58 protein-coding genes, 1 tRNA gene and 2 pseudogenes (1 of these 61 only partly in view) are annotated in these 55,639 nt (G+C 68.4%); 35 read left to right on the forward strand and 26 right to left on the reverse strand.

Going from position 1 to position 55,639, the window contains the following annotated elements; genetic code table 11:
- On the reverse strand, positions 1 to 469 hold the 5' portion of the coding sequence (locus ATK36_RS16270) for an SDR family oxidoreductase (protein ID WP_098512341.1). 182 nt of this gene lie to the left of the window's left edge; 469 of the gene's 651 nt are visible here — the first part of the coding sequence; its start codon is at positions 467 to 469; the stop codon falls past the left edge of the window.
- A 42-nt stretch (positions 470 to 511) separates the two neighbouring features.
- Entirely contained in the window at positions 512 to 1,165 is a 654-nt protein-coding gene (locus tag ATK36_RS16275; protein ID WP_098512343.1) for a hypothetical protein, read from the reverse strand.
- 442 nt (positions 1,166 to 1,607) lie between these two features.
- Here ATK36_RS16275 and ATK36_RS16280 point away from each other — a divergent pair, with 442 nt between their 5' ends.
- From ATK36_RS16280 to ATK36_RS32885, 5 genes and pseudogenes are all read left to right on the forward strand, one after another.
- The gene (locus ATK36_RS16280; RefSeq protein WP_098512344.1) at positions 1,608 to 2,468 is read left to right on the forward strand and encodes an HpcH/HpaI aldolase/citrate lyase family protein; all 861 of its coding nucleotides are present in this window, start codon (positions 1,608 to 1,610) and stop codon (positions 2,466 to 2,468) included.
- Between the two features lie 136 nt (positions 2,469 to 2,604).
- Positions 2,605 to 5,604 carry a Tn3 family transposase gene (locus ATK36_RS16285; protein ID WP_211292036.1) on the forward strand — a complete coding sequence of 1,000 codons (3,000 nt, stop codon included), beginning with the start codon at positions 2,605 to 2,607 and terminating at the stop codon, positions 5,602 to 5,604.
- A gap of 188 nt (positions 5,605 to 5,792) precedes the next feature.
- Positions 5,793 to 6,638, forward strand: a complete 846-nt coding sequence (locus ATK36_RS16290; RefSeq protein WP_098512346.1) for an alpha/beta fold hydrolase — start codon at positions 5,793 to 5,795, stop codon at positions 6,636 to 6,638.
- A 442-nt stretch (positions 6,639 to 7,080) separates the two neighbouring features.
- Positions 7,081 to 7,650 carry a recombinase family protein gene (locus ATK36_RS16295; protein ID WP_098514931.1) on the forward strand — a complete coding sequence of 190 codons (570 nt, stop codon included), beginning with the start codon at positions 7,081 to 7,083 and terminating at the stop codon, positions 7,648 to 7,650.
- 66 nt (positions 7,651 to 7,716) lie between these two features.
- Positions 7,717 to 7,914, forward strand: a pseudogene (locus tag ATK36_RS32885) (AAA family ATPase); the annotation flags it as partial.
- A gap of 22 nt (positions 7,915 to 7,936) precedes the next feature.
- On the opposite strand, the gene ATK36_RS32890 reads toward ATK36_RS32885, so the two are convergent.
- The 3 genes from ATK36_RS32890 to ATK36_RS16315 form a co-directional block, all read right to left on the reverse strand.
- Complete coding sequence (locus tag ATK36_RS32890) at positions 7,937 to 8,269, reverse strand: hypothetical protein (protein WP_211292100.1); 333 nt, start codon at positions 8,267 to 8,269, stop codon at positions 7,937 to 7,939.
- Between the two features lie 446 nt (positions 8,270 to 8,715).
- On the reverse strand, positions 8,716 to 9,468 hold the full coding sequence (locus ATK36_RS32895; RefSeq protein ID WP_211291890.1) for a hypothetical protein: 753 nt from the start codon (positions 9,466 to 9,468) through the stop codon (positions 8,716 to 8,718).
- A gap of 20 nt (positions 9,469 to 9,488) precedes the next feature.
- Positions 9,489 to 9,923 carry a hypothetical protein gene (locus tag ATK36_RS16315; RefSeq protein WP_098512347.1) on the reverse strand — a complete coding sequence of 145 codons (435 nt, stop codon included), beginning with the start codon at positions 9,921 to 9,923 and terminating at the stop codon, positions 9,489 to 9,491.
- 58 nt (positions 9,924 to 9,981) lie between these two features.
- On the opposite strand from ATK36_RS16315, the gene ATK36_RS16320 reads away from it, so the two are divergent.
- From ATK36_RS16320 to ATK36_RS32255, 5 genes are all read left to right on the forward strand, one after another.
- Positions 9,982 to 11,703 carry a tetratricopeptide repeat protein gene (locus tag ATK36_RS16320; protein ID WP_170069765.1) on the forward strand — a complete coding sequence of 574 codons (1,722 nt, stop codon included), beginning with the start codon at positions 9,982 to 9,984 and terminating at the stop codon, positions 11,701 to 11,703.
- A gap of 68 nt (positions 11,704 to 11,771) precedes the next feature.
- Positions 11,772 to 12,089 carry a hypothetical protein gene (locus tag ATK36_RS16325; RefSeq protein ID WP_098512349.1) on the forward strand — a complete coding sequence of 106 codons (318 nt, stop codon included), beginning with the start codon at positions 11,772 to 11,774 and terminating at the stop codon, positions 12,087 to 12,089.
- An 86-nt stretch (positions 12,090 to 12,175) separates the two neighbouring features.
- A complete protein-coding gene (locus ATK36_RS16330) occupies positions 12,176 to 12,655 on the forward strand; it encodes a hypothetical protein (RefSeq protein ID WP_098512350.1) in 480 nt (159 codons plus the stop codon).
- The gene (locus ATK36_RS16335; RefSeq protein WP_098512351.1) at positions 12,648 to 13,268 is read left to right on the forward strand and encodes a DUF3558 domain-containing protein; all 621 of its coding nucleotides are present in this window, start codon (positions 12,648 to 12,650) and stop codon (positions 13,266 to 13,268) included. Before ATK36_RS16330 ends, ATK36_RS16335 begins: the two co-directional genes overlap by 8 nt.
- Positions 13,268 to 13,474, forward strand: coding sequence for a hypothetical protein (locus ATK36_RS32255; RefSeq protein WP_170069766.1), 207 nt, complete (start codon positions 13,268 to 13,270; stop codon positions 13,472 to 13,474). Before ATK36_RS16335 ends, ATK36_RS32255 begins: the two co-directional genes overlap by 1 nt.
- On the opposite strand, the pseudogene ATK36_RS33590 reads toward ATK36_RS32255, so the two are convergent.
- Positions 13,420 to 13,921, reverse strand: a pseudogene (locus ATK36_RS33590) (sortase domain-containing protein); the annotation flags it as partial. The gene ATK36_RS32255 and the pseudogene ATK36_RS33590 overlap by 55 nt on opposite strands.
- Positions 13,922 to 13,977: 56 nt before the next feature.
- Between ATK36_RS33590 and ATK36_RS16345 the strand changes: the two are divergent.
- The 4 genes from ATK36_RS16345 to ATK36_RS16360 are packed head-to-tail and all read left to right on the forward strand — an operon-like array spanning position 13,978 to position 17,062.
- Positions 13,978 to 14,457 carry a PE domain-containing protein gene (locus tag ATK36_RS16345; protein ID WP_098512352.1) on the forward strand — a complete coding sequence of 160 codons (480 nt, stop codon included), beginning with the start codon at positions 13,978 to 13,980 and terminating at the stop codon, positions 14,455 to 14,457.
- Positions 14,450 to 15,070: a DUF3558 domain-containing protein gene (locus ATK36_RS16350; protein ID WP_098512353.1), complete on the forward strand. Its 621-nt coding sequence runs from the start codon at positions 14,450 to 14,452 to the stop codon at positions 15,068 to 15,070. Before ATK36_RS16345 ends, ATK36_RS16350 begins: the two co-directional genes overlap by 8 nt.
- On the forward strand, positions 15,070 to 16,335 hold the full coding sequence (locus ATK36_RS16355) for a WXG100 family type VII secretion target (RefSeq protein ID WP_098512354.1): 1,266 nt from the start codon (positions 15,070 to 15,072) through the stop codon (positions 16,333 to 16,335). The genes ATK36_RS16350 and ATK36_RS16355 overlap by 1 nt, the downstream gene beginning before the upstream one ends.
- A 4-nt stretch (positions 16,336 to 16,339) precedes the next feature.
- Positions 16,340 to 17,062 carry an ESX secretion-associated protein EspG gene (locus ATK36_RS16360; protein ID WP_170069768.1) on the forward strand — a complete coding sequence of 241 codons (723 nt, stop codon included), beginning with the start codon at positions 16,340 to 16,342 and terminating at the stop codon, positions 17,060 to 17,062.
- Positions 17,063 to 17,167: 105 nt separating this feature from the next.
- On the opposite strand, the gene ATK36_RS16365 is transcribed toward ATK36_RS16360, so the two are convergent.
- The gene (locus tag ATK36_RS16365; RefSeq protein WP_098512356.1) at positions 17,168 to 18,199 is read right to left on the reverse strand and encodes a trans-sulfuration enzyme family protein; all 1,032 of its coding nucleotides are present in this window, start codon (positions 18,197 to 18,199) and stop codon (positions 17,168 to 17,170) included.
- 59 nt (positions 18,200 to 18,258) lie between these two features.
- A complete protein-coding gene (locus ATK36_RS16370) occupies positions 18,259 to 21,099 on the reverse strand; it encodes a penicillin acylase family protein (protein ID WP_098512357.1) in 2,841 nt (946 codons plus the stop codon).
- Positions 21,100 to 21,248: 149 nt separating this feature from the next.
- On the opposite strand from ATK36_RS16370, the gene ATK36_RS16375 reads away from it, so the two are divergent.
- From ATK36_RS16375 to ATK36_RS16395, 5 genes are all read left to right on the forward strand, one after another.
- On the forward strand, positions 21,249 to 21,623 hold the full coding sequence (locus ATK36_RS16375; protein WP_098512358.1) for an FKBP-type peptidyl-prolyl cis-trans isomerase: 375 nt from the start codon (positions 21,249 to 21,251) through the stop codon (positions 21,621 to 21,623).
- 124 nt (positions 21,624 to 21,747) lie between these two features.
- Positions 21,748 to 22,503, forward strand: a complete 756-nt coding sequence (locus ATK36_RS16380) for a S1 family peptidase (RefSeq protein ID WP_098512359.1) — start codon at positions 21,748 to 21,750, stop codon at positions 22,501 to 22,503.
- Positions 22,504 to 22,637: 134 nt separating this feature from the next.
- Positions 22,638 to 23,384, forward strand: coding sequence for a S1 family peptidase (locus tag ATK36_RS16385; RefSeq protein WP_098512360.1), 747 nt, complete (start codon positions 22,638 to 22,640; stop codon positions 23,382 to 23,384).
- Between the two features lie 37 nt (positions 23,385 to 23,421).
- Positions 23,422 to 23,757, forward strand: coding sequence for a hypothetical protein (locus tag ATK36_RS16390; protein ID WP_098512361.1), 336 nt, complete (start codon positions 23,422 to 23,424; stop codon positions 23,755 to 23,757).
- Between the two features lie 34 nt (positions 23,758 to 23,791).
- On the forward strand, positions 23,792 to 25,429 hold the full coding sequence (locus tag ATK36_RS16395; RefSeq protein ID WP_141544459.1) for a hypothetical protein: 1,638 nt from the start codon (positions 23,792 to 23,794) through the stop codon (positions 25,427 to 25,429).
- Here the strand turns inward: ATK36_RS16395 and ATK36_RS16400 are convergent.
- The 5 genes from ATK36_RS16400 to ATK36_RS16415 all read right to left on the reverse strand — a co-directional run bounded on the left by ATK36_RS16400 (position 25,392) and on the right by ATK36_RS16415 (position 29,812).
- A complete protein-coding gene (locus ATK36_RS16400; RefSeq protein WP_098512363.1) occupies positions 25,392 to 27,371 on the reverse strand; it encodes a hypothetical protein in 1,980 nt (659 codons plus the stop codon). The two genes, ATK36_RS16395 and ATK36_RS16400, sit on opposite strands and share 38 nt — an antisense overlap.
- 264 nt (positions 27,372 to 27,635) lie before the next feature.
- Positions 27,636 to 28,226, reverse strand: a complete 591-nt coding sequence (locus tag ATK36_RS31500; RefSeq protein ID WP_141544460.1) for a hypothetical protein — start codon at positions 28,224 to 28,226, stop codon at positions 27,636 to 27,638.
- Between the two features lie 83 nt (positions 28,227 to 28,309).
- Positions 28,310 to 28,939, reverse strand: coding sequence for a hypothetical protein (locus ATK36_RS16405; protein WP_098512364.1), 630 nt, complete (start codon positions 28,937 to 28,939; stop codon positions 28,310 to 28,312).
- 1 nt (position 28,940) lies between these two features.
- Positions 28,941 to 29,543, reverse strand: coding sequence for a hypothetical protein (locus tag ATK36_RS16410; protein ID WP_098512365.1), 603 nt, complete (start codon positions 29,541 to 29,543; stop codon positions 28,941 to 28,943).
- Positions 29,540 to 29,812: a hypothetical protein gene (locus tag ATK36_RS16415; protein WP_098512366.1), complete on the reverse strand. Its 273-nt coding sequence runs from the start codon at positions 29,810 to 29,812 to the stop codon at positions 29,540 to 29,542. Before ATK36_RS16415 ends, ATK36_RS16410 begins: the two co-directional genes overlap by 4 nt.
- A 34-nt stretch (positions 29,813 to 29,846) precedes the next feature.
- On the opposite strand from ATK36_RS16415, the gene ATK36_RS32265 reads away from it, so the two are divergent.
- A complete protein-coding gene (locus ATK36_RS32265; RefSeq protein ID WP_170069769.1) occupies positions 29,847 to 30,014 on the forward strand; it encodes a hypothetical protein in 168 nt (55 codons plus the stop codon).
- 381 nt (positions 30,015 to 30,395) lie between these two features.
- Here ATK36_RS32265 and ATK36_RS16425 read toward each other — a convergent pair whose 3' ends face one another.
- Positions 30,396 to 30,767: a hypothetical protein gene (locus ATK36_RS16425; RefSeq protein WP_098512368.1), complete on the reverse strand. Its 372-nt coding sequence runs from the start codon at positions 30,765 to 30,767 to the stop codon at positions 30,396 to 30,398.
- Between the two features lie 562 nt (positions 30,768 to 31,329).
- On the opposite strand from ATK36_RS16425, the gene ATK36_RS16430 reads away from it, so the two are divergent.
- On the forward strand, positions 31,330 to 31,809 hold the full coding sequence (locus tag ATK36_RS16430; protein ID WP_141544462.1) for a hypothetical protein: 480 nt from the start codon (positions 31,330 to 31,332) through the stop codon (positions 31,807 to 31,809).
- 206 nt (positions 31,810 to 32,015) lie between these two features.
- Here the strand turns inward: ATK36_RS16430 and ATK36_RS32900 are convergent, their stop codons facing one another.
- Positions 32,016 to 32,312 (reverse strand): helix-turn-helix domain-containing protein, encoded by a 297-nt coding sequence (locus ATK36_RS32900; protein ID WP_211291891.1) that lies wholly within the window; start codon positions 32,310 to 32,312, stop codon positions 32,016 to 32,018.
- A 33-nt stretch (positions 32,313 to 32,345) separates the two neighbouring features.
- Here ATK36_RS32900 and ATK36_RS16440 point away from each other — a divergent pair, with 33 nt between their 5' ends.
- Both ATK36_RS16440 and ATK36_RS16445 read left to right on the forward strand, forming a co-directional pair.
- The gene (locus ATK36_RS16440; protein WP_141544463.1) at positions 32,346 to 33,275 is read left to right on the forward strand and encodes a hypothetical protein; all 930 of its coding nucleotides are present in this window, start codon (positions 32,346 to 32,348) and stop codon (positions 33,273 to 33,275) included.
- On the forward strand, positions 33,272 to 34,957 hold the full coding sequence (locus ATK36_RS16445; protein WP_098512371.1) for a hypothetical protein: 1,686 nt from the start codon (positions 33,272 to 33,274) through the stop codon (positions 34,955 to 34,957). The genes ATK36_RS16440 and ATK36_RS16445 overlap by 4 nt, the downstream gene beginning before the upstream one ends.
- A gap of 164 nt (positions 34,958 to 35,121) precedes the next feature.
- Here the strand turns inward: ATK36_RS16445 and ATK36_RS16450 are convergent.
- Positions 35,122 to 35,204, reverse strand: a tRNA-Leu gene (locus tag ATK36_RS16450).
- A gap of 130 nt (positions 35,205 to 35,334) precedes the next feature.
- Here ATK36_RS16450 and ATK36_RS16455 point away from each other — a divergent pair.
- From ATK36_RS16455 to pknB, 7 genes are all read left to right on the forward strand, one after another.
- Positions 35,335 to 36,600: an FHA domain-containing protein gene (locus ATK36_RS16455; RefSeq protein WP_098512372.1), complete on the forward strand. Its 1,266-nt coding sequence runs from the start codon at positions 35,335 to 35,337 to the stop codon at positions 36,598 to 36,600.
- Between the two features lie 102 nt (positions 36,601 to 36,702).
- The gene (locus ATK36_RS16460) at positions 36,703 to 37,164 is read left to right on the forward strand and encodes an FHA domain-containing protein FhaB/FipA (RefSeq protein ID WP_098512373.1); all 462 of its coding nucleotides are present in this window, start codon (positions 36,703 to 36,705) and stop codon (positions 37,162 to 37,164) included.
- A complete protein-coding gene (locus ATK36_RS16465; protein ID WP_098512374.1) occupies positions 37,161 to 38,540 on the forward strand; it encodes a PP2C family protein-serine/threonine phosphatase in 1,380 nt (459 codons plus the stop codon). Before ATK36_RS16460 ends, ATK36_RS16465 begins: the two co-directional genes overlap by 4 nt.
- Positions 38,540 to 40,030 (forward strand): FtsW/RodA/SpoVE family cell cycle protein, encoded by a 1,491-nt coding sequence (locus ATK36_RS16470; protein WP_098512375.1) that lies wholly within the window; start codon positions 38,540 to 38,542, stop codon positions 40,028 to 40,030. The genes ATK36_RS16465 and ATK36_RS16470 overlap by 1 nt, the downstream gene beginning before the upstream one ends.
- Complete coding sequence (locus ATK36_RS16475; RefSeq protein ID WP_098512376.1) at positions 40,027 to 41,493, forward strand: peptidoglycan D,D-transpeptidase FtsI family protein; 1,467 nt, start codon at positions 40,027 to 40,029, stop codon at positions 41,491 to 41,493. Before ATK36_RS16470 ends, ATK36_RS16475 begins: the two co-directional genes overlap by 4 nt.
- 3 nt (positions 41,494 to 41,496) lie before the next feature.
- Positions 41,497 to 42,732 (forward strand): serine/threonine-protein kinase, encoded by a 1,236-nt coding sequence (locus ATK36_RS16480; RefSeq protein ID WP_098512377.1) that lies wholly within the window; start codon positions 41,497 to 41,499, stop codon positions 42,730 to 42,732.
- Complete coding sequence (gene pknB, locus ATK36_RS16485; protein ID WP_098512378.1) at positions 42,729 to 44,735, forward strand: Stk1 family PASTA domain-containing Ser/Thr kinase; 2,007 nt, start codon at positions 42,729 to 42,731, stop codon at positions 44,733 to 44,735. The genes ATK36_RS16480 and pknB overlap by 4 nt, the downstream gene beginning before the upstream one ends.
- 75 nt (positions 44,736 to 44,810) lie before the next feature.
- Here the strand turns inward: pknB and ATK36_RS16490 are convergent, their stop codons facing one another.
- The 4 genes from ATK36_RS16490 to ATK36_RS16505 all read right to left on the reverse strand — a co-directional run bounded on the left by ATK36_RS16490 (position 44,811) and on the right by ATK36_RS16505 (position 47,326).
- A complete protein-coding gene (locus ATK36_RS16490) occupies positions 44,811 to 45,143 on the reverse strand; it encodes an effector-associated constant component EACC1 (protein ID WP_098512379.1) in 333 nt (110 codons plus the stop codon).
- Positions 45,144 to 45,240: 97 nt separating this feature from the next.
- Complete coding sequence (locus tag ATK36_RS16495; protein WP_098512380.1) at positions 45,241 to 45,885, reverse strand: hypothetical protein; 645 nt, start codon at positions 45,883 to 45,885, stop codon at positions 45,241 to 45,243.
- The gene (locus tag ATK36_RS16500; RefSeq protein WP_098514933.1) at positions 45,873 to 46,676 is read right to left on the reverse strand and encodes an ATP-binding cassette domain-containing protein; all 804 of its coding nucleotides are present in this window, start codon (positions 46,674 to 46,676) and stop codon (positions 45,873 to 45,875) included. The genes ATK36_RS16495 and ATK36_RS16500 overlap by 13 nt, the downstream gene beginning before the upstream one ends.
- 5 nt (positions 46,677 to 46,681) lie before the next feature.
- The gene (locus tag ATK36_RS16505) at positions 46,682 to 47,326 is read right to left on the reverse strand and encodes an aminodeoxychorismate/anthranilate synthase component II (RefSeq protein WP_098512381.1); all 645 of its coding nucleotides are present in this window, start codon (positions 47,324 to 47,326) and stop codon (positions 46,682 to 46,684) included.
- A 110-nt stretch (positions 47,327 to 47,436) separates the two neighbouring features.
- Between ATK36_RS16505 and ATK36_RS16510 the strand changes: the two genes are divergently transcribed.
- The gene (locus tag ATK36_RS16510) at positions 47,437 to 48,756 is read left to right on the forward strand and encodes an FAD-dependent oxidoreductase (RefSeq protein WP_098514934.1); all 1,320 of its coding nucleotides are present in this window, start codon (positions 47,437 to 47,439) and stop codon (positions 48,754 to 48,756) included.
- Positions 48,757 to 48,939: 183 nt separating this feature from the next.
- Positions 48,940 to 49,332, forward strand: coding sequence for an SCO5389 family protein (locus tag ATK36_RS16515; RefSeq protein WP_098514935.1), 393 nt, complete (start codon positions 48,940 to 48,942; stop codon positions 49,330 to 49,332).
- A 198-nt stretch (positions 49,333 to 49,530) separates the two neighbouring features.
- Here ATK36_RS16515 and ATK36_RS16520 read toward each other — a convergent pair whose 3' ends face one another.
- From ATK36_RS16520 to ATK36_RS16530, 3 genes are read right to left on the reverse strand one after another with little or no spacing between them, the layout of a single operon-like run.
- The gene (locus ATK36_RS16520) at positions 49,531 to 50,544 is read right to left on the reverse strand and encodes an LLM class flavin-dependent oxidoreductase (protein WP_452039192.1); all 1,014 of its coding nucleotides are present in this window, start codon (positions 50,542 to 50,544) and stop codon (positions 49,531 to 49,533) included.
- Entirely contained in the window at positions 50,496 to 50,654 is a 159-nt protein-coding gene (locus ATK36_RS32270; protein ID WP_098512382.1) for a hypothetical protein, read from the reverse strand. Before ATK36_RS32270 ends, ATK36_RS16520 begins: the two co-directional genes overlap by 49 nt.
- Positions 50,654 to 51,547: a class E sortase gene (locus tag ATK36_RS16530; RefSeq protein WP_098512383.1), complete on the reverse strand. Its 894-nt coding sequence runs from the start codon at positions 51,545 to 51,547 to the stop codon at positions 50,654 to 50,656. The genes ATK36_RS32270 and ATK36_RS16530 overlap by 1 nt, the downstream gene beginning before the upstream one ends.
- 466 nt (positions 51,548 to 52,013) lie before the next feature.
- Between ATK36_RS16530 and crgA the strand changes: the two genes are divergently transcribed.
- Together crgA and ATK36_RS16540 are read left to right on the forward strand one after the other, a co-directional pair.
- Positions 52,014 to 52,280, forward strand: a complete 267-nt coding sequence (gene crgA / locus ATK36_RS16535) for a cell division protein CrgA (protein WP_098512384.1) — start codon at positions 52,014 to 52,016, stop codon at positions 52,278 to 52,280.
- A gap of 71 nt (positions 52,281 to 52,351) precedes the next feature.
- A complete protein-coding gene (locus tag ATK36_RS16540) occupies positions 52,352 to 52,789 on the forward strand; it encodes a PH domain-containing protein (protein WP_245914803.1) in 438 nt (145 codons plus the stop codon).
- Here ATK36_RS16540 and ATK36_RS16545 read toward each other — a convergent pair.
- Both ATK36_RS16545 and ATK36_RS16550 read right to left on the reverse strand, forming a co-directional pair.
- Entirely contained in the window at positions 52,771 to 53,592 is an 822-nt protein-coding gene (locus ATK36_RS16545) for a rhomboid family intramembrane serine protease (protein ID WP_425427390.1), read from the reverse strand. The genes ATK36_RS16540 and ATK36_RS16545 overlap by 19 nt on opposite strands.
- A 178-nt stretch (positions 53,593 to 53,770) precedes the next feature.
- Positions 53,771 to 54,322 carry a peptidylprolyl isomerase gene (locus ATK36_RS16550; protein ID WP_098512386.1) on the reverse strand — a complete coding sequence of 184 codons (552 nt, stop codon included), beginning with the start codon at positions 54,320 to 54,322 and terminating at the stop codon, positions 53,771 to 53,773.
- A gap of 179 nt (positions 54,323 to 54,501) precedes the next feature.
- Between ATK36_RS16550 and ATK36_RS16555 the strand changes: the two genes are divergently transcribed.
- Positions 54,502 to 55,083, forward strand: a complete 582-nt coding sequence (locus ATK36_RS16555; protein WP_245914805.1) for a hypothetical protein — start codon at positions 54,502 to 54,504, stop codon at positions 55,081 to 55,083.
- Between the two features lie 64 nt (positions 55,084 to 55,147).
- Here ATK36_RS16555 and ATK36_RS16560 read toward each other — a convergent pair whose 3' ends face one another.
- Entirely contained in the window at positions 55,148 to 55,600 is a 453-nt protein-coding gene (locus tag ATK36_RS16560; RefSeq protein WP_098512387.1) for a DUF6918 family protein, read from the reverse strand.
- Positions 55,601 to 55,639: the final 39 nt, after the last annotated feature.

The raw sequence follows: 55,639 nt of genomic DNA on the forward strand, positions 1-55,639 counted from the left end.
GCGCACCGGGCCGCAGGATCGTCCAATCCAGATCGCGGGTCTTCAGGTCCTCTTCGGCGGCCCGCTTGGCCCGCAGGTAGGTGGCGAACACCGGGTCGAGACCGGGTGCGTCCGGGTTGTCCGCGCCCATGGAACCGACCTGCACGAAGCGGCGGACCCCGGCCCGCCCGGCGGCTTCGGCGAAGAGCACCGCGGCCCCACGATCGACGGTATCCTTGCGAGTTTCCCCGCTGCCGGGTCCGGCACCCGCGGAGAAGACCGCGGCGTCCGCGCCCCGCAGCACCTGCGCCACCGCGTCCACATCGGACTTTTCCAGGTCGAGCACCACGGTTTCGGCGCCGACCGCGGTGAGGTCCGGTTCGTGGGCGGGATTGCGCACGAGGCCGACCGGCTCGTCGCGCCGCTGCGCGAGCAGCTTTTCCAGGTGCAGGGCGATCTGGCCGTGTCCTCCGGCGATGACGACGCGCATGGACCCGACTGTAGTGCCTGCGCGGGACCGCTGCCCGGGGGCTCAGTCCGACTCGGCGGCCACCAGGTCGGCGCGCAGCAGCTGCTCGTAGGCCATTTCGTTGACCCAGCGCGAAACCGGGTCCTCGTCCAGCAGGAGGCGCTCGGTGCGTCCTGCGAGGTCGAGGTCACTCGTCGCGTACGGGTCGGCGGTGACCACCGCGAGGCCGTACGCACGGGCGCGGGGCAGGCAGTTGGCGACGTAGTCCTCGGTCAGTACGGCAAGCGATGGGAGCACCATCGCGGCCTCGCCGTAACGTGCGAAAGGAACCGCGGAGGCCATCGCGGTCCGCCAGTGCCGGGCGACCGCGAGGACGCCGATGATCTCGGCGGCCGGCGCGGGTGCGGTCGCGGCCAGCTCTGGCCAGGTCCAGGTGTCGACGGTGGCGCGATCGGCGACGGGACCGACACCCATCGCGATCCGCTCCGCGTGCACGTCCGTCCGGAGCCTGGCGACGATGCTGACCTTGCGGCCGAGCAGAGTCGTCACCGGCAGCACGACGCCGTTCCAGCCCAGCAGGGCGGCGGCCTTGCGGGCCAGCTCGTCGGGGCTCGCGGGGAGCTCGATCGGCGGCAGCACCCGGCTCGCTGTCGTCCGGCTGCGCTTCGCGCTTCCGGCGACCGTCGAGCGCTCGGTGTTCTGGGGGGTAGCCGCCACGAGTCCGCCTCCTTCACTCACCTGTACCCAGGGTGGCCGGGGAAAACCGGCACATGACTTGAGTACCAGTGCGGCGGCGCCGAATCTGCAGGTAGCGCGATCGTCTGCGATCGGCGGCGCTCAGCGGTCGGTGACCGGTCGACGGGCGGTCGGCCGACTTCAGCCCGACCGTGCGGCCAACCGAGTGACCAGCAGACGAGTGGTGTTACCGAGCGCCCACGGGCGGCTGCCCGGATGCCGGGCCGGGCACCCCGCGAACGCCGCAGCGGGCTAGCCCGTTCAGCACAATCCCCGGCGTCTCCACTGTGGACTTCGCAGGTCAGCGCCGTCACCCGGGTCGTGGTGACCTGATTCTCAGCCGAGTACCACGTACCCGGATTAGGGTTGTTCCTCTCGTACGGCGCCACGAATCGTGCAGCGCCACGACGAAGGAGCTTCAGCCATGACGGAACTACGGCCGCGGCGTTCGGTGCTGTACATGCCCGGCGCGAACGAGCGCGCCCTGGAGAAGGCGAAGACGCTGCCCGCCGACACGTTGATCCTCGACCTGGAAGACGCCGTCGCACCCGACGCGAAGGAAGCCGCGCGCGAACGCGTTTGCGCCGCGGTGGGCACGTACGGGGCGCGCGAGGTGACCATCCGCGTCAACGGCCTGGACACCGAGTGGCACGACGCAGACCTGCGCGCAGCAGCCGCCGCCGGCCCCGCCGCGGTCGTGGTGCCGAAGGTGAACTCCGCCGCCGAAGTCCACAACATCGAACGCGCGTTGGAACTGGGCGGCGCCCCGGAGCACACGAAGATCTGGGCGATGGTCGAAACCCCGGTCGCCATGCTGCACGCCGAGGAGATCGCCACCGCCTCGGATCGCCTGACCGTATTGGTGATGGGCACGAACGACCTGGCGAAGGAACTCCACGCGGAATTCGTCCCCGGCCGCGCACCGTTGCTGGGCGGGCTGTCGCTGTGCCTGCTGGCCGCCCGCGCGGCGGGCAAAGTGATCCTCGACGGCGTGTACAACGACGTGAAAGATGATGCCGGTTTCGCAGCGGAATGCTTGCAGGGGCGGCAATTCGGGTTCGACGGAAAGACGCTGATCCACCCGTCCCAAGTGGAACCGAGCAACCGGATCTTCGCCCCGTCGGCTGCGGAGATCACCCACGCCCGCCGGGTGATCTCCGCCTTCACCGAAGCCAAGGCCGAAGGCCGAGGCGTGGCGATGATGGACGGGCGGATGATCGAGAACCTGCACGTGGACAACGCCCGGCGAGTACTGGCCCTCGCGGCGGCGGTGGGGGCGGCGTAGGCCGGTTCGGCGCAAGTGCCGGCGCGCCACCGTAAGGGGTCGCCGTAGTACTCGCCGAAAATCGGGCGGATATCGCTGAGTAGGCTTCTGACCTGCGGATCTGGCGGGCTGTGGGAGGTCATTCGTGGCGACGCAGGTGTTCGCGGACGAGGAGCTGGAGCGCCTGCGGGGGTTCCCGGAGATCGGTCGGGACGAGCTGGCGAAGTTCTTCACCCTGGCCCCGGCGGATATCGCGTTCGTCGATCCCGGCCGAGGTCGCGGTCCGGCGGACCGCCTTGGCCTGGCCGTTGCCCTGTCCACGTTGCCGTGGCTGGGGTTCGTGCCGGACAAGGTGTCCTCGGCGCCGCCGGTGGCGGTGACCAGGCTGGCTGATCAGCTCGGTCTCGACCCAGGTGAGCTGCGGTCCTACGGACGGCGCGCGAAGACGCGGACCGAGCATCTGCGGTTGGTGGCGAAGTACCTGGGATGGCGACTGCCGACCACGCTGGAGCTCAAGGAGGTGGACGAATTCTTGCTGGCGCGGGCGATGGAACACGATTCGCCGACGTTGCTGTTCCGGCTGGCATGCGAGTACCTGATCTCGGCGCGGGTGATCCGGCCGGGCCCGGTGACCGTGGTCGAGTGGGTCGCCCATGCCCGCGCCGAAGCGCAACGGGAGACATTCGACCGGCTGGCGCAGGAGTTCACCGAGACGCGGTGCGCCGCGCTGGACAGACTGCTGGCCATCGACCCGGAGATCCGCACCACCCGGCTGCGGTGGCTGGCCACCGGACCGGTCGAGGCCTCGCCTGCGGCGGTGAAGGCCGAGGTCGCGAAGCTGGAGTTCCTGCGCTCGCTGGGCGCGGACAGCCTGGACCTCTCGGCGCTGCCCGCTGAGCGGCGCCGGTTCCTGGCCACGGTCGGGCGCCGGCTGACCTCGCAAGCGCTGGAACAGCGTGATCCGCAGCGCCGCTACCCGATCCTGCTGACGTTGCTGGCCCAGTCGGCGACCGACGTGCTCGACGAGGTCGTGCAGCTGTTCGACCAGGCCATCTCGGCACGGGAGAGCAAGGCTGAACGCAAGATGCGCGACGCGTTGGCCGAGCGCGGCAAGGCCGGCGAGGACCGGCAGGCGCTGCTGGACGACCTCCTGGCCATCGTCACCGATCCGCAGATCAGCGACGAGCAGATCGGCGGCCTGATCCGGGGCGAGCGGATCGGATGGCCTCGCCTGCGGTCGGCAGTGGCGCAAGCCGCGCCGAGGTTGCCGCGCGATCACGGGCACCTGGCCGCGTTGGATGGCTCGTACGGGTATCTACGGCAGTTCACCCCGCAGGTGCTCGCGGCGGTGCGGTTCGCCGGCGGCACCGCGGCGACCGGGTTACTGGAAGCGGTGGAGATCCTGCGCGACCTGAACGCCACCGGCGCCCGCCGTGTCCCGGCCGACGCGCCGGACGGGTTCGTGCCCGCGCGGTGGCGCGGCTACCTGGAGACCGCGTCGAAGTCCGGGAACACCAGCGCCTACCGGCACTATTGGGAGTTGTGCACGCTTCTCGCGCTGCGGGATGGGCTGCGCAGCGGGGATGTGTTCGTGCCGGGCTCGCGCCGCTACTCCGACCCGACCGCCTACCTGCTCACCCCAGACAAATGGGCCGACCAGCGAACGGAGTTTTGCCAGCTGGTCGGCAAACCCGCCGATCCTGCCCGTGCGCTGGCCGACGCGGAGAACGAACTGGGCGAGGCACTTGCCGAACTGGAGGAGGTCCTGGCCGCCGGTGACGGCCCGGTGCGCCTGGACGAGGCCGGTGACCTGGTGATCTCGCCGCTCACCGCCGAGGACGTCCCGGCCGAGGCAACCGCGCTGAAGGCGGAGCTGACCGAGATGCTGCCATTCGCGCCGATCGTGTCGCTGCTGATCGAGCTGGACAAACGTACCGGCTACCTGGACTGCTTCACCCACGCCGGCGGCAAGCAGGCCCGCAGCCCCGAGCTGAAACGGAACCTGATCGCGGTCTTGCTGGCCCACTCCACCAACCTCGGCCTGACCAGGATGGCCGACGCCTGCGGGATCTCCTACGACGTGCTCGCCTGGACCAGTGAGTGGTACGTGCGGGAGGAGACGCTGCGCGCGGCGAACCTGGCGATCATCGACTACCACCAGCGCCTGCCGCTCACCCCGATCTTCGGCACCGGCACCCTGTCCTCATCGGATGGACAGCGGTTCCCCACGCGCGGAAAGTCCGTCACCGCAAGGGCTTTGAGCCGATACTTCGCGTCCGAGGGGCTTTCCACGTATACGCACGTGACCGATCAGCACACCACCTACGGCACGAAGGTCATCGTCGCGACCAAGCGCGAGGCCCACTACGTCCTCGACGAGATTCTCGGGAACGCGACCGACATTCCCATCACCGAGCACGCGACGGACACCCACGGCGTCACCTTGGTCAACTTCGGGCTGTTCGACCTGCTCGGGTTGCAGCTGTCCCCGCGGATCCGGGACCTGGGCAAGATCACCCTCTACCGGAACGGATCACGAGCGCAGGTCCAAGCCGAGTTCCCGCACACCGGGCCGCTGCTTACCCGCAAGCTCAACACCGACCTGATCGCCGAGCAATACGACGACCTACTCCGGCTCGCCGGGTCGCTGAAGTTCGGGCACGCCACCGCCTCCCTGCTAGTCGGCAAGCTCTCGGCATCCGGCCGGCAGAACGCGCTCGCCGCAGCGCTCAAGGAGTACGGGGCACTGCGGCGCACCATCTACGCCCGCTACCTCGCCGACCCGGCCTACCGGCGCAAGATCTCGCGGCAGCTGAACAAGGGCGAGTCGCTGCACGCGCTGAAGCGGGACCTGCTCTACGCCCACGAAGGCGCGGTCAGAGCACGGCACCTCGAAGCCCAGACCGAGCAGGCGTGGTGCCTCACGCTGGCCACCAACGCCGTGGTCGCGTGGACGACCGAGTACTACGGCCTGGCCGTGGAGTCGATGCGTACGGCCGGGCGGCGCATTGACGACGAGGTCCTGGCCCACATCTCCCCGGCGCACAGTGAGAACATCAACTTCTTCGGCGCCATCGACGTCGACATCGAAGGCGAGCTCGCGCAGCTCGGCCCCACCGGCTACCGGCCGCTGCGCATCCGGGACACCCTGTTCTGACCCCCCGCGTGTGGAACTGTTGCGCGTCCCGCCGAGCGTTCGCCTATGCCGCCATCCGGACGACCGCGAGCCGGCAGCAGCTCCCGCCACACCCGCACTCATCGCGTGCCCACCCGCCATCGGGACGGAGCATCACCGACCGCCGTCCCCGCGCGTGGTGTCGTAGCCACGCCGGGTAGGCTCGCTGGGTGAAACATGTCGTTCTGCTGCCCGGTTTTTGGCACGGTACATGGTGCTGGAGTCTCGTGACACCTCGACTCGCTCGTCGCCGGATCCCGGCGGTCGCCGTCGACCTTCAGGGGCAGGGGCTGGAGGGCGTCTCGCCCTCGTCGCGGTGGAGCCGGCCCTTCGACGAGTCGGCGTTTGCGACCGAGGTGTCCGGTGTCGCGTCCGTGACGGCATCGAGCGCAGCTGAGGCACTGATCGACCATCTCCGCCTCATCGGAGAGGGCGACCCGTGTGTTGTGGTGGCGCACAGCATGGGTGGTGTCGTGGCGACACTAGCGGCCGAGCAAGAACCTTCGTTGTTCTCGCAGCTGCTGTACATCGCAGCCTTCGCGCCCGTGAACGGGCTTCCCGCCGCCGCCGATTTCACTGCCGATGAGAACGAGGGGGAGTTGGGTACGCAACTGCTGCGAGCCGACCCGTTCACCGTCGGAGCCTCGCGCGTGGACTCCGGGGATCCAGATTCGCGTGCGGCCATCCAGAAGGCGCTCTATGGCGATGTGTCATCCGAGATCGCGGACGTCGCGACGAGCCTGTTGAACTCCGATGCCCCCGTCGGTATCGCTGCCGAAACGATCTCCGTCAGTCGTGAGCGGTTTGGATCCGTGCCGCACACCTACGTCATGTGCGGAGACGACTACATGATCCGGCCCGCGCTGCAGCGGCGCACGATCCGTGACATCGATGCCGTATCCGCCGCTCCGACAACGGTGGTGGAGTTGCCGAGCTCGCACTCTCCCTTCCTGTCCCAGCCGGACGCCGTCGCCGAGGCGATCGCAACAGCCTGGGGCAAGCCGCTGTCGGTCTAGACAGAGGACGCGCGAGCGTGACCTGCTCTACAAGCCACGAGGGCACCATCCCGACCGCCACCTCCAGGCTCAGAACGAGGATGGCTGCAGCTTGACCCTGGCCGCCAACGCCGTGTGGCGTGGACGACGGAGTACTCAATGCGTCGGCACCGGTCGTGATCGTGTACATCAGTCGTCGGCTGCTGCCACGGCGGCGGGTCGGGCGACCACAGCATTTCCGTGGGCCGCTCACCGCTGACATCACGGCTGTTACTGCCATGTCGTCGTGGAGGCCCCTTGGTGATCCACTCACCCCGTTCAACAATCGGTCGATTACTGAACATCCGGCCGCCGTGGCGCCGCCGAGGCCTCCGTTCAGGTGGGGTGTTCAACAACTCGTTCAACAACATGTAGGCTCCACGCTCGTTGATGAACACGTTTGCTGAACGAATCGAGGGGCTTCGTGGCGCTGGTGGGGCTGGTGCGTGTCAGCACGAGCAAGCAGGAGACCGCGCGGCAGCACGACGCGCTCGACGGGCTGTGCGTGAAGGTGTTCGAGGAGAAGATCAGCGGCAAGCTCGCCGTCGACGCCCGGCCCGCGCTGACCGCCGCAGTCGACTACATGCGCCCCGGCGACATGCTCACCGTGCAGGAAGTCGACAGGCTCGGCCGTAACCTCCTCGAAGGCCTGCTCGTGCTCAACGACCTGTTCTCCCGCGGCATCGCAGTCAAGGTCCTCGAGGGGATCGCCGCCGGCGAACACCTCGAGCGCAGCCTCATCCTTGATTTGGCGCTTGCACTGGCCGAGGATCGCCGACGCGACATTGTCCGCAAAACCCGCAACGGCCTCGACTCCGCCCGCGCCCGCGGCCGCACCGGTGGCCGCCCCCGAGTCGTCGACGCCGACAAACGCCGCATCATCCTCGCCCGCCACGCCGACGGCGAGTCCATCCGCACCATCGCCCGCGCCACCAAGCTGTCCGTCGGCACGGTCCACAACGTCCTCGCCGACCACCGCGCCGCCAACGACTGATCACCGCTGGTCAGGCATATCCGCCCGATTTTCGGCGAGTACTACGGGGACCCCCGTAAGGTGGGCATGACGCGGCAGCCGCTCAGGAAGGTGCGGATCGAGGTATTCACCTCGATCCGTTCGGCGACCGTCGGCCTCGGCAGGCTCAACATCCTGGTCGGCGCCAACGGTGCCGGCAAGACCAACTTCGTACAGGCATTCGAGCTGCTGGGCCGGATCGTGAGCGGCGAACTCGGGCTCTTCACGGGGCTCAACGGCGGCGCGTCCGTATTGCTGAACAACGGTGTCACCCGGATCCGGCGTGCAACTGGCGGGCCTGCTCCGGCAAGCCGCGGTGCGCGGCCAGGTACTGGTCGCCACGCAATCGGTCACCCTGATGAACCAGTTCGAGGTCGACGAGCTGATCGTGGTCGCGCGCGTCCGAGTTCACCAGGCCGGACCTCGACTCGCTCAGCGCGTGGCTGGCGGAGTACTCGCTCGGGGAGCTGTGGGAGAAGAATCTGCTCGGCGGCCGCCCGGTTCGTGAGGACACCGGCGGCGCATGACATACCGGCGGTTGCACCTGCTCGGGGAAGGTCAGACCGAGGAAATCGTGGTCAGCACCGTCCTCGAGCCGCACCTGAGCCCAGACTGGATCGTCACGCACTCGATCGTGACGACCCGGCGTCCCGCGTCTGGCACGAAGCACCGTGGCGGAGTCAGCAGCTGGGCCAAGCTCGAGACCGCCCTCAGGCTTTGCTCCGCAACACGACCTCCACGTCCTCGGCACTTTGTTCGGCTACTACGCCTTTCCTTCGGACGCCCCCGGAATGGACTCGGCCAACCAGAAGTGTCCGGCTCCAGGTCCAGCACGTCGAAGCTGCCCTGTCCGCGGCGATCGGAGATGCCCGGTTCGTCCCGCACCTGGTCCTGCACGAACTCGAAACGTGGGTCTTCGCCGCCGCTGAGCACTCGGTGAACTGACGGGATCGGCGAGCCTGACCAAGCGGCTCCGGGCAGATGTGCTCGCCGCAGGGGGCGTTGAGCCGGTGAACGACAGTCCGGCAACTGCCCCGTCGAAGCGACTCACGAGATACCGCGATCGGTACTCCAAGACAAACTGACGGCCCGCTTGCCATTTCTGAACTCGGCATTGCCGAGCTCCGCGCGCAATGCCCGCACCCAGACGAATAGCTGATCGAACTCGCGGACCGCGCACCAGCTGCGCTGACCCCCGCCCGAAACCAACCCCCTGGTGAGTACTTCCCCACCAAGGGTCAAGCACTCACCCCCCCCCCGCTCTTTTCGGAGGTCACCCAGGAGCCGGGAGTCGGCTGTGAGCGGAGCAGCACCCGCTACGTCGGCGAGCAGCTTCGCGACCTGGAGCAGACCGAGCCGCATCTGCTCGATCTCGCCACGCAGTTTTTCGATTTCCGGCCAGGCGTTCTCGTGGGCGATGGGCGAGACGCCGTCGGGACGGCTCTCCTCCCACGCGCCGAGGAGCGGGTGCCAGTGTGCGAGAAGTGGCCGCACCGCCGCATTCAGCACGGTGAGGGCCAGCTTCCCGAAGGTGATCTTGTCGGCAGCGGAAGGCGGCGAGACGTCGGGGCCGTACGTGCCCAGGATTCTGCGAGTGGTGGCGAACAGCGTGTACAGACTGCTCAGCGCTTCCCTCGCCAACCCCTCGTCCCGGCCGAGCGGGACCACGGAAATGCGCGTGGCCAGTTCGACGTACAGCTCCCAGGACGCCTTGGCCTCCACCTGCTGAGGCGCCCAGGAACCGCTGATCTCGCCGACGAACGGCAGTTTCAGCTTGACCCCGACCTCGCGCGGCCGCACTCTCCGCCAGCGCCGCCCCATCAGCGCACGCCCGCGAGCAGGGAGCCCGCGCCGGCCAGCGTGGCAAGCCGTTCGGCCACGTCGCGGAGGAGGATCTGCAGGTCGGCCAGCTCGGCACGCAGCTGCGCGGCCTGGTCCCACTCCCGCTCGTGGGCGAGCGTCGGCACCCCGGGTGGCCGAAGCTCGGCATGAGCCTGCAGCCGGGGATGCCACTTGACCAGGAATGGCCGCAATCCGTCGTTCAACAGCCCGACGACCACGGTGTGCGCCGAATCCGCGGTCAGGGACGGCGGTGCCGGGTACTTGGTCAGCGCCTCGCGAGCGCCGTCGAAAACCTGGTGCAGGCTGTCGAGTGCCTCCTCCAGCAGCCCCTCGTCCGGGCCCAGCCGCACGGCCGCGATCCGGCTGGCCAGCGCCACATGCATCTCCCAGGCAAGGGATCGCTCACCGCTCATGTCCGGCATTCTAGGCTCCGGAGACGCTGCCACCACAGCACCGACCGAAGGGGAACCGATGCCGGACGTGTTCATCAGCTACGACCGCACCGACGCGCCGATGGTGGAGCGCCTCGGCGAGCGGTTGGTGAACGCCGGGCTGGAAGTCTTCCTGGACACCGAGGCGATCCGCCCGTTCGAATCCATTTCGGACCGAGTACGCCGGAGTCTCGCCGCGTCCAGCACCCTGCTCGCCTACTACAGCCGCAGTTACGGCTCCCGGCGCGCCTGCCAGGAGGAGTTCACCACGGCGTGGCTGGCCGGCGCCGAGCACGTACTGGTGGTGAACCCGGAGCCGGGCATCGAACACCTTGCGCCGCGCGAAATCCTCGACTACCTGCTGCCCGGGCACCCGGCGACCGAGTACGCGCTGACGAGGTTGGTCGACGCGGTGCGTGCGCGGCTCGCCGCCGTCCCGGACGTGATCGGGTTGGAGCCGGAGCCGCAGCGACTGGTGTCCGCACCCACGAAATTCACCGGGCGGTGGACGGAGCTGTGGCAGCTGCATTCAGTCCTGCACAACGGTGGGATCGCCGTGGTCCACGGGGTGCACGACAGCGGCAAGACCACGCTCGCCCACGCCTATGTGCAGCAGTTCGGCCGTGCCTACGGGCGGATCTTCGTCGGCGACGCGATGGCCGCGGTCCCCGGTGATCTCGTCGTGCTCGATGACGTGAACGAGCTGCCGGGCAAGCTCCCGCGCGGCGTGGCATGCCTGCTGCTGACGCGCGATGCTCACCTTGCGGAGTATGGCATCGGCATCGAACTGACCGATCTGCGCGAGGACGAACTGGACCTCGACCTCGCGTTGCGAGAGGCGGCGGAAGGCAGTGTCGGCCTCGCAGTCCGGCTGGCGGAACAGTTCTCCGGCAGTCCGGAATCCGTTCTCGATCGGCTCTACCAGCTCGAATCCCCGCTCCTCGATCCACTCACCGAACGGATTCCGCCCGCGGTCTCCCGGTTGGGTGAAGAAGCCTGGGACGTGGCCCGGATCCTGGCCGCGGTCGCCCCTGTTCCGTTGACCTGGAAAGTGCTCGCGGAGGTCCTGTTCGAGGCGGGTGGACCGGGCGCGGCCGAGCTGTTCACCTCCACCAACGACCGGATCGAGGAACTGCTCGCCACCGGCGTGCTGATCAGCGACAACGTCGGCGAACTCGTCCTGCCCCGCGCCTTCGCGCTCGCGCTGCGAAAGGCGGAGCCGCGACCGGCCCGCGCGGAGCAGCTGCGGGAGATCACCCTGCGGCTGCTGACAAAACGAGCCCGGCCGCGGCAAGCGGTCGTGCCGGTGCGGCGCCGTTCGGAGCTGGACGAGCAGGAACGCAAGGCCGCGCACCGGATTCTCAACGAACTCACCAGCCGGACCGCGATCCAGCCGCCGCCGGAGGACCATTCGGGCCTGTTGCGTGCCGCGCTCTCCTCGTTGCACGAGCTGATCGACCGGCTCCGCCTGATCACCGACCAGGTCGATCAGGACGCACTCCGCCCCTCCACCCGGATACGCCCCGGCCTGAGCACCGTGATCGGGCACCTGCGAGAGGGCCTCCTGCGGCCATTCCTGACCAAATGGCATCCCGCGCTCGACAACTACTACGACCTTCAGCCACCCGGGGTGGGCAGGTTCGACCACGAACGCAACTGGGACCGGTACGCCGAACTCCAGACGGATTTCGGCAAGCTGCGTTCGTCGATCTCCGAAGTCGCCGACGAACTGACTGTGCTCAGCGGGAATCCGTTGCGGTGAACGGCCAAACCGCGCCGGCCAGACCGGGAGCTGGTACCGGCCACCGACATTGAACGCACCAAGGCGGCGTGCGCACCGCGTTCGACCGGCTCGTGACCGGGTTCTTCGCCGACGTCCGCGCGTTCAAGTCCTATGTGGATTGGGCGTTCGAGTTCAGCGATCGGCTGCTGATCGACGCGACCACCGGCCGCAACCGCTCGGCGATCACGTCGACATGCGCGCAAAGGTTCCGGAGTTCGTCCCGGCCGTGGAACGCGCCCTGCCGAGAGCCAAGCAGAAGCTCTGACCCCGGCGGTGACTCACAGCCCGCCTGGCACGTGCTCAACGCCCGCCACCAGCCGACCCGGCACGACGTGCTCATCCGGCTTCTCGTCGCCTCGCCTTGATCCACAAGGCCCGGCGAAGCTGTCACCGATCGCAGACACTGTGATACCGTCCGTACTGTTCGTCGAGAAGGCTGGGGAGGGCTTTCATGACTGATGACGGCGTCGAGCGCGTCCGGCACCTACCCGCAGACATGCAGGGCCCACTGGTCCCGGGGTACAGGTACGTCCGGGACAAAACACCGGAGCAGGCCGCGAAGGAAGCCGCCGACGCTCAGGCGAAAGCCAACGAGGGCATGTCAACCGGAGGCGGCGGGTACCGGCTGACCCCGGAACTGCTCAAAGAGGTCGTCACCGAGATCGCCGACATCCTGCACTGGATCAACGCCGACGTCAGGCCACACGCGCTGGCACTGCGTTCCTTCAAGCCCATGGGCGACGAAGTCGCCAGCATCGGCTACGTGGAGGACGCCAACGCAGCCGGCCAGTCCTACAACAACTACCTCAACTCCGTCGTTGTCGAGTTGACGCGCCAGAGGGACGCCTTTCACCAGGCCCTGGATACTTACCAGAAGCAAGAGCACCAGGCCGCCGACCACCTGAAAGGCCTCCGACCCCACGATGACTAACCGTCACACCGTCACAGCCAGTCTCGCCGCAGCCACTGTCCTCCTGACCGGGTGCGCGAGCGAGCCCGGTAACGCCGCCCCAGCGTCCCCAGCGCCACCGACCTCCACCGGGCTTCCTTTCGGCGCACCGCCGGTACCCGCTCCGCTCGACCCTGCGCCGCTGAAGAAGGCACCGTGCGACGCGATGACCGCAGACCAGGTCGCCAGCCTTGGCGCACCACTCAAGAACGCAAGGTCAAAGCCCGCGGACCCAACCGGACCCGCCTGCAGCTGGACCTTCGACTACGAAGACGACATCTCGGCAGTAACCGGGGCAGTATTCACCGCGGACCCCACCCACGGCGGAATCAGCGGCCTCTACGGCCAGAAACAGTTCAACGGGCTTACTCGGTTCGAGCCTTTCTCCGCCAACGGCTACCCAGGCGTGATCTACGATGCGGCAACCAACTCCATGCCAGGAAACTGCGCCCTGGCAGTCGGTCTCCGCGACGACCTCACCTACACCATCAGCGTGGGCCTCGATGTCCTCAAGCATCCTTTCGCCGAAGGCTGCGAACTGGGCAAAAAGGTCGCCGGATACGTAATCCAGTATCTCCAGAAGGGGGGCCATTGATGCCGGACGGCTACACCGGCGCAGATGTCTACACCCGGATGCACCGCTACGGCGGCAATACGACCTCCCTGGACAACGACCAACAGGCGGCCGATGCGCTCAAGTCGGCCCATGAAACCCACGAAGGGCCGTATCGGTCCACGCCGATTGAGGAGACCAGGTTTGCGTACACCACGATGGTGTCCTGGTACCTGTGCTCGGCGTGATCGAACACGCCACCGCAGGTGATCAACCGCAGCTGTGGTTTGTCCGTGTTGCTGAAGACCGCCTGGGTCGGGAGTGTCCTTGCGAACCTGATCCTTGTGGTCGACAACGAACTTCAGCTTCTTGCCGTCGCTGCGCTCGACGCCGACGCGGACGCCCTTGAGCCTGGAGAAAACGCCCGGCTGGTGGTTGCCGTCCACATGCCCGAGCACGATCGCCGGACCCACTTCGCCGGGGGCCGGGGAAAGCCGGTACCAGGCGGCCTGCGTCGGCGTTTTCACCGAGGGCACGGAAATCTGGCTGTCCTTGCCGGGCAGCACGGTGATTCGCGAGGATTTGGCGCCGATTCCGGGGATCTCCACCGAGGTCGGCCGCAAACCGGCGAACGGCTTCACGACCGGCACCGAGGTGCTGGACGGCGCCGGATCGTCGACGAATCTGTCACCCATTGCAGACACTGTGATACCGTCCGTACTGTTCGTCGAGAAGGCTGGGGAGGGCTTTCATGACTGATGACGCCGTCGAGCGCGTCCGGCACCTACCCGCAGACATGCAAGGCCCACTGGCACCGGGGTACAAGTACGTCCGGGACAAAACACCGGAGCAGGCCGCGAAGGAAGCCGCCGACGCTCAGGCGCAGGCCAACGAGGGCATGTCCAGCGGAGGCGGCGGATACCGGCTGACTCCGGAACTGCTCAAGGAGATCGTCACCGAGATCGACGACATCCTCGACTGGATCAAGACCGACGTCAGACCACAGGCGCGGCAACTCACCTCCTTCAAGCCGATGGGTGATGAAGTCGCCAGCATCGCCTACGTGCAAGACGCCAACGCCGCCGGCCAGTCCTACAGCAACTATCTCAACTCAGTCGTTGCAGAGTTGATGCGCCAGAGGGATGCCTTTCAGCAGGCCCTGGATACTTACCAGAAGCAAGAAGCCCAGGCCGCCGACCATCTGAAAGGCTTCCGTCCCCAAGATGACTAGCCGTTACCCCGTCACCGTCAGCCTCGCTGCAGCCGCTGTTGTCCTTGCCGGGTGTGCGGGCGAGTCCGGGATCGCTGCCCCAGCGTCTCCTGCACCGCCGACTTCCACCGGGCTTCGTTTCGGCGCACCGGCCGTACCCGCCCCGTTGAACCCGGCGTCAATCGAGAAGGCACCGTGCGACGCGATGACCGCAGACCAGGTCGCCAGCCTGGGCGCACCACTCAAGACCGCAAGGTCAAAGCCCGCGGACCCGACCGGACCCGCCTGCAGCTGGATCTTCGACTACGAAGACGTCATCTCGGCAGTAACCGGTGCAGTATTCACCGCGGACCCCACCCACGGCGGAATCAGCGGACTCTACGGCCAGAAACAGTTCAACGGGCTTACCCGGTTCGAGCCGTTCTCCGCCAACGGCTACCCAGGCGTGATCTACGATGCGGCAACCAACTCCCCGCCGGGTAGCTGCGGGCTGGCAGTTGGTCTCCGCGACGATCTCACCTACACCATCAGCGTAGATATCGACGGTCTCAAACACCCTTTCGCCGAAGGCTGCGAACTGGGCAAAAAGGTCGCCGGATACGTCATCCAGTATCTCCAGAAGGGAGGCCGCTGATGCCTGACGGCTACACCGGTGCGGATGTCTACGCCCGGATGCATCGTTACGGTGGTAACACCGCTTCCCTCGACGCCGGGCAGCAGGCGGCCGACGCACTCAAAGCGGCCCACGAAACCCTGATGACCAGGATCGCCCGCCTGCAAGGCAAGATGGACGCGTCCTGGGAAGGTGACGCTGCGGGCAAAGCTCAGGCCGGGTTGACTCCGCTGCTGGAAACCTCTCAGCAGGCGTCCGAAGATCTCGGGCGCAGCGCCCAGTCGCTTACCGCGCAGAACGGCGGCTTCCACGGCACGCTGAACAAACTCGCGCCCATGGACACCAACCGTCCCGACACGAACGATCTGGCGAGCTACAACCCGTTCGGCGCGAGTGATTCGGAAAAAGCCGCAGCGCGGTGGGATGACGCGGACAGGAACAACAAGGAAGCCTACGGGGCTTACGTCGCCACCACCGATGGAAACCGCAATTCGTCGGCCAAGGACTATCCGGTCCTGAACGCCGCGCCGGCGGGGCTGTCCGTCAACCTCACCCCGAGTGGCAAAGGGACGCCGGGTGGTATCGACGGAACTGGCGGCAGCGGCGGGCACGGCGTGGGCCGCCACGGCGGCTGGTATTCGCCCAGCACGGGCAGCACCGGCAACACCGGCCAGGTCGGCAGTTCGGCGTCGCCGCCTGTCATCGACTCCTCTCACGCTCCCGGCAGTGAGAATTCTCCTGCGCAGCACGCCACGGCACCGGATTCCACAACGGTGGCCGGGTACACGCCCAAAGCTCCGGTCAGCAATGCGCCCGGGTTCGGCACCGGGTTGCTGCCGACGTTCGGTCCGAACAGCAGCGGCACGGATTCGGTGGTCGGCGGCGGCTTCGGCGGCCCAGGAGGCAGTTTCGGCACTCCGGGCAGTGGGTTCGGCGCGCCGGGCAGCGGCGGGGAAAGCAGTCTCGGCGGGCGGACCGGCGCCGGAGGCAGCTCTGGTGCGCGCAGCGGAGCCGGCGGCGGGCGGCAGCTCGGCGCCGGAAAGGGAACTGGTACGGGAACCCCGGCAGGCGGCCAGAGCGCCGCACGCGCTGGCGGCGCCGCCGGAGGGCCTGGCGCCAAGGGTTCGCCGGGCATGGGCGGCATGGGTGCCGGAGCGGGGAAGGGCAAGGGCACCGAGGACGAGGAGCACCAGCGGAAGGTGACTTACCTCGACGAGGATGTCGACGAGCTGTTCGGTGGCTATCCCGACGGTATGCGCCCGACCCCACCCACCATCGGAGCCTGACACCTTGCTTCGCTCTCCCCTGCGGTTTTCCCGCGCCGGTTACCAGAATCTGGTCCGCCGTCTCGACCGCACAGACCCGCACCCGACCCTGATCGGCGGGGAAAAGTGGTACCCGGAGGAAGAACAGGTCCGGCAGGACTCGAACGCGGACGCCGAACTGGCCGCCACGGGCTGGCCGGCCCGCGACTTCGCCGAGGTCATCGGTCTCCTGCAACGGCCTTCCGTTGACCGCTATTGCTGGGCCCGGATCAACGGCCGCGACCTGACTTTGCAGGCCGCGTCGGCCGGGCGCGACGCGGTCCTCGCCATCGCCGGCCAGGACACGATCACCCTTTTCCCCAGCTCCGCGGAAGCCGTTGCCTGGGATCTGGTGGCCGCGCTACCGGACACCCCGCCGGCCGCGAACCTGCATTCGCTGTCCTGCTCGGAAGCCGACTACCGCGCGGCGCTCTCCGGCAATCCGCCGGCCACCCGCACGAACAGCGCCCGCGACGCACGTCGCGCCGTCGAGTGGATGCAGGCGCCTCGGGTCCACACCGGACGGCTGTACGTCGCGATCCGCCGTGGTACCGAACGGATCCGCAACGAACACCCGCCCTACTGGATCGACACCGAGCAAGGCCGGTTCACCGCAACGGTCACCAACGGCTGGCTCAGCATCGGCCGAGCCCGCATCGACGACCTCACCCGGATGCTGCACACCATCGAAGCCGGCCTGCGCGCCTGACCTCGCTCCGTCGGCAACGGGGCCGTGAGGATTCACCAGTTCACGCGCAAGGCACCGCGGAAACGGTGACAAACCCGGCGAGTCCCACTGAAAACGTGACGTTGTTCAGCCCAGCGCGGTCAGCAAATCCTGCCAAAGGTCCTCGGGATCCTCCAGCCCGACCGAGAACCGGATGAGCCCCGGCGGCACCCGGTCCTCGCCCGGCAGCCAGGCACGCCGCTCGATCAGGCTTTCCACCCCGCCGAGGCTGGTCGCCGGGCGAATCAGCCGCACTGCCGCGCACACCCGGTCCGCAGCGTCCGCATCCGGCAACTCGAATGCCACCATCATCCCGAAACCGGGGTAACGAACCTTCGTTATCTGCAGGTGTTCCGACAATCGCGAAGCCAGCAGCTCCGCGGTGCGCGTTTGTTCTGCCAATCGCACCGGCAACGTACGCAACCCGCGCAACGCGAGCCACGCTTCGAGTGCGCCAGGAGTGGAACCGAGCCGCGTACGCGCCGCGCGCAGGTCACGCCCCGCTGCCTCGTCGCGCGCGACTGCGACGCCGAGTAGAAGATCGCTGTGTCCACCGATCAGCTTCGTCGCGCTGTGCACCACGATGTCCGCACCCAGTGACAACGGCTGCTGGCGCAACGGCGTCGCGAAGGTGTTGTCGACGACGACGCGGCCTCGCGTACCCCGCGCAATGGTCTCAATCTCCATCACGTCGAGCGTCGGGTTGGTCGGTGACTCAAGCCAGAGAAGGTCGGCGTCACAGTCAAGCCACGCCTGGGTGTCCGTGGGCTCCAGCTCAGTGACGGTCAGCCGCCCAAGCTGCTGCGCGTGCTGAAGCGCGCCACGCGTGACGGCGTAGCTGAACGTCGGCACCGCGACTGTGGACCCGACCGGCAACGAGTCCAGGACAGCGGACAACGTCGCAACGCCCGAGCCGTACGCCGTCGCGTAGCCGCCTTCGAGCGACCCGACGACTTCTTCGAACGCAGCCCAGGTATCCGTCCCGTCCGAGCGCGCGTACACCGAGTCCCCGCCAGCTTCGTACGTGCTTGTGGCCACGATCGGCGTGTTGAGCGGCTCACCGGGACCGTGCGGCCGTCCCGCCGCAATCGCCCGTGTACGCGGAGTCCAGTCGTCCATGCAGACACGGTAACCAGGTGCTTGTCCGGTCGCAGCGACGAAAGTCACCGAGCAGCACGTCAGTGCGCGTACACCGGAGTAACGGAGTCCCCGCGGTGGGCGGGGTACTCCACCACCTGCTGGAAGGTCGGCCGGTTCTGGGTGCTGATCTTGCCGTGCGCGATGCCGCCGAGCGGTCTCTGGATCACCGTGTCCGCACACCACTGGTCACCGGCCGAGCAATCGCTGTCACCCGGGTACACGGTGTGCGCCGGCTGAGCCGAGGCCTGCGTGAGCGAATCGACGAGCGCGGTGCGGCAAGCGCCGAGGTCGCCGCCCCCGCAGAACTTCGCGCCCAGCGGCCCGGCCACCGGCTGCCCGAGCACCGTACGCAGATCCTTGCTTACGTACCCCCACCAGCCGTGCTGGTAGGAGGAACCCTGGTGCGGCTGGCCAACATGCTTGCCCAGCACCTCGTTCTGGAATCCGGACGGGCTTTCGTTGATCTGCAGCACATTCGTCATCGCGGTGAACGCGGCGTCGCCCATCGCCGGTTTGAACTCCGCGCTGACCAGCAGTGGCCACCAGGCGTCCATGATCCGGATCGCGTCCGCGTCGTTGTATTTCTTGCTGCCCCGAGCCGATTCCACACGCTGGTGCCCGTGCTCCAGCCAGGTTTTCAGCTTCGCTTCGGCATCCGCGGCCGCGCCGGTGAGCGGGGCCTTGTCCAAGATCTGCACCAGCAACGGCAGGATCTTCTCGGCACGCAGGTCGGCGAGCGCGGCATCCGCCATGGCCTGCGTCAGGTTCACCCGGGTCACCTTGGTGCCGCTGGAAATCAGCGCCTTGACCCGGGCATCGAGCAGATCCGCACGGTGGACGGCGGACTTGTCCGCGCCCCCGGAGGCGTACCCGTCGGCCTGTGCGTTGTTCCAGCTGACGTAGTAGTCCTGGTTCACCGACTGCGGATGCTGCGCCGCCGGCGTGTAGTCCGCCTTGTTCCCGGCAGGGTTCCAGCCCTGCCAGTCGAAGCCGCGATCGCCCCAGGTCGGCATCATCGGGTCGGCCTTCGGGCTACGCACCGGGTTCGCACCCGAGTTGAAGTACGCGACGTCCTTCGAGTCGGCGTAGAACCAGTTGAAGGTGAAGTTGACGGCTCCGGCGGCCTTCTGGAAGTCCGCGGCGGAGCGGACGAAGTCCGGGTCGTTGAACTCCTGGAACCCGATCAGCGAGTCCGCCTCGTGGAGGTACGAGGAGCGCAACGACGAGTAGGCCACCGGTTTCCCGCCGACCGTGGCCCGCGCGGTGACCGGACCGTACTTCGTGCGGTAACTACGCAGCGTGTACGAACCGGCGGCCGTGCCGCCGGTCACCGTCGGCGTCCAGGAATCCTTGCGCTCCACCGTGTCCATCGGAACGCACTTGCCCTGGTACAGGTAATAATTCGAGTCCTTTGTGGCCGGTTGACCGCTCGGCTCGCACAACGGCGACGCGAACGTGTCGGTGATGTCCTGCGCGGAGGTCGTCGCGCTCCACGAGTAGTCCTGGCCGCGACCGAGCAGCACATACAGGCTCAGCCCGGCGAACGACGCGCCGCGCGCGCTGATCCCCGGCCCCTGCAGCTCCTGCAACATCAGCAGCTGCGGCGCGAAATACCCGGTCTGCGGACCGAACACGGCGACCGGGTGCCCGCTGGCGGTCTTCGAACCCGACACCACGAGCGCGTTGGACATGCCGTGCTTGCCCTTGAGCATGTTCCCCGGCAGCACGCCGTTGTCGAACATCCCGCGCGCGGCTTCCTGCCCCTTCTGCGCGGGCACGGCCACCTTCGCGGGAGTCGAGCCGGCCGCGGAACCGGTCCGGTCGTACACGAGCTGCTGGTCGGTCACCGAGCCCGGGTCCGGCATCGCCATGCCCTGCGGGTTCGCCGGAGTGTTGCCATACGGGAACTTCTGCCCGTCGTGCAGGGTCTTCACGGCCTCCGGGTCGCTCTCCGCGCGCAGGCTCTGCCAGACCTTCTCACCCTGCTCCGCACCGTACTTCTCCTGCAGCGCCAGCTTCGCGACCGCGCTCTGCACCTCGCCACCGCCACCGGCGCCGAACTGCGCGCCGACCACCGAGGCGAGCACCACAAGGTCGGTCAGCTTGAACGGTTCGATGGTGCCTGCGTTGGTGATCGCGTCCACATGCCCGGTCAGCACGTACTCGCCGGGGAAGTACCGGCCGTTGTGGGCATCGGTGATGTACTTGTTGATCCCGTCGAGGTAGGCCTGCGCGTCGGAGAGGCCCTGCTTACCGCGCGGGCCTCTCGCGGCGACCGCGTCGATCTGCTGCTTCAGCTCGTCTTCGGTGTATGGCGCAGCGGCGAAGAGGGACTGCTCCAGCTCGCGGTTCGCGGGTGCACCGCCGGCGTAGGAAGTCAGCTGGCCGCGGCCGACCCGGCGCATGATGTCCATCAGCCACAACCGGTCCTGCCCGGCGGCGTACCCGGCGCCGAACTCCGTGCCCGCGCGCGTCGTGCCCTGGATGTGGGGCACGCCAGTCGCCTTGTCCCGGGTGATCGTGACGTCGGCACGTGGTTTGAGCGTGCTCGCCACCTGGTCGGCCGGCACCCCGAAGGACGAGTCGTTGAAGAACTTGCCGATCGTGGCAGTGGTCAGCTTCTTGTACCCACCGGCCAGATCGGCGTATTTGCCGAGCTGATCGTCGGCGTGCGCGGGCTGGGTGCCGAACACTTTGTTGGCCAGGATCTCGGCGACCGTCGCGCTGCCGTTTTCACCCGGCGGCAGGATGTCGTTGCACTGTCCGGCGCAGTAGTCGTTGCCGGGCACTGCGGCCGCGGCCGGGGCAACGGCCTGCGTCAGGCCGGTGACCAGCACCGCAAGCACCGGCACGGTCAAGAAACGGATGCGTCGTCGCATGCCCGGTGCTCCCGTCTGCAGTGACTTCCCCAGAGTGATCCAGCGCAACCTACTTGTCGATAGAGCATGCGTGAAGACTTTTCGCGTTTCTCCCGCCGTTGCGCGTAGTCCGATCGGCGCAGTCCGGACTCCGTCGGTACGGTGAGCCCATGACCTTGCAAAAGCCCGAAATCGATCGCCCGGACGGGCCGCCGCCGGCCGACCTCGAGATCACCGACCTGACCGTCGGGAACGGCGCCGAAGCCGTCCCGGGCAACAACGTCTCGGTGCACTACGTCGGAGTCTCGCATTCGACCGGCGCACAGTTCGACGCGTCCTACGACCGGGGCGCACCGCTGGAGTTCGAACTCGGCTCCGGCTATGTGATCCCCGGCTGGGATCGGGGCGTGACCGGGATGAAGATCGGCGGCCGCCGCAAGCTGGTCATCCCGCCGCACCTCGCCTACGGCGAACGCGGCGCGGGTGACGTGATCAAGCCCAACGAGACGCTGATCTTCGTCGTCGACCTGGTCGACGCGCGCTGAACCACCACGAACAGGCAGCAAGGGTGGCCGCGGGGACACCCTTGCTGTTGCCCGCGTTCGGAGTAATTGGTTCCTCTGTCACCCTCTGAGGCACATCACGTTCATTTCCCTCGGAGAGTTCTTCATGCGCATTCGCGCCGCAGTGTCCGCTGCCGTTCTCACCGTCGGCCTCGCAGTGATCTCTGCCACGCCGGCCAATGCGGTCGCCAACGGCGAAGATGTTCCGCAAGGAAAGTTCGCCTTCGCCGCAAAACTCACCATGACGGACATCCCGAAGCCGGACGGCAGCAAGTACGACAGCGCCTGTTCCGGCGCGCTGATCGCACCGCAGTGGATCATCACCGCCGGACACTGCTTCCACAATCCGCGGCGCGACCGGGTCTCCGGCCCCGTGCCGTACCCGACCTCGGTACTACTCGGCACGACCGTGCAAGGGGACGGGCTCGGCGAGACCCGCACCGTGACCGACGTACTTCAGTCGGGCAAGAACGACATCGCGCTCGCGAAGCTGGACAACCCGGTCACCGACATCACCCCGTTGTCGGTACGGAAGGAGGCGCCGGCCATCGGCGAGAAGCTCACGCTGGCCGGCTGGGGCAGCCTCACCGCGACCAACCCGACCCCGTCGGCCAAGCTGCGGCAGGGCCGGATGAAGGTCATCGAAGTCGCCGAGACGACGGTGGCCGTACTGGGCATCGCCCCGAAGAACGACACCAGCGCCTGCAGCTACGACTCCGGCGCCCCGTACTTCATTCCGAAGGGCGACGGCGGCAGGCTCGTCTCGATCGAGTCGACCGGCCCGGAGTGCCCGCATACCGAAGCCGAGACCACGGCACGCGCAGACGCGGTAGAGGACTGGATCTGCGAACACATCGCGTGAGGATGTCCGCCCGGTCAAGTACCTGAACGGCGCTTTTCCTTCGCTCGACAAGGGAATTTCGCGTCGGGACCAGGCTGGTTAGCGTGGATGGCCGAGCATCGGCACGCCGCCGGTGACCCGGACGAAGGGACAGAATGCGCGTCCGCGCCGCCATCACCGCAGCAGCTTTCCTGCCCATCCTGACCGCGGGGCCGGCCTTCGCCGTGGCCCACGGGTCCGACGTACCGGCCGGCCAGTACGGCTTCGCCGCCAAAGTGACCATGACCGGCATCCCGAGCCCGAACGGCGGAGCGTACGGAAGCGTCTGCTCGGGCGCTCTCGTGTCGCCGGGATGGATCCTCACCACCGGACACTGCTTCCACGACGCACACCGCAACCGCGTCTCCGGCCCGGTGCCGTACCCGACCACGGTGACCCTCGGCCTCGTTGACGAGCAGAAGGAGAAGGGCGTCACCCGCAAGGTCACCGAGGTGCTGCAGGCCGGGCCGAACGACGTCGCGCTGGCGAAGCTGGACAGCCCGGTCACCGAGGTGACCCCGCTGACCGTGAACAAGCTCGTCCCCGGCACCGGGCAGCAGCTGACCCTGGCCGGCTGGGGCAGCCTCACCGCGACCAAGCCGACCCCGTCGACCAAGCTGCAGCAGGGCACGGTCAAAATCGCGACGGTCGGCGCCGCCACGGTCACCGTGCACGGGGTTTCGCCCGCCGCGGACACCAGCGCGTGCGCTTTCGATTCCGGTGCCCCGTACTTCGTGCCGTCCGGCGCGGGCGGGCAGCTGATCTCGATCGAGACCAACGGCCCGGACTGCCCGCACACGAGCACCGAGACGACCTCGCGGGTGGACGTGCTCGCGGACTGGATCACCGCGAACGCGAAATGAGTACCGTGGTCAGGGACTGCCGACCCGAGGAGCGCCGATGCCCGAGCCGATCCTGACCGCCGTCGCGACCGCACTGGCCACGAAGGCGGCGACCGGACTCTACGAACTGGTCAAACGCAGGTTCTCGAAGGACGAGAAGGCGGTCGCCACCCTGGCGGCGGCGAACCCCGGCAATCCGGCCAGCATCCAGGCCCTCGCCGAGCGCCTGGACACCGAAGGCAGGCAGGACCCGGCCTTCGCCACGGAACTGCGCAGCACGTTCGAGGTCCACCAGTCGGCAGGCGGCACCGCGGTGCACAACCACGTCGGCCAGGTGGCCGAGGGCGCCAAGGTTGTCCAGATGGGTGACGTACACGGCAACGTCAATCTCTGACCGGCACGGAGAGCGCTCGGTAAGATCGCTCTCCGTGCCATCGTTGCCCGTGCCACCCCGCTGGCGGACCGTGCGAACCGAACGCGCCGTCCTGGGCGTGGTGCACAACGTCACCGCCGCCACCCGGCTGCTCGACGTGCTCTCCCTGTTCGCCGGGGACCACCGGCTCCAGTTCGTCTTCACCTGCCCCGGCTCCAGCGCATTCACCGGCGGCACGGCCGAATATCTTGCCGCCCACGGTATCCGGCTACTGCCCTGGAAAGAGGCCGTGCACGGCGGATTCGATTGGACGGTGTCCGCCAGTTATGGCGGTGACCTGCACAAACTACGTGGCCCCTTGACCGTGCTGCCGCACGGAATGGGGTACAATAAATTCTTGGAAAGCGGGAAAGCGGGAAAGCGGGAAAGCGGGAAAGCGGGAAAGCGGGAAAGCGGGGTCTTCGGGCTTTCTCCGCACTGGCTGATGCACGGCGGTTCGGTGGTGCCGGCACATCTCGTGCTCTCCCATGAGGAGCAGCTCGACCGGCTCCGGCTCAGCTGCCCGTCCGCGGCCGACCGGGCGATCGTGGCGGGCGATCCCTGTCTCGACCGGTTGCGGGCCAGCCTGCCTCTGCGGGAAACGTACCGGCAGATGTTCGGCGTGCGCGGCGGGCGGAAGCTGCTGTTCCTCACCTCGACCTGGGGTGCCGATTCGCTGTACGGCACCGATCCGGACCTGCCCGCCCGGCTGGCCGCGCACCTGCCGCTCGACGAATTCGCCATCGTGGTCGCGCTGCACCCCAATATCGAGCAGGGCCACCAGTCGTGGCAGCTGAATCAGTGGCTGTCGCAGTGCCGCCGGTCCGGGGTCACCGTGCTGCCACGGGAAGACCTGTGGCAACAAGCCGCCGTGGCCGCGGACGTGACTGTCGGGGACCACGGCTCGGTGACCTTCTACTCCGCGTGCCTGGGTACTCCGGTCCTGCTCGCCAACGCTCCACATGAGACAGTCGACCCGGCGTCCCCGATCGCCGCCCTGCTACGGACCGCGCCCCAGCTCACGACCACCGGCTTCGCCGCACAGATCGCCGAGGCGATGGCCTTCCCGGCCGCGCTCGGCAAAGTCGTCGCCCTCGCCACCAGCGCGCCGGGGGAATTCGCCGCCCGCATGCTCGACCTCGGTTACCGCACGCTGCGCTTGACTCCGCCGAAACGGACACCGAGCTTCACCGCGTTCCCTCTCGTCCAAGTCCCGCGCCAGGAACCAGCGGCCCACTGGGTACGCGTCATCGACGACGAGGTGGTCCGATACGCGGCCGTCGACGACGTTTTTCCGGCGGACGCGCATCTCGTGGTCACCACCGAGGCACCGGATCCCCGTCTCCTGGAACAGGCGAGCGTCATCCTCGGCGGCCCCGCCACCGATCCGGCGCGGTGGATCGCGGCCACCTTGTGCGCCCTCCCCGGCTGCGAGTGGGCCGCCTGCCCCGCGGAAACCGGCTGGTGGGCCGGAAATCACGACGGGCTGCTCGTCGAGTTCACCACCCCGGAACTGCCGCAGGTGGTTCCGTCACTGCTGCACGCTCTCGGTTCGATCCCCGACGAACTCTCGTTCACCGCCGCCGGCGTTCGCCATCAGGTGCGGCTGAACGTGCTCATCGATGATCGTCCAGGTGCGCCAGCCACTCCATGAACTCGGCCGCTTCGGCGGTGTATCCCCGCAGCTGGGCGATGTTCAACCCGTCCTCCGCGTAGGCCCGAGCCTGCTCGGCCTCGCCCCGCGTGCGAGCGATTTCCGCGAGCCCGCGATGGGCGGAGATCCGTTCGAGATGCGCCTGCTCTTCCTCCGCGACGCGGACGAACAGGTCCACCGCCGCGTCCAGGTCGCCGGCTGCCATCGCGGTCCGCCCGCGCCAGAGCAGGATCTTGACCCGATTCGACGACTCCGACCCCAACACCCGCTCGGCGCTGTCGAGCAACCCCACCGCTTCCGCCGGCGCGACGACCTTCGCGAGGTGCATTTCCGCCACCGCGATCCGGCGCTCGATCCCCAGCCGTTCGGCGACTTTGAGGTTGTGCCGCAACGTTTCTTCCGCTTCCGGCGCACCCACGTCGACGTATGCCAGCCCGAGCCCTTCGACTGCACTGGCTTCCGCGGTCACCGAACCCGCTTCACGCGCCAGCTCGGCCGCACGGCCGAACTCGGCGTACGCCGTGTCCCAGTCCCGCGCCTGACGGGCCGCGAATCCGCGCTGGGTACGAAGAACCGACTCGGCGACCTTCGATCCCCACACCTGCGCGGCACGGATACCCAGCTCGTTCACCGCGATCATTTCGCTGGTCCGCCCACCGGCCTGATGCACCGGCCACAACGCCAGCGCAAGCCGGCAAACGTCCTCAGGTTCGGCGTTTTCCGTGGCCGCCACCAGGTTGCCGCGCTCCACGCGCAGCCAGTCACGAGCGGCTTCCGCGCTGCGCCCGTCCACTGCGAGCCCTGGCCAGAGCGCCTTGTTCCACCCGCGCGCGCCGACCCGCTCAGCGACCGCCAGCCCGGTCGCCGCGTAGTACGCGACCAGTGTTTCCCGGAGTCCGCCTGCTTTTTTGGCCGCGTGCAACCGGGTCAGCCCGGTCATCCGGTACCGGCCGCCACCGGTGGGCTCGATCAGGTTGGCCCGGCGCAGCTGCCGGAGGACGTCCTGAACGTCGTCGAGGTCCAGGCTCAGGGTCGCCATCAGGGTTTCCGGCGCGAGGTCACCGTCGCCGGGATGCGCGCCGAATGCCCGGTAGCAGGCTTGCGAGTCCTCGTCCAGCCGGTCGTAGGCGACGTCGAATACCGCGCTGGCGAGCCCGCCTTTGCGCTTGATCCGGCCGATCAGGTACTCGATCGACCATTCGGTGGCTTCCGCGAGCATGGCGCCGGCGACCGTCAGCTCCGCCGCCGAACCCGCGCAGATTTCCAGCAGCGCGGCCAGCTGCCCAGGCTCCGCCGTGAGCCGCTCCGCGCCCGCCAGCTCGGTGAGCACCCCAAGCGCCGCTTCGTCGGTCAGCGGATCAAGCCGCACGTCACGCGCGGAATGCCGACGCCGCAACTCGGCCAGCCCACCCGCCTCGACGACCAGCACCATCGCCCCGGCCCCCGTCGGCAACACCGCCCGGACCTGCGCGGCGCTCGTGGCGTCGTCGAGCAGCAGGGCGATTTTCTTGTCCCCGCTCCAGCTCCGCCACATCGCCGACCGCGCCTCGAGACTGGCCGGCAGCTGCTCCGCGCTGTGCCCGCTCAGCTCCAAAAGCTCGGCGAGCACGTCGGTGACCGCCCGCCGCCCCATCCGCACCGAAAAGCACCCGTCGGGGAACCGCTCCCGGTTGCGATACGCCCAGCACTGCCCGAGCGTGCTGCGCCCACTGCCCGGCGCCCCGAGCACGATCGCCACCGCGACCCCGTCCGCGCATTCGTCGTGAATCTGCCCCAGCTTACCCAGCTGGACCTCGTTGTTCCGATAATGCCGTGGCGGCTCCGGCACCCGAGCCGGCGGCACCACCGGCCCGGCCGGCGGGTGGAAGTGCACACCACCGTAGACATCCCGCCCTTGGAAGACGGTATGCGCTGTGCCGTCGAAGAAGTTACCGTCGCTCATGCTCCCCCGCCCTGGACGTCCGTCCGCTCAGCGTACCGGAAAGATCACGATCCGTGCCGGGGTTGCTTTCGTCTTTCTCCGGCAAGCTGCCCGCCACCTTCCCGCCCGCAGACCCGGACTTTGTTCAGCACCATGCGGTGACCAGCACCCGATGACACCAAGTGAAGGATTTACGCCTGTTCTCAGTCAGTAGATTATTGGTCCGTCTGACAAGTCGCCTCGACTTTTCAAAATTACGCTGATACCCAAGAATTTTGCAGACCACTACCTTGAAGCAACAGTGCAACGAGTTGCCCACGCAGGTATCGAGCATTGGCTCGCGTGGATACTGGCAGCCATCTGCACGAGCGGTCGGTTGGGGATTTGATCTTGTCCAGGTGGTTCCGGCCGAAGCTCCGGCCTGACCCCGCCGAGCTCAATGCCGCCGTACTCCCGGCCAGAGTCGGTCTTCCAGACAACCGCAATGCTGCTGGCCCGGATCTGGACAGTCGGATAGTTCCAGCTTCCGCTGTTGGTGAGGTTGATCGCCATGTTGCCCCGCGTGTCCGTCACCGAGACGCTGCGGTTCTTGCTGATAGTGACGGCTGGCCTGGCCGCTGCGACCGGGGCGATGTTCACCTGAACGACGACCTGGTCGGGACGGCGATCGACATCCGCCTCGGCAGGCTCGAACAAGACAAACGGACCGTGGTAGTAGACCGCCTGTGGGCTCTGGCCGCCGAGCTGAATCCCACCGTGTCCGCACTGCTGGCCGCAGCGGAAGCCGTCGTCGTGCAGGTCGAAAACACTCGGTCGGACGTCAGTGCCGGCACCCGGGACTCCGGCGCTCGGTGATCTACAGCGTTCGCGGGACACACGGTTGCGAGTTGGCTACCATCGGTTCGGCTTAAGGCTGGGGCAGATTCCGGCACAGGCCCTGGTCACCGCCTGCTCAACCGTCAGGTGGAGGCGTCGGCCCACTCGAAGGTGCCGAAGATCCCCCGAGCCAAGTCGACCACGTGCGCCCAGTCCTCGGTGTTGTTGCTGGTCACAGCGAGACCGAGAATCACCTTCGTACCGGGAATCCACGCTGTGATCGCGTGCTCGGCGATCTCCACGGTGTCCTCACCGACCGAGATGCTGCCGGGTGTGACGGACTGCGCAACCACCGCCGGACCGACCGGAAGTTCCACAATCTCCACCGGCCCGCTCGCGGTGCTGCGATGCACCTCGTCCAAGCCGGCGATCGCCACATTGGTCGACGTGTGGTCGGACTCCAGGCAGAAGCAGTTGACCAACGCCGTGATCGGCCGGTTCAGATCCTCGGGTGAGCGGAAGAACCCGGCAGCGGTGTAGCTGGAACCACCAGCCTCGGCCGCCGCGGCTGTCGTGGCGAGCATGACGGTGGCTTCAGCCATGCCCTGGTCCATGGGAGTGTCAGGGTCCAGTCCGAACTGCTCGGCAAGCTCGCGGGCCAGCAGGTTGAGTTGTTCCATCTCGGTGTCGCCGCGCGGTAGGTCGATGAAACCGCCGGGCAGTACCAGATTGAACTGGTGCTGACGCAGCGTTGAGGGGGCCTGAGCGGTCATGTCACGCAAAATTTCGACTCTGGCGCAACGCGATCGCGCCTTCCGCTGGGTCGAGGTACAAGCTCGCCCGCGCGACCTGGCGCCACGCGAGGTGAATTTCGTTGTGGTGGTCAGTGTTCACCGATAACGTCACGCTGCCGTCAGTGCAGGCCCAGGTTGGCTGGTTCACTGCCGTGGGTGCGGAACCCTTCACGAATGCGGCGCGGCCCTGGGCTAGGACGAGCCATCCGCCGCGACGTCCTCGTCTCAGGGCGTCGATCAGGCTGGTTACCGACTCGGCCTTGACCATGCCCAGGACTCTGACAGTGCCCGGCTTTACGGTCTCCTTGTCTTCCAGCGCGGGAAGGTTGATCCCCACCTCGGACAGGATGGACCCGACCAGCACATAGACCGCAAAAAACGGCAGACACAGCGTCCACGCGATCTTGCCCGCAAGACCCAGCGCCCCGAGATCCGATCGTCCGGGATAGTCCAGTCGAAAGCGCTGGGTCCGAAAGAAGATCGCCGACGCAGGCACTCCCCACGCCTGGTGGAAGTGATTCTCAAGTCGGCTGCGGAACGCTTCTCTGCCTTGCTGGGTGCCTGACTGCTCGTGCGGGGTCACAGTTTCCAACCAGTCTTCTTCTCGACATAACCTTTGGCGTGGTCCACGGCGACGTCCTTCGCCTCGCCGATGGCGATCTTCTTGCCGCTTTCCACAGTCGCGCCAGTGACGATTCCTGCTGTGGAGTACGGATCGATGTTCACCTTGGGCAGTTTGTTCACGAGGTCGACCGACTTCATGTGGGTGTAGCGGGCGGCCTGCTCGATCGCTTCCTTGGGAGCTTCTTTGAGCGACTGCGTCGTGATCGGCTCCGCGATGTGCCCGGTCACCTTCACCACGTCCCTTGTTCAACTGTTGCTGAGCGTGCCCGAGCGCGTCCTGAGCCTGTTGGAGTTGTACGGGGTCGGCAAAGGTCTGCCCGGCGAGGCGGAGATCGGGGTTGGCCTGCGCCGAGGTCACCTGTGCCTGGGCAGCTTCGGCCTGGTGTTCAACCATGATCTTGCCGCCGTGACTCGCGAATCGATGCGATGATCATCGGAGCCGGGACCACCCCCTCCCGTATGCCTGCGCGAAGCCCCAGCGCGCAGCTGCACCTCGTCCACCCGCACCCAAGGAGAATGTGCCCTACCCCACGCCGCCCGCACGCCACGCCGCCCCCCGGGACTTCTGCACAACGCAAAACTCCCGCTCAGCCGAAGCCGAACGGGAATTCTCGATCACTGACCTGTGGATCTTCCGCGAAGATCCTGCGGTGGGCTGCCGACGGAATCGGCTGACCTGTGTTGATAGGGCGGTTGGTCGTGCAGGATCCCGCGCTACTTCGTGTCTGTTCCCGGGTGTGTGTCGCTGAATGAGTACGCGGTCGAGCGTGTGGTCGGCCTGTTGTGTAGCCACGGACCCCGCACAGCGTGGTTACCAGGTGATTTCGTTGCCGATGTCTTCACCGTCGGCCAGTTCGACAAGCGCTTCGTGGCAGGCTTGGAGGCCAGCCTTGAAGTCTCGGATGTCGCCGTCGGATTCTCGCATGTCGCCGAGGAGTGTCCGCAACTCCTGGACGACTGCGAGGGAAACCGCCACCTTCTTCGGCGCCGGGACTGCCGTCGAGTCCAGTTCCACGAGAAGGTGATCGACGATGTCGGTGTCCTGCATCGACGGCACTGCCCGCACCGGGGTGTCCGCGCTGGCACCGGCCTCGCGCGCACAGTCGACCAGTGCTGCGAGTTCGGAGAACGGGCTGGATTGATCTGCCGTGACCTCGTAGCGGAAGGCTTGGATAAACGTCATCGTTCGAGCGTAGTGAATCGGCGTCGGCCGACGGGCCGCCGAGCGGTTAAAGTGGCGGTCGAGAGCGCGTGCCCGCGGGGTGCGTGCGAGTCGCGAAGCCAGGTGGCCTGGGCAGGACCGGGAGCCTGGCTTCACGCATACCTGCGGCAATTCGGACCGGGGTGCGCGTCCACCTGCAGCCGACCTTGTCACACGCGCGGAGGTAGGCGGGAAAGGGTAGGTAGGGCTGGCTGTTTCGTTGGGACAGTGCGTGGGAGCCTTCCTTGCCGCGGCGGCGAACTGGGCAGACGGGCGGTTGCCTCCGGTGCGGATGGTTGCGCCCTGTCATTCGCCTGTGCTGTTCGCGTGCGGTCGGGTTCCGGTGGCTGCCCGTTCGAGCAAGGACGTACTGATCGCATCGGGACGGCCGTTCCGATAGACAGATTCGGTCGCACATATTACCTTCCCCTAGAGCCCTATAAGGGGTAAGGAAAGGGTATGAACGCACTTATGCATCGCCTTTTCGGGTGATGATGGTGTTTCTTGCGCGGATACGCTTGCACTGATCCGCTACCTTTCCGCCATGGCAATCAACCTACCTGAGATAGATGTGAACGACCTTGCCCTCAATCCGGGCAAATACATCGACATGTTTCGCGCGCGGGAGCAGGAGATGCGCAAGGAGGCGTACAAGTACGCGAAGCTGCGCAAGCATGCCGAGGTTCTGCGCGACAAGCAGGACGAGATGACCCTCTGGTTGACGGCCGGCATTCCCGACCCGCCGGAGCGGGGAAGCAAGCCGGGTCAGTCTCGTGACGAGGATGGCCAGGACGAGGACCAGGTTCCCCGGCGCATCCGCGTCCTGCAGCTGCTGTCGGGGGAGCCAAGCCGCGGCTGGAAGGTCCGCACCATCGCCGATGCGCTGGGGATCACCAACTACAAGAGCCTGCGCGTCAGTCTCGACGAGTTCGCGCTGAAAGACGGCATTCTCAGGAAGAACGACCAGGCCGAGTACTTCTTCAATCCTCGCGCCCAGGAATACCTGACCAAGATGAGCAACTAGAAAGCAAAAGGTCGGGCCGCCACTGAACTGTCATTCAGCGGCGGCCCTGTAACACGAAGAATTTCAACCTACCAGAGCATGGATTCTTCGTGCCGTGGCACTCTATCGCGCTTGCCGCGTTGCTGACAGCCATGCACGAGAATTCCGGCTGCCCTTCCCACGAAAGGGTTACAGCTGATGGCTTCGCGTGCGTATTTTCCGCGCCGTCACCCTGAATCTCTCGCCGACGGCCATAGTTCCCAGTCGAGGGCGCGTTCGAGATCGGCGATCACGGCGATGGTCGTCCAGACGCGGCCGTCGAGGACGTTGGTGATCGTCTGCCGGTTGACGCCTGCCCGCCGGTGCAGTTCGGCGATGCTCCAGCCGTGCTCCTGCATGGCGGCGGCGAGCCGGCGGGCAACGGCCTGGGCGACGGCGGCGGCATGATCCCCGTCGAGCGTGGCGGCAGGCCATCGGCCTGCCGTGATGTGGTCTCGCGGGGCGCGGGTGCGGCGACCGGTCACTCACTTCACCCCCAATGGTGCTATTCGAATAGCATGTCGGCTCCTGGTGTCTACCTGTCGAGGAGCGCAGTGGCCCGCCGTGTCGACACGTTCGTGCCCCGGGATGCGGGTCCGGCCTGGAGCCGGGTGGCTCCCGCGGTGCGGGCGCTGGTGGTGCAGGCAGATCCGATGGTGCCCTACGACGCGGCCGAGCTGATGTCGGTGCTGGCCAGGCTGGCTGTGTTCTGCGACGGGCACGGGATCACCGGCTCGGCGGGATGGCTGGAGCCGGCGACGGTCGACTGGTTTCTCGACGTGGGCTGCGCGCATCTGAGCTCGCACACCCGCTCGACCTACCGCGCCCGGCTGCGGCGGCTGGCCGAAGCGGTTCGGGGTGTCGACGGAGCGAAACCGATCGTGCTGTCTGCCTCCGACGCGTCCCGGCCCTACACCGTCGGCGAGCAGGCGGCGCTCTGGAGCTGGGCGACCGGCCAGCCCACCGAAGCGCTGCGGTGCGGCTGCCGGGTGCTGCTCGCGCTCGGCCTGGGCTGCGGGTTGTCGGCCGACGAGGTCATCGCTGTGCGCGCCGGCAGTATCCGGGTTGCCGGCAACGGCGCGGTGCTGGTCGAAACGACCGGTCGCCGCGCACGGCTGGTGGTCTGCCGACGGCGCTGGGAAACCGGGCTGGCCGGCCACGCCGACGCCGCGGGCAGCGGGTTCGTGTTCCGCCCGAACGCGGTCCGGGCGAAGAACCTGGTGTCGAACTTCCTCGCACGGGCTCACCGCGGCGCCACCGTCCCGCCGGTCAAGGTCGCCCGGCTGCGGGACACCTGGATCGTCGAGCATCTGGCGTCTGGGACACCGCTGCCGGTGCTCGCCGCGGCCGCTGGGCTGGACGGCCTGTCCAGCCTGGATCGGCTCCTGCCGCATCTGCCGGGGATCAGCGCGCAGCGGGCGGAGCGGCATCTGCGCGAGCTGGCGTGAACACCGCAGCGGCAGCGGACAGCCTGCTCGGCGAGGAACTGGTGCCGGTGTCCGACGCCGAGGTCGACCGGGCCCGCGACTACATCGCCGACACCGGCCTGGTCGGGTTCTTCACGACCGCGCTGGCGAAGAAGCGGCGCAGCGCGGCCGGGAGGCCGCGCACGATCACCGTCGAGGCACTGCTGACCGGGCTGCTGCTGACCGCAGTGACGGACCGGGCCGTGCTGCTCACCGGGGTGAATCTGCTGCTGCACCATCGGATCACCGCCCGGTCCCGGCGCCTGCTCGGCGTTGCCGACCGCGAGTTGACCGCCGACTCGGTGGAAGCCTCCTACGCGGTGGTCCGCCGGTTGTTCCACGCGATGGTTGAGCTGTTCGACGACTCGCCGGCACCGAAGAACCGGAAGCTGACCGAGGAGGAATTCGCCACGCGGCTTGCGCCGATGACGCTGGGCGAGCAGGCGCAGCGACGAGCCGCCCGGGACTGGGTCGGACACCGGGTGCTGGTCCCGAGCTTGACTGGCCTGCTCGATGTCCTGCAGGACTACCCCGCAATCGGCAGCTGTGTCGATGCCACCCCCATCAGGACGAATGCCCGCAAACCGTCGAGGCAGGCCGGGACGACCTCGGCCGATCCGGATGCCGGCCTCTACCTGCGCACCGCCTGGGACAAGCCGGGGACCGGCACCGGCAGGGGAAAGAAGAAAGTAGTGAAGGAGCTGTTCGGCTACGAGGCGACACTGCTGGTCAACGGCGCGACCCGGCCGGTCGACGGCCGTCTCGCGCCGCCGGTCCTCGTCGGCGGCTACACGCTCGAACGCCCCGGCCACCGGCCCGGCGGCGCAGCGATCGACGTGCTCAAGCACGCCGCCGCAGACGGCTGGCCCCGCGGCCCGCTGGCCGGGGACCGCGCCTACAACAACAGTGAGCCGGACACGTTCCAGCTCCCGGCCCGGGCCCTGGGCTTCCCCCTGCTTTTCGACTACCGCGACGACCAGCTCGGCATCCAGGCCGAGCACGCCGGCGCGGTTCAAGTCGAAGGCCGCTGGCACTGCCCGCACATGCCCGCCGGACTCGTCGACACCACCCGCGACTTCCGCGCTGAGCGGATCGATGAGGACACCTGGCGCCAGCGACTGTCCGCGCGGAGAGCCTACGAGCTGCGGCCCAAAGCCCACCCGGACCAGGAGGGACATCAGCGGATGCTCTGCCCCGCGGCCGGAACGACACCTGCCGTTCGCTGTCCGCTGAAAAAGGCGTCGATGCGGTTCAGCGCCAAACCCACCGTCGTCCCGGCCGCCGGCCTGGTCGAGCCACCGACGGTCTGCGCCCAGCAGTCGGTGACCGTCCCGCCCGAAGCCGGGGCGAAGCACGGCCAGGCTCTGCCGTTCGCCAGCCCTGAATGGGAACGCGCTTACCACACCCTGCGCAACGGGGTCGAAGGCACAAACGGCTACCTCAAAGACCCCACCAACGCCAACCTCGAATCGGCCGGCACCCGCCGCGTTCGCGGGATCGCCGCCGTCCACTTCCTCGTCGGCTTCCAGCTCGCCGCGTCCAACTTGCGCAAACGCACCCGTTGGCGACATGCACACCCAGCCGACCCCGCAACACCGGCCCGACGACGGCCACGCCGACGAACAACCCGACCACTGACCGACTGGAAACCCGAAGCAAGTTGAGGCATCCACCGCACCCAACCGCGCGAGCACCTCAGCCGCCTCCGCACACAAACCACAGAAAACAGTGAAGGCACCGCAACCGCGGCGCCTTCACTGTGACATCTCACTCCTCAACCGGCCATAACGTCGGTCAAGGCGGACTGATTTCGTCGTCAGCCCTGCGGTAGGCGAGGAGGGAGTTGAACCCTCACGTCCTTTCGGACACACGGACCTGAACCGTGCGCGTCTGCCATTCCGCCACTCGCCCGAGTGCTTCTCTCTGACAGCCCGCAAAGCGTAGCAGGGTCCTTCAGCCGGTTTCGCCGGGGGTCTGCTGAACCCTTCCTCTCCCGGATAGGATCGGGTGCGGAAGCACACGTGTGAGGAGGTCAGTCCCGGTGGGCCGCGTTGAGCGTTTCGACAGACGACTCGAGAAGCTGGTCGGGAACACCTTCGCGCGCATGTTCGGTGGCAGTGTCGTCACCCAGGAGGTAGCGGCGGCGCTCGAGCGGGAAGGCGAGGAAAACGTACGTGAGCTGGCAGGCGGTCGGCAGCTCGCCCCGAATCACTACATCGTGTCGTTGGGGTCGGCTGATCACGAGCGCATGGCCGGCGACGAACAACGGGTCACCGGTGTTCTCGCCAAAGCCGTCGCGGAGCACCTCGCCGCGCGGGGCTGGGACACCTATGGTGACGTCGTCGTATCACTCGAGCGCAACGAGGCGCTGCATACTGGACAGTTCAAGACCCGTTCGTCCGTCGATCCCGACGCCCGCGCCAGCGCGGACGGTGGCTCGTCACGGTCGGCACGACCCAGCAACGCAGGAGACCCAGCAATGAGCCAGCCCCCCGGATACGGCCAATACGACCAGGGTGACCAGTACGGCCAGCAGGGCCAGTACGGATACGGACAGCAGGGTGGCCAGCAGCCCGGGTACGACCAGGGCTATGGCCAGCAGGGTGGCTACGACCAGGGCTACGGTCAGCAGCCCCCGCCGCAGCAGGGCGGATACGACCAGTACGGCCAGACCCAGCAAGCGGGCTACGCCCCTCCCCCGGGCGGCGACCCGTACGGCCAGCAGGGTGGTTACGACCAGGGCTACGGCCAGCCTCCCCAGCAGGGTGGGTACGACCAGTACGGCCAGCCCCAGCAGGGGGGCTACGACCAGGGCGGCTACGCGCCGCAGCAGGGTGGCTACGGCACCCCGCCGGGCGGTCAGCCCGCGTACGACCAGGGCTACGGTCAGCCCCCGCAGCAGGGTGGATACGACCAGTACGGCCAGACCCAGCAAGCGGGCTACGCCCCTCCCCCGGGTGGCGACCCGTACGGCCAGCAGGGTGGTTACGGCCAGCCGCCGGCTCCCGCCGGCCGCCCGGTCGCGGCGAGCCTGCAGCTCGACGACGGCTCCAACCGCACCTACTCGCTCAAGCAGGGCGGCAACGTGGTCGGCCGGGGCCAGGACGCCGACTTCCGGCTGCCCGACACCGGGGTCTCCCGCAGGCACCTGGAGATCACCTGGGACGGCCAGAGCGCCACGCTCGCCGACATCGGCTCGACCAACGGCACCACGGTGAACGGCACCCCGGTGCAGACCTGGCAGCTCGCCGACGGCGACGTCATCCGGGTGGGTCACTCGTCCCTGGTGTTCCGAACCCAGGGCTGAGCGCAGCCAGTCGACGGGGTTCCCGCAGAATTGTCGTGCGGGGGATCCGTGGTGCGCGCGCACCTCGGGCTTGCAGGCAAGAGGCGGGAGCGGACACAACAAGTGCCAGAGCTGGTCGTACAACTCACCAGGGTGGGCTTTCTCGTGCTGCTCTGGCTCTTCGTGTTCGCCGCGTTACGGGTCGTGCGCTCGGACCTGTACGCCGCGTCCGGCATCCGGGTCCAGGTACCGTCCTTCCGCCGTAACAAAGAAAAGAAGCCGCGGGGCGGCAAGTCCCCGCAGCAGCTGCTGGTGACCCATGGGGCACTGGCGGGCACCCGCATCGCGCTCGACGGCAGGCCGATCCTGATCGGCCGGGCCGACGACTCGACGCTGGTCCTCGACGACGACTACGCGTCGACCCGCCATGCCCGCATCGCCCTGCGCGGGGAGGACTGGTACGTGGAAGATCTGGGTTCGACGAACGGCACCTACCTCGACCGGGCTAAGGTCACTGCACCACTCCGGGTCCCGCTCGGAGTCCCCATCCGGATCGGCAAGACGGTGATCGAGCTTCGCCCATGACTCTCGTCCTCCGCTACGCGGCCCGCAGCGACCGGGGCCTGGTGCGTTCGACCAACCAGGACTCCGTGTACGCCGGCCCCCGCCTGCTCGCACTCGCCGACGGAATGGGCGGGCACGCCGCGGGCGAGGTGGCCAGCAAGGTCGTCATCGCCTCGCTCGCCCCGCTCGACGACGACGAGCCCGGCGACGACCTGCTCGCGCAGCTCCGCGACGCCGTGCAGAACGGCAACGCGGCGATCGCCGAATTGGTCGCCCAGGACCCCGACCTCGACGGGATGGGCACCACGCTGACCGCGGTGCTCTTCGCCGGCAGCAGACTCGGGCTGGTGCACGTCGGCGACTCGCGGGCCTACCTGATGCGCGGCGGCCAGTTCGCGCAGATCACCCGCGACGACAGCTTCGTCAACGAGTTGCTCGAACAGGGTCGCATCACGCCCGAGGAGGCGGCGGTGCACCCGCAGCGGTCGCTGCTGCTCAAGGCGCTCACCGGGCACGAGGTGGAGCCGAGTCTCACCGTGCGCGAGGCCCGTCCCGGTGACCGGTACCTGATCTGCTCGGACGGGCTGTCCGGTATGGTCAGCGACGAAACGCTGGCCGAGGCGGTACAGATCGCCGATCCGCAGGACTGCGCCGATCGGATGATCGAGCTGGCGCTCAAGGGCGGCGGCACGGACAACGTGACGGTGATCATCGCGGACGTGGTGGACGTCGACTTCGGCGACGACGCCCCGATCGTGGGCGGCGCGGCCGGCGACGGCAGCGACGAGCTGCACCAGGGCGATTCGCCCGCGGCACGGGCCCGCGCGCTGACCCAGCCCACGCCGGTGGCGCGGCCGGAGCCGGAACCGAGCCCGGAAGCGGACCCGAAGACCAAGCAGCGCAAGCGGTTCCGCTGGCTGGTCGGCGCGGTGGTGGTGCTCGTGGTGCTGGCCGCGGCGGCCATCGCCACCCGGTACTTCGTGCTCAGCCAGTACTACGTCGGCGAAGGCCCGGACGAGGAGGTCGTGATCTACCGCGGCGTCCCGGGCAGCGTCCTCGGCATCCAGCTGCACACCCTGGAGCAGGGCTCGTGCCCGCCCGGTCAGCTGTGCACCGACAAGCTGCGCGTGCCCGCGCTGCAGGAGGACGCGCGGGCGCTGGTGAAGAACGGGGTCAAGCGCGACAGCCTCGACGACGCCCGCAAGTACATCGACGACTTCCTCCGGCTGAAGAAGCAACTCGTGAACTGCAAGCCGGTGCAGCCCGCTCCGACCGGGGCACCGCAAGGTAGCGGTGCCGCTCCGCCCTCGCCCGGCGAGCCGACGTCGGAGAACCAGTTTCCGGGGAGGGACTGCGCGACGTCGGGTACGACGCCGTCGACAGGAGGCGGTAACTGATGGGCCAGCCGCTGGCCGACCCGGCCTCCGCGCAGTTCACCACCAACCCGCCGCGGGATCTGCCGACCCGCCGGAACACCGAAATGCTGCTGCTCGCGTTCGCCGCGGGCCTGGTCACCATCGCGCTGGTGCTGGTCGAGGCCAACCAGGAGCAGGCGCTGACGCTGTCCATCCTCTGGCTCGGGCTGGCCTACCTCGGCATCCTCGCCGCCGCGCACCTGGCGGTACGGCGGTGGGCGCCGTACGCGGATCCGGTGCTGCTGCCGTGTGTGGCTCTGCTCAACGGAATCGGCCTGGTGATGATCCACCGGATCGACCTGGCCAAGGCGGAGACCGCCGCGCAGGCAGGCAGGGACTACAGCCCCGGCGTCACGAACCAGGTGCTGTTCACCGTGGTCGCGCTGGCGCTGTTCGTGGCCGTGCTGATCGTGGTGAACGACCACCGCACGCTGACCCGCTACGGCTACATCTTCGGCCTGGTCGGCATTGTCGCGCTGGCGCTGCCCGCGGTCCTGCCCTCCAGCCTGTCCGAGGTGAACGGCGCGAAGGTGTGGGTGAAGCTGCCGTTCTTCTCGATCCAGCCGGGTGAGTTCGCGAAGATTCTGCTGATGATCTTCTTCGCCTCGTTCCTGGTCTCGAAGCGGGACCTGTTCATGGTGGCGGGCAAGAAGTTCCTCGGGGTGGAGCTGCCGCGCGCCCGGGACCTGGGCCCGATCCTGATCGCCGCGGCGGCCGCGGTGATCATCCTGGTGCTGGAGAAGGACCTCGGCAGCGGGCTGCTGTATTTCACCATCATCCTGGTGATGCTCTACCTGGCGACCGAGCGCGTCATCTGGGTCGTGGTGGGCCTGACCTTCTTCGTGGCGGGCTGTCTGCTGGCGTTCAACCTCTTCGAGCACGTCCAGCAGCGGGTGGAGAACTGGCTGAACCCGCTCGGCCCGCGCTACGACGCGCAGGGCGGGTCGTACCAGATCGCGCAGGCCCTGTTCGGGCTCGGCACCGGCGGGGTCGGCGGTACCGGCCTCGGCGCCGGACGGCCGGACATCGTGCCCGAGGCGAGCAGTGACTTCATCACCTCCTCGATCGGCGAGGAGCTCGGCTTCGTCGGGCTGGCCGCGGTGCTGATGCTGTACTTGCTGATCGCCATGCGCGGGATGCGCAGCGCGCTCGCCGTGCGCGACACCTTCGGCAAGCTGCTCGGCGGTGGTCTCTCCTTCGCCATGGTGATGCAGATCTTCGTGGTCATCGGTGGCGTGACCGCACTGATCCCGGAAACCGGCATCACCGCGCCGTTCCTGTCCCAGGGTGGTTCTTCGCTGCTGGCGAACTACATCCTGGTCGCGCTGCTGCTGCGCGTTTCGGACGCGGCGCGGCGCCCGGCCACCCGGCCGAGGCCGCCGCAGACGCGGCAGGCCCCGATCTCCGACGCGCACACCGTGCTGGTGCAGCGCCCGCCCGCCCGCGACGAAAAGAACGGGAGGACGGCGTGAACACCCCGCTGCGCAAGGTGGGCATGGCGATGCTCCTGATGATCGTCCTGCTGCTGGCCAACGACACCTTCGTGCAGGTGATCAAGGCGGACACCTACCGCACCGACTCGCGTAACCGGCGGGTGCTCTACGACGAGTACTCCCGCCAGCGCGGCCAGCTCGTGGCGCCGGACGGCACCATCCTGGCCGGGGTCAAGCCCTCGGGCGACAAGCTGAACTTCACCCGCAACTACACCGACGGGGCGATGTATGCACCGGTGACCGGGTACTACTCGATCAATTACGGTGCGGGCGGCATGGAGCGCATCGAGGACGACGTGCTCAACGGCTCGGACCCGCGGCTGTTCGTGCGCCGGCTCTCGGACATGGTCACCGGCCGTGATCCGCGGGGCGGGAACGTGAAGCTGACCGTCGACCCGAAGGTGCAGAAGGCCGCCTACGACCTGATGACCAAGCACGGCTACACCGGCTCGGTGGTGGCGATGGAGCCGAAGACCGGGCGCATCCTGGCGATGGTGTCCACCCCGTCCTACGACCCGAACGCCCTGGCCACGCACAACGGCAAGGAACAGAACTCCTCCTGGGACAAGTACTCCAAGGACAAGGCGCAGCCGATGCTGAACCGGGCGATCAACGAGAACTACCCGCCCGGGTCCACCTTCAAGCTGGTCACCGCGAGTGCCGCGCTGGAGGCGGGGATCGGCCCGGACACCCAGGTGAGCAGGGCGCCGAACGTGCAGCTGCCGGGTACGAGCACGACGCTGGAGAACTACGGGGGCGAGACCTGCCCCGGCACCACGTTCAAGGACGCGCTGGCGCACTCGTGCAACGTGCCGTTCGCGACCTTCTCCGGCCAGCTCGGCGCGGACAAGATGAAGACGACCGCGGCGAACTTCGGCATCGGCCAGAGCGATCTCGCGGTGCCGCTGAAGGTCGCGCCCTCCACCGTCGGCCCGCTCGACTCGCCGCCCGCGCTCTACCAGAGCGGCATCGGCCAGCGCGACGTGCGGCTCACCCCGTTGCAGGACTGCCTGCTCTCGGCCACCGTCGCGAACGGCGGGATGGCCATGAAACCGCAGCTGGTGCAGTCGATTCTGGCCCCGGACCTGTCCACCATCGAGGACGTGGAGCCCGAGCAGCTCACCGGCAAGCCCGCGTTGTCCCCGGACAACGCCAAGATCCTCACCGACATGATGATCAGCTCGGAGAGCTTCACCGCGGGCAACGGCAAGAACCCGGCGCTGAAGATCGCGTCCAAGACCGGCACCGCCGAGCACGGCACCGACTCCAAGAACACCCCGCCGCACGCCTGGTACACCGCTTTCGCGCCGGCGGACAACCCGCAGATCGCGGTGTCGGTCATCGTCGAAAACGGCGGTAACCGCGGGCTGGCTGCGACCGGTGGTTCGGTGGCCGCCGAGATCGGCCGGGCCGCGATCGCCGCCCGCCTCGGGGGTGGATAGCCGATGCTGTCCTCGGGTCAGCTGCTGGCCGAGCGCTACAAGCTGACGAACCGGATCGCCGTCGGCGGGATGGGCGAGGTCTGGCAGGCGAGCGACACCCGGCTGGACCGGGTGGTCGCGGTCAAGGTGCTCAAGGCCGAACTGTCCGGCGACGCGGAGTTCCTGCACCGGTTCCGGACCGAGGCGCGGATGACGGCCTCGCTCAACCACGCCGGGATCGCCGCGGTGCACGACTACGGCGAGACGGTCAGCGAGGACCTGTCGATCGCCTACCTGGTGATGGAGTTCGTGGAGGGCGATCCGCTCGCGGGCATCCTCGCCCGGCACGGCAGGCTGACCGCCGATTACACGCTGGACCTGCTGGAACAGGCGGGCAACGCACTGCAGGCCGCGCATGAACAGGGCCTGGTGCACCGGGACGTGAAACCGGGCAACATCCTGGTCACCCCGGCCGGCCGGGTGAAGATCACCGACTTCGGGGTGGCGAAGGCCGCGGACGCGGCACCCGTCACCCGCTCCGGCATGGTCATGGGCACCGCGCACTACATCGCGCCGGAGCAGGCGCTCGGGCACGACGCGGAGCCGGCCAGCGACGTGTATTCGCTGGCCGTCTGCGGGTACGAATGCCTGGCCGGGCGGCGGCCGTTCCTGTCCGAGAACGCGGTGACGGTCGCGATGATGCACATCCGCGACGTCCCGCGGCCGCTGCCACCGGACGTGCCGCCGGGCCCGCGCGCGGTGATCGAAGCGACTCTGGTGAAGGACCCCCGGCAGCGCTACGGCAGCGGCGGCGAGTTCGCCGCCGCGATCGCCGCGGTGCGGGCCGGGCGGCCGCTGCCGCCACCACACGGGCTGCTCGGCGCCGGTTTCGCGGGGCCCGTCCCGGCGGTCCCGCCGCCCCAGGTGCCGGGTGTGCCCCCGGCTCCGGGCGGCCCGATCGGGCCTGGCTCCAACCCGGCCTTCCGGCCACTGCCGCCCGCGCCGGTGCCGCGAAAGCGCAGCCAGTGGGGTTGGTGGGTGGCGCTCGCGGTGCTCGTCGCGGTGGCACTCGCCGCCGCGGTGTTCGTGCTCACCCGGACGGTGTCCGGCGGCAACGGAGCGAGCGCCCCAAGCGTGCACACCACGAGCGGACCGACCACCGGAAGACCGACCCAGGCCCGAAGCGGATCGGGCGAGCACGGCGGCCAAGCGGGCATGATGACCACACCCTGGACGGAATGGAACGGCACACAGAGATGAGCACACCCAGACTGCTCTCCAATCGGTACGAGCTGGGCGACACGCTCGGCTACGGAGGTATGTCCGAGGTCCACCACGGACACGACGTGCGTCTGGGCCGGGAGGTGGCGATCAAGGTCCTGCGCGCGGACCTCGCCCGGGATCCCCAGTTCCAGGAGCGGTTCCGCCGGGAAGCCCAGAACGCCGCGGCGCTGAACCACCCGGCGATCGTGGCGGTCTACGACACCGGCGAGACCGGCACCGATGTGGGGCCACTGCCCTACATCGTGATGGAGTACGTCGAGGGCAGGACGCTGCGCGACATCGTCAAGACCGAGGGTCCGATGTCGCAGAAGCGGGCCATGGAGGTCATGGCCGACGTCAGTGCGGCGCTCGACTTCTCGCACCGGCACGGCATCGTGCACCGGGACGTGAAGCCGGCCAACATCATGATCACGAAGAACGGCGCGGTCAAGGTGATGGACTTCGGCATCGCGCGGGCGATGCACGACGGCCAATCCGCGATGACCCAGACCGCCGCGGTGATCGGCACCGCCCAGTACCTGTCGCCGGAGCAGGCCCGCGGTGAGTCGGTGGACGCCCGTTCCGACGTCTATGCCGCCGGGTGCGTGCTCTACGAACTGGTCACCGGGGAGCCGCCGTTCACCGGGGACTCGCCGGTCGCGGTGGCCTACCAGCACGTGCGGGAGGATCCGAACCCGCCGTCCTCGGTGAACCCCGCGGTGTCGCCGGAGCTGGACGCGGTGGTGCTCAAGGCTTTGGCCAAGGGCCCGGCGAACCGCTACCAGTCGGCCGCCGAGATGCGCTCGGACCTGGTGCGCACGCTGTCCGGGCAGCGTCCGTCGGCGCCGATGGTGATGTCCGAGGACGAGCGCACCCAGGTGATGGACGCCGACCGCCGGGTCCCGCAGCGCTACGACGAGTACGCCGAGGAGGCGGCGGAGGACCCGAAGGCCAAGCGGCGCCGCCGGATCATCCTCGCCGCGGTGGCCGCGCTGCTCGTGGCCGGTGTGGTGCTGATGGTGATGTGGCTGTCCAACGCGTTCAGCGACACCAACAAGACCGCGCAGATCCCGTCCGTGGTGAACCAGCCGGTGGTCTCGGCGAAGGCGGCACTGCAGAGCGCGGGCTTCTCCTCGTTCGGGCAGAACAAGACGGTCCCGTGCGGGGTGTCCCCGGCCAATCCGGGTGACCCGACCTGCACCGACGACCAGATCGACAAGGTGCTCGCGATCGACCCGGCGGCGGGCTCGACGGTGGCCACCTCCACCCAGATCACGCTGACCGTCGGCGTGCGGCCGGACTCGGTGCAGGTGCCGGATCTGCACGGGATGTCCCCGGACAAGGCCGCGCAGACGCTGGAGAAGGCCGGGCTGAAGGTCGGCAACCAGAACAGCCAGACCGTGGACACCCAGAGCGACGTCGGCAAGGTGGTCGCGCAGACCCCGACCGCGAGTTCCTCGGCGGCGAAGGGTTCGGCGGTGGACATCACGGTCGGCTCGCAGGTCGCGCAGAAGCAGGTGCCCGACACCACCGGCAAGTCCTACTCCGAGGCGAAGCAGATCATCAGCGACGCCGGGTTCAAGCCGGTCCGCCAGGACCAGGACTCGGACAAGCCGAAGGATACCGTGATCAGCCAGCAGCCCAACGGCGGCAACCTCGCGCCGGGCAGCCAGGTGACGCTGGTCGTGTCCAAGGGCAAGCAGCAGATCCAGATGCCGAGCCTGCTCGGGATGACGCTGGACCAGGCCACCCAGCAGCTGCAGAGCCTGGGCTGGTCGGGCAGCATCAGCCAGCAGACCACGCAGAGCGGCGGCGGTCAGCCGAACACCGTGGTGAAGCAGAACCCGGCGGCGGGCAGCTCGATCTCCCCGAACCAGTCGGTCATCGTGTTCGTCTACCAGGACAACGGCAGCAGCGGCGGGATCCCGACCTCGCCGTCCAATCCCGGTGGCAACGGACCGGGTGGCTTACTCCCGCCGGGGCGCGGCAGCGACCACTGATCACCCGGAAGGCCCGCACGGTTCCCGCCGTGCGGGCCTTTCCGCGTTTCCGGGCCCGTGCGGCTCAGCGGGGATTCAGCGCCGGTCGAGGAACTCCCGGACGCTGGCCAGTACCTCGTCCGCGTCACTGCCCGCCCCGCAGTCGAGGTCGAGTTCCTCCACCGCGCCGGAGCGCTTCACGGTGAGCGACACCCGGCGGTCGCCGCGCAGCCAGCCGAACAGCGATCGGCAGAGCACGCCGACCGAACGGCTGCTCAGCAGGACCACCACGGTGCCGACGGCCGCACCGGTCATCTCCGACAGCCGCACGCGTCCGGCCAGTTCGTCCTCCGCACCCAGCCAGCCGGCCAGGTGCACCACCTCGTCCGCGGATCCGTCCACAGTGATCGCAGCGATCCCGGCCGTCACGGGCTCTCCCTTCAGGGCGGAACAGACGGCGCGAGGGTAACTGACCACCCGCCAAGGGGAAAGTCCCTTACGGTTTTTGCCCATTGCACTATGCAGCTCAGGCGCGCCGGGCGCAGACGTAGCCGACCACCCCGGCGCTGAGGGCGAGTCCGGCCGGCGCCGCCGCGGTGGCCAGCGCCAGCGGACCGGCGTAGGCGTTGCCCGACATCAGTGCCTGCAACAGCGGGTGCACGAGAGGGACCCACTTACCGAGCAGCACCACGCCGAGTGTGAGTACCGCGGCCAGCACGGTCCAGCCGACCCGCGCGATGAGCAGCCGCGAACACGGGAGGCCGATCGCGATGCCCAGCACCGCGCACGACAGGTGCGTGAGCAGCCCGGCGCCGACGAGCGGCCAGCCCAGGTGCCCGGTCCGCAGCCCGGACCAGCCGACGGTCAGCACCGTCAGCACCAGCGCGCAGCCGAACACCGCCAGCACCGCGCCGCCGATGGTGCTGCGGCGGTTGCCCGCGTGGCTCAAGGTGATCAGCCGTTGCACCGGATCCTCGATGTCCAGCAACGCGACGGTGAGCCAGCAGCCGACCACGAGCAGGCCGCCACCGCTCACCCCGAACAGCGGGAGCACTGGTGAATTCGGGTCTGCGTAAAGGATCGCGCACAACGCGAGGTACGCGAGCGCCGCCGGTAGGTACCGCTGTGAATGGCCGAGCGACGCCAGGTAGTAGCGGCTCACGGCGAGCACGGCGCCACCTCCCGCACCGACCAGCCGCCGGACAAAGCCCGCAGCAGCACAGCATCGGCGCTGTCCGCCTCGACGGTCAGCACCACGCAGCCCGCCTCGTCGGCCACCGTCCGCACGCCGGGCTCGTCCGCCCAAGCGTGCCCCGGAGACGACGCACCGGAGAGCCTGATGCGTGTGGTCTCCGGATGGTCCGGGAAAGCGATGAGCCGTCCGGAATCCAGGCGGTACACGTCGTCGGCGTGCTGCCGCACGATGGCGGGCCGGTGATCGGTGAACACCACACTCGCGTCGCGTTCCCGGGTTTCCGCGACCAGCTCGCCGAGAATCGCGTGCGTACCGGCGTCGAGGCCGGACCACGGTTCGTCGAGGATCAGCAGCTCCGGCTCGGCGAACACGGCCTGGGCGAGCCCGACCTTCTGCGCGTTGCCCTTCGACAACGTGCGCAGCTGCGCGTCCGGGTCGCCGACCAGGCCGAGCCGCGCGAGCAGCGGATCGATCACCGACAGGTCGGACAGCCCCCGGATCCGGGCCAGATGCCGCAGGTACGACCGGGCGGACAGGCGCTGCCCACCGGGAAACCGGTCGGGCAGGTAACCGATGGCCGGATGGCCGGCCACCGCACCTTCCGTCGCTCGGGACACCCCGGCCATGATCCGCAGCAGGGTGGACTTGCCCGAGCCGTTCGCCCCGAGCACGCCGATCACCCGGCCCGCGGGCACGGTGAGGTCGACCTGCGCGAGCACCGGGGCACCGCCGCCGTACCGCTTCCCGACGCCGGTGAGCCGGAGCAGCGGGTTCACGCAGCGGCGGCCTTCTGCAACGCGCGGGTGGCCCGCTCCAGCTCGTCGACCACGGAAGGCGGCACCGGGTGCCCGGCCGCGGCCAGCCAGTTCGCCAGCATCCGGTGCCCACCCTCGGTGAGCACCGACTCCGGATGGAACTGCACGCCTTCCAGCGGCAGCTCGCGGTGGCGCATGCCCATCACGACGCCGCTGTCCGTGCGCCCGGTGATCTCGAAGACCGCGTCGTCGATGGTCTCCGGCAGCACGGTCAGCGAGTGGTATCTGGTGGCCGTGAACTCGTCCGGCAGCCCGGCGAGCACGCCCAGCCCGGCGTGACGGACCTGGCTGGTCTTGCCGTGCAGCAGCTCAGGCGCGCGGTCGACGGTCGCCCCGAAGTGCACGCCGAGTGCTTGGTGGCCGAGGCAGACGCCCAGCATCGGCGTACGCGTCTCGGCGCACTTCGCGATCACCTCGATGCTCTGGCCGGCGCGCTCGGGGGTGCCGGGGCCGGGTGAGACGAGCACCGCGTCGAACTCCGGCACGCGCTCGACCTCGACGACGTCGTTGCGCCAGACCGTGCACTCCGCGCCGAGCTGCGCCAGGTATTGCACCAGGTTGTAGACGAAACTGTCGTAATTGTCGACGACGAGAACGCGCATGCGGCCAGCTTAACCGCTCCCACCTGGTGGACCGTATTCCATCTCACAGCGTTAGTAAGCCTTGCCTAACTTACAGTGACCCGGTGAGCCGAATCCTTCGCATCGCCGTGATAGGCGCCGGTCCGGCCGGGATCTACGCCGCCGATCTGCTGGACAAGTCCGAGGCGGACGTGGAGATCGACGTGTTCGAGCGGATGCCCGCGCCGTTCGGGCTGATCCGCTACGGGGTGGCACCCGACCACCCGCGGATCAAGGGCATCGTGACCGCCCTGCACAAGGTGCTGGACAAGCCGAACATCCGGCTGCTGGGCAACGTGGACTACGGCACCGACATCAAGCTCGAAGAGCTGCGCGAGTTCTACGACGCGGTGATTTTCGCCACCGGCGCGATGGCCGACCGCGACCTCGACCTGCCCGGCATCGATCTCGACGGCAGCTACGGCGCGGCGGATTTCGTGTCCTGGTACGACGGTCATCCCGATGTTCCGCGCACCTGGCCGCTGACCGCGACCTCTGTCGCCGTGCTCGGCGTCGGCAACGTCGCGCTCGATGTCGCGCGGGTGCTCGCCAAGACCGCCGACGAGCTGCTGCCGACCGATATCCCGGCGAACGTCTACGCCGGGCTGCAAGCCAGCCCCGTCACCGACGTGCACGTGTTCGGCAGGCGCGGTCCGGCGCAGGCCAAGTTCACCCCGCTGGAGCTGCGGGAGCTGGACCACTCGCCGAATGTCGAGGTGCTCGTGGACCCGGCGGACATGGAGTTCGACGCGGCCAGCGTCGCCCAGCTGCGCGCGTCCAAGCAGGTGGAGATGGTGGTGAAGACCCTGCAGGAGTGGGCGATCCGCGATCCCGGCTCCCGGCCGCGGCGGCTCCACCTGCACTTCTTCCATTCGCCGGCCGAGATCCTCGGGCAGGACGGCCAGGTGCGCGGCCTGCGCACCGAACGCACCGAGTACGCGGGCGACGGCTCGGTACACGGCACCGGCGAGTTCCACGACTGGGACGTGCAGGCGGTCTACCGCGCGGTCGGCTACCTGTCCTCGCACCTGCCGGAGATCCCGTTCGACCACGTGGCCGGCGTGATCCCGAACGAAGCGGGCCGGGTGCTCGACCTGGACGAGAACCAGGTGCCCGGCGTCTACGTGACGGGGTGGATCAAGCGCGGCCCGGTCGGCCTGATCGGCCACACGAAGGGCGACGCCGCGGAGACCGTGGCCAGCCTGCTCGCCGACGCGGACACCCTCGCCGGCCCGAAGCACGCCGCCCCGGACGCGATCGTGGACTTCCTTGCCACGCGCGGCATTCCGTTCACCACCTGGGAGGGCTGGGGCAGGCTCGACGCGCACGAGCAGGCCCTCGGCGAGCCGCACGGCCGGGCCCGGATCAAGGTCGTGGAGCGCGAGGAGATGGTGCGGGTCTCGCAGGGCTGACTGGCGGTACCGGCCGGCCGCGGCTCACCGTTCCGGCTGTGTGCACGTTACGCAGTCCAGCGCCGGCAGTACGGCTGTTCCGGTGGGAGTGCTCCGCCGAAATGGTGATGAAACCCGTTTTCTCTTGTCGGAGTGCCAGCAGGCCGGTAGCCAGGAGAGGAAGCACTCATCATGGAGGTTGTCTTGTCTCTGGACGTATCGCCCGCGCTGCTGGAGAAGGCCGAGCGCGGAGAGGTCTCCGACGCGGAGTTCATCGCCTGTGTGCGGGAATCGCTGCCCTACGCGTGGGAGGTCATCACCGGGGTGATCGCCGAGTCCGAGGGCGCCGTGGACGGCTTCGCCGACAACGAGACCCCGCCGCCGAGCGAGGCGGCCCGCGGGCAGCTGCTGCGCGCGCTGGCCTCGGACTCCATCCGCGGCGGGCTGGAGCGGCATTTCGGCGTGAAGCTGGCCTTCCAGAACTGCCACCGGGTCGCCGCCTTCCGTCCGTCCGAAGTGGACAGCGACCGGTACCGCGCGTTCGTGTCGGTGCGCGGGCAGTTGCTCAACCAGAGCCCGGAACTGCGCGACTGCTAAGCGCGGAGCGCGGGGTGTCGGCAAAGTCGTGAAGGGGCCCCGCACAGCTGCGGAGGGCTGTGAAGGGGCCCTTCACAGACTCTGAGTCCGTGAAGGGCCCCTTCACGGACCCGAAACCGGTCCGGCGCACGCCACGAGGTGGCCGCACACACCTCCGCATAGCCCGCTGCCGGGTCCCCGACCACCTTTGCCGGAACCCTAAGCGCGGAGCGCGGGCAGCACCTCGGCGCCGATCCGCGCGATGTTCGCCACCGTGCCCTCCGGCGTACCGGATGCCTCCACGAACATGAGGACGTGGGACACCCCGGTGCGCCGGAGGCTCGTTTTCAGCTTCGCCACGCACTCTCCGGCTGGGCCGACCGGGTGGATCGCGCACAGCCGTTCGGTGTACTCCACCGGATCACGGGAGGGGCCGGGCCTGCCGTCCACCGTCACGTGCGCGCCGAGCCCGTCCTTCAGCCAGCCCGGCAGCATCCGGCGCACCAGGTCCGCCGCGTCGTCCCCGACCTGGCAGACCACCGTCGACACGTGGTCGGCGGGCGCGCCGTAAGCCGCCACTGTCGCGGCCTTTCCGTCGTCGTCCGCGTGCATCCCGAGCAGCAGCGGCAATCCCCGATCCGCGGCGAGCCGTACCGAACCCGAATCCGCGCTGCCGCAGGCCACCACGAGGCGGGGTTTCCGGCGCGGCGCGGGCGTCACCGGCACCTCGCGGAAGGCGAAGTGCTCGCCATTCGCGGAGACCGTGCCGGCGGTCGCCTTGAGCAGCAGGTCCAGAGACTCCGGATAGCCACGTTCGTAACGGTCCAGCCCGGTGCCGAACACCTCCAGGTCCTGCCACGCCCCACCACGGCCGACGCCGAGCCGCAGCCGGCCATCGGACACCGCGTCCAGCATCGACCACTGCTCGGCGAGCGCCACCGGATGCGTCGTGGACAGCACGCTCACCGCGGTGCCCACCTCGATCCGTTCCGTACGGCCGAGCAGGTGCGCGGCGAGCGTGATCGCCGACGGGCACACGCCGTAGGGCATGAAGTGGTGCTCGGCGAGCCAGACCTCGTCGAACCCGGCCGCCTCCGCCGCCTCGGCGGCCAGCACGGTGCGCCGCAAGACGTCCGCGTCCTCCTGGCCGGGAAACCGCCCGGAAACCAGGAAAACTCCGGCCCTCAGTTGTTCACCGACACGTCGTTGAACGGCAGAAGCGGGTCCAGCCACGGGAACACCACGAACATCAGCAGCGCCACGACGCCGAGCACCAGCACGATCGCGATGCCCAGCTTCGCCGCGAACGGGCCCGGCAGATGCCGCCAGATCCAGCCGTACATCAGGACGCACCACCGATCTTGGCCAGCAACGTGTCGTAGTCCTTCGCCTGCGACTTCGGCACCTGCTGGGTGAGCACGGACGTGATGATCAGCCGCTGCTTGGCGGAGAACTTCGGGTGGCAGGTGGTGAGGGTGAGCAACGAGGCCCGCTGCGCCTTCGGCAAGGCGTCCGCGGGCTTGTACGGCACCGGGTTCACCGCGTCGCCCTGGCTGGGCAGCACGATCTTGCGGCCGACGGTCTGGTCGTAGGCCCCGCCGCCGGGAACGCTCGAATCACGCAGCGTCGACACGCCCTTGCACGCGGGCTTCGCACCCTTTCCGCTGGTCCAGCCCTTGATCTCGTCGTCGTAGGGCAGCACCTTGTAGAGGTAGAAGTCGGTGTGCGTCTCGATCACGATCTCGTCGCAGGAGTTCAGGTTGTCCAGGTCGTTGAACGGCGCGCCCTTGCCGACCCGGTGCCCGGCGATGCCGAAGTTGCCCGGCTCGCCCGGCAGCGCAGTTCCCTTGTAGTGGCCGGGCCCGACCGCGAGCGCGTCCTCGCCGGTGCCCTCCTGGATGGTGAAGTTGAAGTCCGCGCCGAAGGACGGGATGTGGATGCGGGCGAACGCCTTGCCGTCCACCAGTTCCGGATGCAGGGTGCGGTCCTTGGCCCAGTCGCCGTCGAGCTGATCGCTGGCCTCGGACTGCTTCTCCGCGGAGAACAGGTCGGTCACCCAGACCTCGTAGACCATGAACAGCAGCACGATCAGGCCGAGCGTGATGAACAGCTCCCCCGCCGTGCGGATGACCAGCCCGCCCTTGCCCAGCGGCGGCGGTGGCTTCTTCTCGGCGACCGCGGTCGCCGAGACCGCCGGAATCACCTCGGTCGGCTGGTCGGCGCCGGGCGAGGTCATCCGCCGCGCACCGGTGGGTGCCGGGCGGCGAGGTTCTCCCCGATCGTTCGGCCTGGGCGGTTCGGATGATCCTTGCGGTGCAGCGCGGCCTTCCTGGCGGCGGGGGTGGCCGGCGACCCTCCGCGGCGACGGGGTGGCCCCCTGTCCGGAGTCGCCCGGACGACGGGTGCCGGGCGGGGAAACCCGGCGACGCGGGCCTTCGGCCGCTGGTCCGCAGGGTCTGTCGGGGTCGTCTCCGGGCCAATCCTGCGACGTCACGCCAAGCTCCTCCCGCACCCGCCCGAAGCCCTGTACGGGACTCTGGTGGCGCTATTGTCACAGTCGCCGGGACCGACCGCTCCTCAACCCAGTGCTATGGAGCAGTCGATTACGTTAACGTGTCCACGTGGCGCTGGTTGCGCACCCCGACCGCGGGACCTCGTCCAGGATGCCGCACTGAAGAGCCGAGAAGCACGCGAGGAACACGATGCCGAAGTCGAAGGTCCGCAAGAAGACCGCGTACACCCCGCCGGTCGATCGGCGTACGCCGGTGAAGGTCAAAGCGGCGGGACCGTCGAACCTGTTCTACAAGATCGTCATGTTCGGCCTGATGTTGCTCGGGCTCGCCTGGCTCATTCTGCAGTACCTCGCCCAGGACAAGATCGGGTTCCTGGCCGATCTCGGCAGCTGGAACTTCGCGATCGGGTTCTCCGCGATCATCGTCGGCCTGCTCATGACGATGCGCTGGCGCTGAGCAAGTGCTCCGGACGGCCGCTGGACACCGAATCACATCGGTGTGACTCATCCCCAGTGTGGATAACCCCTGTGGATAACTACCCCACCTCGTGGGCGCCCCGGCAGAACGTTGTGGTAGTGGCCTGGGTGCTGACCCTGCTGCTGCTGGTCGCCACGGTGGCGGACGGCTTTTTCGGCGACGCCGCCGGAGCCGTGCTGCTCGGCCTCGCGACCGTCGCCATCGGCGCGTTCGCCGGGCACTGGAGCCTCGTGCGGCCCCGGCTGGCCGCCGACCCGCACGGCCTGCTCGCCCGCGGCCTCGGCGGTACGCGCCGGCTGCCCTGGTCCGGCACCAGCATCCGGCTGCGCAACACCCGGCGCCTCGGCCGCGACGGCGTGACCCTGGAAGTCGAGCACGAGGACCAGCTGTTCGTCTTCGGGCAGCTCGACCTCGGCGAAGACCCGCGCGACGTGCTGGCAGTGCTGGATCTGCTGCGGGAACGCTGGGATCAGCGGCCGCACACGTAGGACTCGTAGCCGCGCAGCATCTCCAGCTGGCACTGCAGCGCCGGGAACTGCGTGCTCCGCCAGATCACCAGCCCGGCCAGCGCGACCACGATGACCACCAGCCCGATCGCCTGCCAGCGGGCCCGGTTGCGCTCGGGGGCGTACAGCAGGGCGACCGCCACCAGCGCCCCGGTGACCAGCCCGCCGACGTGCGCCAGGATCGAGATGTTGGCGACGGAGAACGTGATGTAGGCGTTGACGACCAGCGTGATGAGCAGCCAGGTGGGGTTGAGCCGCAGCTTGAGCACGATCACCGCGTAACAGCCCATCAGGCCGAACAGCGCCCCGGAGGCGCCGGCGGAGGGCTGGTTGGGCTGGTCGAACAACAGCACCGCGGTGGACGCGCCGAACATCGACACGAAGTACAGCGCGAGGAACCGGATCCGGCCGAAGACCGGCTCCAGCGCGCGGCCGATCAGCCAGAGCGAGAACATGTTCGCCGCGATGTGGATCGGGCCGTAGTGCAGGAAGCCGGAGGTGAAGATCCGCCACCACTCGCCACCGCCGAGGGTGGGGTAGGTCCAGAGCTCGCCGAGCTTCTCCAGCTGGGCGTTCCCGTTGTCGAACAGGCTCTTCGCCTGGATGACGGTGATCAGGAAGACGGCGACGTTGACCGCGAGCAGGGTCGCGGTGACCACCACCGAGTTGCTCGGGCGGGCGCCGGCGATGGTCTGCTCGCCCAGGCTCGAGCTGCGGTACTGCCGGTGTTGCTGCCGCTGCTGCTGGGCACCGGCGTGCACGCAGTCGGTGCACTGGAATCCCACGGGTGCCTCGCGCAGGCACTCCGGGCAGGCCGGACGCCCGCAGCGGGCACAGCTGAGGCCGGTCTGGCGGTTCGGGTGCCACCAGCAACCGGGGAGCGCGGGCTGCGGGTACACGGAGGGATTCGGCGGTTGGTTCACGATGTCCCCAACCTACCGAAATCCACCCCGGGTTCGTGGATCAGCTCTCGACGGTGACGCTCTTGATGACCATGTCGGCCAGCGGGCGGTCCGCCGGTCCGGTCGCGGTACCGGCGATCTTGTCGACCACGGCGCGGGAGTCGGCGTCCGCGACCTCACCGAAGATCGTGTGCTTGAAGTTCAGGTGAGCCGGCGTCGAGACGGTGATGAAGAACTGCGAGCCGTTGGTACCCGGCCCGGCGTTCGCCATGGCCAGCAGGTACGGCTTGGAGAACTGCAGCTCCGGGTGGAACTCGTCGCCGAACTTGTAGCCGGGGCCGCCACGGCCGGTGCCGGTCGGGTCGCCACCCTGGATCATGAAGCCGTCGATGACCCGGTGGAAGATCGAGCCGTCGTAGAACGGGCCGGCGTCGCCACCCTGCGCGTTCGGCTGGGTGTACTCCTTGGAGCCGGTCGCCAGCCCCACGAAGTTCGCCACCGTCTTCGGCGCGTGGTCGGGCAGCAGGTTCAGGTGGATGTCACCCTGATTGGTGTGCAGGGTGGCCTTGCGGGCGCTTTCAGTCACGCGGCCATCGTGCCATCCTTCGCACATTTGGGGGGTTCAGGGGGGTTCACCGGTCCGGGTACCGGGGCCGGGCGCCCAGGAAAACCGGTCTTTTTCCGGGCCGGACCCGATCGCGGCGGGACAAGCGGCAGCGATCCGCGGCGAAAAAGGGCAGGATAGGTTACGGGCAACGGAGCGGTTTCAAAACGATTGATGAGGTGAAGGCCATGACCCGGGCCGTGGAATCGGTCGGTGAGTCGGTCAAGACCGGCGCACCCGGCCTGCGCAAGCGAGCCACCGAAGTCGGCAAGGCGGGTGCCGCCGGTGCCGAGGAGCTGGCCAAGCGGGGCCGCCGGGCTCAGCGCAAACTGGCCAAGAAGACGGAGCTGACGCGCAAGGAGCTCAAGAAGAGCTCGGCCGCGGCCCGCAAGGAGGCGCTGGCTCGCATCGCCGAGCTGCAGAAGCCCGGCCGCAAGGCGAAGAAGGCCGCGATCAAGGCGGCCAAGTCCGCGGGCGAGTCCAAGCGCCGCGGCAAGAAGGACTTCAAGGCGGCGAAGAAAGACTTCCACGCGGCACTGGTGGAGGCCAAGTCCGCGGCGAAGGGCACGCGCAGGCGCCGCCGCTGGCCGTGGATCCTCGGCCTGGCCGCGGTCGCCGCGGGCGCCGTCGCGCTGAAGTCGCGGCAGCAGGAGCCACCGGTCGCGCCGGCCCCGCCGAAGGCGACCCCGCCGGCCAAGCCGGCCGCGGACACCGAGCCGACGGGCAACGGCAAGGCGCCGAGCACGCCGGCCGCCGAGAAGAAGAACTGAGCAGACCCGAAAGAGGGCCCCGGAACCAGGTCCCGGGGCCCTCTTTCGTGCGCTGTCCGCGGACTCAGGCGGTCGCGGCGTGCTTGTCGATCAGCTGGCCGAGGCGCGGCAGGGCCTCGGCGACGTTCTTCTTGCCGTTCGGGCGCAGCTTCGAGTAGACCTTCTTGATGCTGTCGCGGCTGCTGCGGTCGGCCCGCGAGTCGGTGACGCTCAGCAGCGCGTCCGAGGCCTCGTCCGAGCGGCCGGTCAGGTAGGCGCCGAAGTCGTTGCCGCCCTGGGCCCGGTAGGCACCGTAGAACGGTTCGAGGGCGAGGGCGAAGTCGTCGAGCAGGCTGTCGACGGCGCTCGGGATGATGCCCGGCTTGATCTTCTTGACCGCCGCGAAACCGGTCTTCACGACCGCGCCCGAGACCCCGCCCTTGTCGGAGACCTCGGCGTCCACGAGGCCCTCGAGGTCGGTGACCACGGACGGGCGACGGCTCGAGTCGAGCAGGATTTCCTTGAGGGTGGTAGCCACGATCTGTCCTTGTCGTCAGGGATGGTGAAGTGCTGGTGA

It is taken from the genome of Amycolatopsis sulphurea (assembly GCF_002564045.1).
Taxonomy (GTDB): domain Bacteria; phylum Actinomycetota; class Actinomycetes; order Mycobacteriales; family Pseudonocardiaceae; genus Amycolatopsis; species Amycolatopsis sulphurea.

What these genes read in the sequence shown, in the direction of transcription:
- pknB (WP_098512378.1), top strand. Translation starts at nt 42,729, where the DNA reads ATGAGCACACCCAGACTGCTCTCCAATCGGTACGAGCTGGGCGACACG.
- crgA (WP_098512384.1), top strand. Translation starts at nt 52,014, where the DNA reads ATGCCGAAGTCGAAGGTCCGCAAGAAGACCGCGTACACCCCGCCGGTC.
- ATK36_RS16390 (WP_098512361.1), top strand. Translation starts at nt 23,422, where the DNA reads ATGCCCGAGCCGATCCTGACCGCCGTCGCGACCGCACTGGCCACGAAG.
- ATK36_RS16350 (WP_098512353.1), top strand. Translation starts at nt 14,450, where the DNA reads ATGACTAGCCGTTACCCCGTCACCGTCAGCCTCGCTGCAGCCGCTGTT.
- ATK36_RS16465 (WP_098512374.1), top strand. Translation starts at nt 37,161, where the DNA reads ATGACTCTCGTCCTCCGCTACGCGGCCCGCAGCGACCGGGGCCTGGTG.
- ATK36_RS16355 (WP_098512354.1), top strand. Translation starts at nt 15,070, where the DNA reads ATGCCTGACGGCTACACCGGTGCGGATGTCTACGCCCGGATGCATCGT.
- ATK36_RS16385 (WP_098512360.1), top strand. Translation starts at nt 22,638, where the DNA reads ATGCGCGTCCGCGCCGCCATCACCGCAGCAGCTTTCCTGCCCATCCTG.
- ATK36_RS16330 (WP_098512350.1), top strand. Translation starts at nt 12,176, where the DNA reads ATGACTGATGACGGCGTCGAGCGCGTCCGGCACCTACCCGCAGACATG.
- ATK36_RS16550 (WP_098512386.1), bottom strand. Translation starts at nt 54,322, where the DNA reads ATGTGCGAAGGATGGCACGATGGCCGCGTGACTGAAAGCGCCCGCAAG.
- ATK36_RS16470 (WP_098512375.1), top strand. Translation starts at nt 38,540, where the DNA reads ATGGGCCAGCCGCTGGCCGACCCGGCCTCCGCGCAGTTCACCACCAAC.
- ATK36_RS32255 (WP_170069766.1), top strand. Translation starts at nt 13,268, where the DNA reads ATGCCGGACGGCTACACCGGCGCAGATGTCTACACCCGGATGCACCGC.
- ATK36_RS16430 (WP_141544462.1), top strand. Translation starts at nt 31,330, where the DNA reads ATGGCAATCAACCTACCTGAGATAGATGTGAACGACCTTGCCCTCAAT.
- ATK36_RS16370 (WP_098512357.1), bottom strand. Translation starts at nt 21,099, where the DNA reads ATGCGACGACGCATCCGTTTCTTGACCGTGCCGGTGCTTGCGGTGCTG.
- ATK36_RS16405 (WP_098512364.1), bottom strand. Translation starts at nt 28,939, where the DNA reads ATGACCGCTCAGGCCCCCTCAACGCTGCGTCAGCACCAGTTCAATCTG.
- ATK36_RS16440 (WP_141544463.1), top strand. Translation starts at nt 32,346, where the DNA reads ATGTCGGCTCCTGGTGTCTACCTGTCGAGGAGCGCAGTGGCCCGCCGT.
- ATK36_RS16555 (WP_245914805.1), top strand. Translation starts at nt 54,502, where the DNA reads ATGACCCGGGCCGTGGAATCGGTCGGTGAGTCGGTCAAGACCGGCGCA.
- ATK36_RS16280 (WP_098512344.1), top strand. Translation starts at nt 1,608, where the DNA reads ATGACGGAACTACGGCCGCGGCGTTCGGTGCTGTACATGCCCGGCGCG.
- ATK36_RS16375 (WP_098512358.1), top strand. Translation starts at nt 21,249, where the DNA reads ATGACCTTGCAAAAGCCCGAAATCGATCGCCCGGACGGGCCGCCGCCG.
- ATK36_RS16345 (WP_098512352.1), top strand. Translation starts at nt 13,978, where the DNA reads ATGACTGATGACGCCGTCGAGCGCGTCCGGCACCTACCCGCAGACATG.
- ATK36_RS16315 (WP_098512347.1), bottom strand. Translation starts at nt 9,923, where the DNA reads ATGAGCGGTGAGCGATCCCTTGCCTGGGAGATGCATGTGGCGCTGGCC.
- ATK36_RS16365 (WP_098512356.1), bottom strand. Translation starts at nt 18,199, where the DNA reads ATGGACGACTGGACTCCGCGTACACGGGCGATTGCGGCGGGACGGCCG.
- ATK36_RS16530 (WP_098512383.1), bottom strand. Translation starts at nt 51,547, where the DNA reads ATGACCTCGCCCGGCGCCGACCAGCCGACCGAGGTGATTCCGGCGGTC.
- ATK36_RS16505 (WP_098512381.1), bottom strand. Translation starts at nt 47,326, where the DNA reads ATGCGCGTTCTCGTCGTCGACAATTACGACAGTTTCGTCTACAACCTG.
- ATK36_RS16400 (WP_098512363.1), bottom strand. Translation starts at nt 27,371, where the DNA reads ATGAGCGACGGTAACTTCTTCGACGGCACAGCGCATACCGTCTTCCAA.
- ATK36_RS16480 (WP_098512377.1), top strand. Translation starts at nt 41,497, where the DNA reads ATGCTGTCCTCGGGTCAGCTGCTGGCCGAGCGCTACAAGCTGACGAAC.
- ATK36_RS16380 (WP_098512359.1), top strand. Translation starts at nt 21,748, where the DNA reads ATGCGCATTCGCGCCGCAGTGTCCGCTGCCGTTCTCACCGTCGGCCTC.
- ATK36_RS32270 (WP_098512382.1), bottom strand. Translation starts at nt 50,654, where the DNA reads ATGTACGGCTGGATCTGGCGGCATCTGCCGGGCCCGTTCGCGGCGAAG.
- ATK36_RS16425 (WP_098512368.1), bottom strand. Translation starts at nt 30,767, where the DNA reads ATGACGTTTATCCAAGCCTTCCGCTACGAGGTCACGGCAGATCAATCC.
- ATK36_RS16335 (WP_098512351.1), top strand. Translation starts at nt 12,648, where the DNA reads ATGACTAACCGTCACACCGTCACAGCCAGTCTCGCCGCAGCCACTGTC.
- ATK36_RS16320 (WP_170069765.1), top strand. Translation starts at nt 9,982, where the DNA reads ATGCCGGACGTGTTCATCAGCTACGACCGCACCGACGCGCCGATGGTG.